General features: G+C 51.3%; 55 protein-coding genes and 1 pseudogene (2 of these 56 running past the window's edge). 33 read left to right on the top strand and 23 right to left on the bottom strand.

Translation table 11 applies throughout. The features are described from left to right. The 4 genes from pflA to ycaO all read right to left on the bottom strand — a co-directional run. A protein-coding gene (gene pflA, locus MRY16398_RS19515) for a pyruvate formate lyase 1-activating protein (protein ID WP_125125043.1) crosses the window boundary here: on the bottom strand, positions 1-153 show its 5' portion. Its footprint begins 588 nt before the window's first position; only the first 153 of its 741 coding nucleotides appear in the window; the start codon lies at positions 151-153; its stop codon lies beyond the left edge, outside the window. Positions 154-480: 327 nt separating this feature from the next. Continuing rightward, positions 481-2763, bottom strand: a complete 2283-nt coding sequence (pflB, locus tag MRY16398_RS19510) for a formate C-acetyltransferase (RefSeq protein WP_039078541.1) — start codon at positions 2761-2763, stop codon at positions 481-483. Positions 2764-2818: 55 nt separating this feature from the next. After that, the gene (focA, locus tag MRY16398_RS19505; protein WP_039078542.1) at positions 2819-3676 is read right to left on the bottom strand and encodes a formate transporter FocA; all 858 of its coding nucleotides are present in this window, start codon (positions 3674-3676) and stop codon (positions 2819-2821) included. Positions 3677-4083: 407 nt separating this feature from the next. Next, positions 4084-5844 carry a 30S ribosomal protein S12 methylthiotransferase accessory factor YcaO gene (ycaO, locus tag MRY16398_RS19500; RefSeq protein ID WP_125125042.1) on the bottom strand — a complete coding sequence of 587 codons (1761 nt, stop codon included), beginning with the start codon at positions 5842-5844 and terminating at the stop codon, positions 4084-4086. 137 nt (positions 5845-5981) lie between these two features. On the opposite strand from ycaO, the gene MRY16398_RS19495 reads away from it, so the two are divergent. The 14 genes from MRY16398_RS19495 to MRY16398_RS19430 all read left to right on the top strand — a co-directional run bounded on the left by MRY16398_RS19495 (position 5982) and on the right by MRY16398_RS19430 (position 21863). Beyond that, positions 5982-6674, top strand: coding sequence for a DUF421 domain-containing protein (locus MRY16398_RS19495; RefSeq protein ID WP_039078543.1), 693 nt, complete (start codon positions 5982-5984; stop codon positions 6672-6674). Positions 6675-6836: 162 nt separating this feature from the next. Beyond that, on the top strand, positions 6837-7925 hold the full coding sequence (gene serC, locus MRY16398_RS19490) for a 3-phosphoserine/phosphohydroxythreonine transaminase (RefSeq protein ID WP_071194692.1): 1089 nt from the start codon (positions 6837-6839) through the stop codon (positions 7923-7925). 71 nt (positions 7926-7996) lie between these two features. After that, on the top strand, positions 7997-9280 hold the full coding sequence (aroA, locus tag MRY16398_RS19485; protein WP_039078545.1) for a 3-phosphoshikimate 1-carboxyvinyltransferase: 1284 nt from the start codon (positions 7997-7999) through the stop codon (positions 9278-9280). Between the two features lie 158 nt (positions 9281-9438). Next, positions 9439-10197, top strand: coding sequence for a metalloprotease LoiP (loiP, locus tag MRY16398_RS19480; RefSeq protein WP_039078546.1), 759 nt, complete (start codon positions 9439-9441; stop codon positions 10195-10197). Between the two features lie 172 nt (positions 10198-10369). Beyond that, positions 10370-11053 carry a (d)CMP kinase gene (gene cmk / locus MRY16398_RS19475; protein ID WP_039078547.1) on the top strand — a complete coding sequence of 228 codons (684 nt, stop codon included), beginning with the start codon at positions 10370-10372 and terminating at the stop codon, positions 11051-11053. A gap of 111 nt (positions 11054-11164) precedes the next feature. After that, positions 11165-12838, top strand: coding sequence for a 30S ribosomal protein S1 (rpsA, locus tag MRY16398_RS19470; RefSeq protein ID WP_039078548.1), 1674 nt, complete (start codon positions 11165-11167; stop codon positions 12836-12838). A 217-nt stretch (positions 12839-13055) separates the two neighbouring features. Next, entirely contained in the window at positions 13056-13343 is a 288-nt protein-coding gene (ihfB, locus tag MRY16398_RS19465; protein WP_039078549.1) for an integration host factor subunit beta, read from the top strand. 211 nt (positions 13344-13554) lie between these two features. Continuing rightward, positions 13555-15819: a ComEC family protein gene (locus MRY16398_RS19460; protein WP_125125041.1), complete on the top strand. Its 2265-nt coding sequence runs from the start codon at positions 13555-13557 to the stop codon at positions 15817-15819. Between the two features lie 36 nt (positions 15820-15855). Further along, entirely contained in the window at positions 15856-17604 is a 1749-nt protein-coding gene (msbA, locus tag MRY16398_RS19455; protein ID WP_125125040.1) for a lipid A ABC transporter ATP-binding protein/permease MsbA, read from the top strand. Next, the gene (gene lpxK, locus MRY16398_RS19450; protein ID WP_125125039.1) at positions 17601-18578 is read left to right on the top strand and encodes a tetraacyldisaccharide 4'-kinase; all 978 of its coding nucleotides are present in this window, start codon (positions 17601-17603) and stop codon (positions 18576-18578) included. Before msbA ends, lpxK begins: the two co-directional genes overlap by 4 nt. A 42-nt stretch (positions 18579-18620) precedes the next feature. Further along, a complete protein-coding gene (locus MRY16398_RS19445; protein WP_079496815.1) occupies positions 18621-19850 on the top strand; it encodes a winged helix-turn-helix domain-containing protein in 1230 nt (409 codons plus the stop codon). A 54-nt stretch (positions 19851-19904) separates the two neighbouring features. Next, on the top strand, positions 19905-20087 hold the full coding sequence (locus MRY16398_RS19440; protein ID WP_039078554.1) for a Trm112 family protein: 183 nt from the start codon (positions 19905-19907) through the stop codon (positions 20085-20087). Then, positions 20084-20830 carry a 3-deoxy-manno-octulosonate cytidylyltransferase gene (kdsB, locus tag MRY16398_RS19435; RefSeq protein ID WP_071194686.1) on the top strand — a complete coding sequence of 249 codons (747 nt, stop codon included), beginning with the start codon at positions 20084-20086 and terminating at the stop codon, positions 20828-20830. Before MRY16398_RS19440 ends, kdsB begins: the two co-directional genes overlap by 4 nt. 139 nt (positions 20831-20969) lie before the next feature. Continuing rightward, positions 20970-21863, top strand: coding sequence for a YcbJ family phosphotransferase (locus tag MRY16398_RS19430; protein WP_039078556.1), 894 nt, complete (start codon positions 20970-20972; stop codon positions 21861-21863). Here the strand turns inward: MRY16398_RS19430 and elyC are convergent. Continuing rightward, entirely contained in the window at positions 21840-22619 is a 780-nt protein-coding gene (gene elyC, locus MRY16398_RS19425) for an envelope biogenesis factor ElyC (protein WP_125125038.1), read from the bottom strand. The genes MRY16398_RS19430 and elyC overlap by 24 nt on opposite strands. 117 nt (positions 22620-22736) lie before the next feature. Between elyC and cmoM the strand changes: the two genes are divergently transcribed. From cmoM to MRY16398_RS19390, 7 genes are all read left to right on the top strand, one after another. After that, positions 22737-23531, top strand: a complete 795-nt coding sequence (gene cmoM / locus MRY16398_RS19420; protein WP_125125037.1) for a tRNA uridine 5-oxyacetic acid(34) methyltransferase CmoM — start codon at positions 22737-22739, stop codon at positions 23529-23531. Continuing rightward, positions 23524-24846 (top strand): chromosome partition protein MukF, encoded by a 1323-nt coding sequence (mukF, locus tag MRY16398_RS19415; protein ID WP_039078559.1) that lies wholly within the window; start codon positions 23524-23526, stop codon positions 24844-24846. The genes cmoM and mukF overlap by 8 nt, the downstream gene beginning before the upstream one ends. Further along, positions 24827-25531, top strand: a complete 705-nt coding sequence (gene mukE / locus MRY16398_RS19410; protein WP_039078560.1) for a chromosome partition protein MukE — start codon at positions 24827-24829, stop codon at positions 25529-25531. The genes mukF and mukE overlap by 20 nt, the downstream gene beginning before the upstream one ends. Beyond that, on the top strand, positions 25531-29979 hold the full coding sequence (gene mukB, locus MRY16398_RS19405) for a chromosome partition protein MukB (protein WP_125125036.1): 4449 nt from the start codon (positions 25531-25533) through the stop codon (positions 29977-29979). Before mukE ends, mukB begins: the two co-directional genes overlap by 1 nt. A gap of 178 nt (positions 29980-30157) precedes the next feature. Continuing rightward, on the top strand, positions 30158-32017 hold the full coding sequence (gene ldtD, locus MRY16398_RS19400) for a L,D-transpeptidase (RefSeq protein ID WP_108701728.1): 1860 nt from the start codon (positions 30158-30160) through the stop codon (positions 32015-32017). A gap of 186 nt (positions 32018-32203) precedes the next feature. After that, a complete protein-coding gene (locus tag MRY16398_RS19395; RefSeq protein WP_125125035.1) occupies positions 32204-32752 on the top strand; it encodes a YcbK family protein in 549 nt (182 codons plus the stop codon). A 27-nt stretch (positions 32753-32779) separates the two neighbouring features. Beyond that, positions 32780-33427 carry an MBL fold metallo-hydrolase gene (locus MRY16398_RS19390; RefSeq protein WP_039078564.1) on the top strand — a complete coding sequence of 216 codons (648 nt, stop codon included), beginning with the start codon at positions 32780-32782 and terminating at the stop codon, positions 33425-33427. A 46-nt stretch (positions 33428-33473) separates the two neighbouring features. On the opposite strand, the gene MRY16398_RS19385 is transcribed toward MRY16398_RS19390, so the two are convergent. From MRY16398_RS19385 to MRY16398_RS19370, 4 genes and pseudogenes are all read right to left on the bottom strand, one after another. Further along, complete coding sequence (locus MRY16398_RS19385) at positions 33474-34664, bottom strand: amino acid aminotransferase (protein ID WP_071194681.1); 1191 nt, start codon at positions 34662-34664, stop codon at positions 33474-33476. A gap of 185 nt (positions 34665-34849) precedes the next feature. Then, positions 34850-35949 (bottom strand): annotated as a pseudogene (locus MRY16398_RS19380) (porin). 583 nt (positions 35950-36532) lie between these two features. Beyond that, positions 36533-37933 (bottom strand): asparagine--tRNA ligase, encoded by a 1401-nt coding sequence (asnS, locus tag MRY16398_RS19375; protein WP_039078567.1) that lies wholly within the window; start codon positions 37931-37933, stop codon positions 36533-36535. A 192-nt stretch (positions 37934-38125) separates the two neighbouring features. Further along, positions 38126-38587 carry an Lrp/AsnC family transcriptional regulator gene (locus MRY16398_RS19370; protein ID WP_039078759.1) on the bottom strand — a complete coding sequence of 154 codons (462 nt, stop codon included), beginning with the start codon at positions 38585-38587 and terminating at the stop codon, positions 38126-38128. A 329-nt stretch (positions 38588-38916) separates the two neighbouring features. Here MRY16398_RS19370 and dpaL point away from each other — a divergent pair, with 329 nt between their 5' ends. The 5 genes from dpaL to tnpA all read left to right on the top strand — a co-directional run bounded on the left by dpaL (position 38917) and on the right by tnpA (position 44602). Then, positions 38917-40131 carry a diaminopropionate ammonia-lyase gene (gene dpaL, locus MRY16398_RS19365; RefSeq protein ID WP_039078568.1) on the top strand — a complete coding sequence of 405 codons (1215 nt, stop codon included), beginning with the start codon at positions 38917-38919 and terminating at the stop codon, positions 40129-40131. A gap of 117 nt (positions 40132-40248) precedes the next feature. Continuing rightward, the gene (locus MRY16398_RS19360) at positions 40249-41538 is read left to right on the top strand and encodes an aromatic amino acid transport family protein (protein WP_125125034.1); all 1290 of its coding nucleotides are present in this window, start codon (positions 40249-40251) and stop codon (positions 41536-41538) included. Between the two features lie 27 nt (positions 41539-41565). Continuing rightward, a complete protein-coding gene (locus MRY16398_RS19355) occupies positions 41566-42804 on the top strand; it encodes a Zn-dependent hydrolase (protein ID WP_125125033.1) in 1239 nt (412 codons plus the stop codon). A 19-nt stretch (positions 42805-42823) separates the two neighbouring features. Next, on the top strand, positions 42824-43987 hold the full coding sequence (locus MRY16398_RS19350; protein ID WP_079496807.1) for a M20 aminoacylase family protein: 1164 nt from the start codon (positions 42824-42826) through the stop codon (positions 43985-43987). Positions 43988-44167: 180 nt separating this feature from the next. Further along, positions 44168-44602: an IS200/IS605 family transposase gene (gene tnpA / locus MRY16398_RS19345; RefSeq protein ID WP_107224832.1), complete on the top strand. Its 435-nt coding sequence runs from the start codon at positions 44168-44170 to the stop codon at positions 44600-44602. An 87-nt stretch (positions 44603-44689) separates the two neighbouring features. On the opposite strand, the gene pncB is transcribed toward tnpA, so the two are convergent. From pncB to MRY16398_RS19275, 14 genes are all read right to left on the bottom strand, one after another. Then, positions 44690-45892, bottom strand: a complete 1203-nt coding sequence (gene pncB, locus MRY16398_RS19340) for a nicotinate phosphoribosyltransferase (RefSeq protein WP_039078571.1) — start codon at positions 45890-45892, stop codon at positions 44690-44692. 199 nt (positions 45893-46091) lie between these two features. Continuing rightward, positions 46092-47381: a tyrosine-type recombinase/integrase gene (locus MRY16398_RS19335; RefSeq protein WP_125125032.1), complete on the bottom strand. Its 1290-nt coding sequence runs from the start codon at positions 47379-47381 to the stop codon at positions 46092-46094. Between the two features lie 55 nt (positions 47382-47436). Continuing rightward, a complete protein-coding gene (locus MRY16398_RS19330) occupies positions 47437-47670 on the bottom strand; it encodes an excisionase family protein (RefSeq protein WP_107224296.1) in 234 nt (77 codons plus the stop codon). A gap of 7 nt (positions 47671-47677) precedes the next feature. Then, positions 47678-48001, bottom strand: coding sequence for a hypothetical protein (locus MRY16398_RS19325; RefSeq protein ID WP_125125031.1), 324 nt, complete (start codon positions 47999-48001; stop codon positions 47678-47680). Next, positions 47994-48359, bottom strand: a complete 366-nt coding sequence (locus MRY16398_RS19320; RefSeq protein WP_125125030.1) for a hypothetical protein — start codon at positions 48357-48359, stop codon at positions 47994-47996. The genes MRY16398_RS19325 and MRY16398_RS19320 overlap by 8 nt, the downstream gene beginning before the upstream one ends. Continuing rightward, a complete protein-coding gene (locus MRY16398_RS19315) occupies positions 48356-48628 on the bottom strand; it encodes a hypothetical protein (protein WP_125125029.1) in 273 nt (90 codons plus the stop codon). The genes MRY16398_RS19320 and MRY16398_RS19315 overlap by 4 nt, the downstream gene beginning before the upstream one ends. A gap of 15 nt (positions 48629-48643) precedes the next feature. Further along, positions 48644-49150 carry a hypothetical protein gene (locus tag MRY16398_RS19310; protein WP_125125028.1) on the bottom strand — a complete coding sequence of 169 codons (507 nt, stop codon included), beginning with the start codon at positions 49148-49150 and terminating at the stop codon, positions 48644-48646. Further along, complete coding sequence (locus MRY16398_RS31455) at positions 49147-49335, bottom strand: ParE family toxin-like protein (protein ID WP_423808987.1); 189 nt, start codon at positions 49333-49335, stop codon at positions 49147-49149. Before MRY16398_RS31455 ends, MRY16398_RS19310 begins: the two co-directional genes overlap by 4 nt. A gap of 45 nt (positions 49336-49380) precedes the next feature. Beyond that, entirely contained in the window at positions 49381-49614 is a 234-nt protein-coding gene (locus tag MRY16398_RS19300) for a hypothetical protein (protein ID WP_165158905.1), read from the bottom strand. Next, positions 49604-49957, bottom strand: a complete 354-nt coding sequence (locus tag MRY16398_RS19295; protein ID WP_125125027.1) for a hypothetical protein — start codon at positions 49955-49957, stop codon at positions 49604-49606. The genes MRY16398_RS19300 and MRY16398_RS19295 overlap by 11 nt, the downstream gene beginning before the upstream one ends. Beyond that, positions 49950-50171 carry a hypothetical protein gene (locus MRY16398_RS19290; protein ID WP_125125026.1) on the bottom strand — a complete coding sequence of 74 codons (222 nt, stop codon included), beginning with the start codon at positions 50169-50171 and terminating at the stop codon, positions 49950-49952. Before MRY16398_RS19290 ends, MRY16398_RS19295 begins: the two co-directional genes overlap by 8 nt. A 106-nt stretch (positions 50172-50277) precedes the next feature. Then, positions 50278-50706: a hypothetical protein gene (locus tag MRY16398_RS19285; RefSeq protein ID WP_125125025.1), complete on the bottom strand. Its 429-nt coding sequence runs from the start codon at positions 50704-50706 to the stop codon at positions 50278-50280. 70 nt (positions 50707-50776) lie between these two features. Next, a complete protein-coding gene (locus MRY16398_RS19280) occupies positions 50777-51130 on the bottom strand; it encodes a hypothetical protein (RefSeq protein WP_125125024.1) in 354 nt (117 codons plus the stop codon). A 140-nt stretch (positions 51131-51270) separates the two neighbouring features. After that, a complete protein-coding gene (locus MRY16398_RS19275; protein WP_125125023.1) occupies positions 51271-51972 on the bottom strand; it encodes a LexA family protein in 702 nt (233 codons plus the stop codon). 104 nt (positions 51973-52076) lie between these two features. On the opposite strand from MRY16398_RS19275, the gene MRY16398_RS19270 reads away from it, so the two are divergent. The 7 genes from MRY16398_RS19270 to MRY16398_RS30690 all read left to right on the top strand — a co-directional run. Beyond that, complete coding sequence (locus MRY16398_RS19270) at positions 52077-52271, top strand: Cro/CI family transcriptional regulator (RefSeq protein ID WP_125125022.1); 195 nt, start codon at positions 52077-52079, stop codon at positions 52269-52271. A gap of 11 nt (positions 52272-52282) precedes the next feature. Beyond that, a complete protein-coding gene (locus MRY16398_RS31025; RefSeq protein ID WP_125125021.1) occupies positions 52283-52567 on the top strand; it encodes a hypothetical protein in 285 nt (94 codons plus the stop codon). A gap of 382 nt (positions 52568-52949) precedes the next feature. Continuing rightward, positions 52950-54536: a DEAD/DEAH box helicase gene (locus MRY16398_RS19260; protein ID WP_125125706.1), complete on the top strand. Its 1587-nt coding sequence runs from the start codon at positions 52950-52952 to the stop codon at positions 54534-54536. Continuing rightward, positions 54533-55504, top strand: a complete 972-nt coding sequence (locus MRY16398_RS19255) for a DUF7146 domain-containing protein (protein WP_107224309.1) — start codon at positions 54533-54535, stop codon at positions 55502-55504. Before MRY16398_RS19260 ends, MRY16398_RS19255 begins: the two co-directional genes overlap by 4 nt. Continuing rightward, a complete protein-coding gene (locus MRY16398_RS19250; RefSeq protein ID WP_103278841.1) occupies positions 55501-56313 on the top strand; it encodes an antitermination protein in 813 nt (270 codons plus the stop codon). The genes MRY16398_RS19255 and MRY16398_RS19250 overlap by 4 nt, the downstream gene beginning before the upstream one ends. Positions 56314-56694: 381 nt before the next feature. Beyond that, complete coding sequence (locus MRY16398_RS19245; protein WP_107224310.1) at positions 56695-57531, top strand: TAXI family TRAP transporter solute-binding subunit; 837 nt, start codon at positions 56695-56697, stop codon at positions 57529-57531. Then, positions 57528-57671, top strand: partial view of a hypothetical protein gene (locus MRY16398_RS30690; protein ID WP_155033999.1) — the 5' portion only. 9 nt of this gene lie beyond the right edge of the window; the window shows 144 of its 153 coding nt (coding positions 1-144); the start codon lies at positions 57528-57530; its stop codon lies off the right edge, out of view. Before MRY16398_RS19245 ends, MRY16398_RS30690 begins: the two co-directional genes overlap by 4 nt.

Raw genomic sequence — 57671 nt, 5'->3', positions numbered from 1 at the left:
GATTTCTTTGCCGCCATGGGTGTCCCAGGTATCGCGGTTATGGCAATACAGGCAACGCATCAGGCAGCCCTGGAAGAAGGTGATAAAGCGGATACCCGGGCCATCAACGGTGCCACAGGATTCAAAGGAGTGGATGCGACCAATAACTGACATTGCGGTGTTTTCTCCAGATGTGGCCCATCCGGGGCCTGTATTGATGCACAGCTCACCGGCTGTGTTTAAGTCTATTTTGGCTGATATCCATCGTTTTGGCATAGATATCTGGCAAAGCAGACTGGAGAGGGGTGTTAAAAAGGCCCCACTTGTGTGGAGCCTTTATTGTACGCTTTTTAAATCGCGATTTCAGTCACTACCCGTCGTCTTTCAGGCTGCATATTTATTGGCTTCGTTTACTCACCCGAATCACTTACGTGAGTAAGCTCATCGGGATTCGCGCACTTGCCGCTTTGATGCAACCCGAAATCCATCGGGTTACACCAATTACATGGTCTGAGTGAAAGTACGGGTAATAACGTCCTGCTGCTGTTCTTTAGTCAGGGAGTTAAAACGTACTGCGTAGCCAGATACACGGATGGTCAGCTGCGGATATTTTTCCGGATGTTCCATCGCATCGAGCAGCATTTCGCGGTTCATTACGTTCACGTTCAGGTGCTGACCACCTTCGATGGACGCTTCATGGTGGAAGTAACCATCCATCAGGCCTGCCAGGTTAGTCTTACGAACTTCGTCGTCTTTGCCCAGTGCGTTCGGAACGATAGAGAAGGTGTAAGAGATACCATCTTTAGCATAGGCAAACGGCAGTTTAGCAACGGAAGTCAGAGAAGCGACAGCACCTTTCTGGTCACGGCCATGCATCGGGTTAGCACCTGGTCCGAACGGCGCACCTGCGCGACGACCGTCTGGGGTGTTACCGGTTTTCTTACCATACACAACGTTAGAGGTGATGGTCAGAACAGACTGTGTCGGGATGGCGTTACGGTAAGTAGTCAGTTTCTGAATTTTCTTCATGAAACGTTCTACCAGGTCAACAGCCAGGTCATCTACACGCGCATCGTTGTTACCAAACTGCGGGTATTCGCCTTCGATTTCGAAGTCAACAGCCAGACCGTCTTCGTCACGAATCGGTTTAACTTTCGCATATTTGATAGCAGACAGGGAGTCAGCCGCAACGGACAGACCTGCGATACCACACGCCATGGTGCGAATAACGTCACGGTCATGCAGCGCCATCAGGGAGGCTTCGTAGCTGTATTTGTCGTGCATATAGTGGATGACGTTCAGCGCGGTGACATACTGTTTAGCCAGCCAGTCCATGAAGTGATCCATACGATCCATCACTTCAGCGAAGTTCAGCACATCGCCTTTGATTGGCTCAGATTTCGGACCAACCTGCATTTTCAGTTTTTCATCAACGCCGCCGTTGATGGCATACAGCATGGTTTTCGCGAGGTTAGCACGCGCACCGAAGAACTGCATTTGTTTACCAACGACCATCGGGCTTACGCAGCAAGCGATAGCATAGTCATCGTTGTTGAAGTCAGGACGCATCAGATCATCGTTCTCATACTGCAGAGAAGAGGTATCGATGGAGACTTTTGCAGCAAATTTCTTGAAGTTCAGTGGCAGTTTTTCAGACCACAGAATAGTGATGTTCGGCTCCGGAGACGGCCCCATGGTGTACAGGGTGTTCAGGAAACGGAAGCTGTTTTTGGTAACCAGAGTACGGCCATCAACGCCCATACCACCGATAGATTCAGTTGCCCAAATCGGGTCACCGGAGAACAGTTCATCATACTCAGGGGTACGCAGGAAGCGGACCATACGCAGTTTCATGACCAGGTGGTCAACCATTTCCTGCGCTTCTTGTTCGGTGATTTTGCCTGCTTTCAGGTCGCGTTCGATGAACACGTCCAGGAAGGTAGCGGTACGACCGAAGGACATTGCTGCGCCGTTCTGGGATTTAACAGCAGCCAGGTAGCCGAAGTAAGTCCACTGGATAGCTTCCTGAGCGGTAGTAGCCGGACCAGAGATATCGCAACCGTATTTAGCGGCCATCTCTTTGATCTGACCCAGAGCACGGTGCTGTTCAGCGATTTCTTCACGCAGACGGATAGTCGCTTCCAGGTTTACGCCGTTTTCCATGTCAGACTGCAGAGACAGGAACTGAGCGTATTTGTCTTTCATCAGGAAGTCGATACCGTACAGCGCAACGCGACGGTAGTCACCGATGATACGGCCACGGCCATAGGCATCCGGCAGACCGGTCAGCACGCCAGATTTACGGCAATTCAGGATGTCTTTGGTGTAAACGTCAAAAACGCCCTGGTTATGAGTTTTGCGGTATTCAGTGAAGATTTTTTTCAGGGCCGGGTCCAGCTCGCGGTTGTACGCTTTGCAGGAACCTTCAACCATTTTGATACCACCGAACGGGATAATCGCACGTTTCAGCGGTGCTTCAGTCTGCAGACCAACGATTTTCTCAAGCGCTTTGTTGATGTAGCCAGCGTCGTGAGAGGTGATGGTAGAAGCAACAGAGGTGTCGAAGTCAACAGGCGCGTGAGTGCGGTTTTCCTGTTTAACGCCTTCCATTACTTTGTCCCACAGCGTGGTGGTCGCATCAGTTGCGCCAGCCAGGAAGGACTCGTCACCCTCGTAAGGGGTATAGTTTTTCTGGATAAAGTCGCGTACGTTGACTTCTTTCTGCCAGTCACCTTTCGCAAAACCTTCCCAGGCTGTGGCTAACTTTTCATTAAGCTCGGACATGTAACACCTACCTTCTTAAGTGGATTTTTTATTTACTGCCTGAAACAAGCATCAATTAATGATGATTATCGCCACGCAGGTAAATGACCCAGTATGTCAACCCAACTAACAATCCTCCACCAATGATATTCCCAATTGTTACCGGAATCAGATTATCGGTGATGAAATTTGCAATAGTCAGGTGAGAAAAACTTTCCGGGCTGGAGCCGATAGCGGTCCAGAACTCCGGGCTCGCAAAGTGACGGATTACGATACCCATCGGAATCATAAACATGTTTGCGATACTGTGCTCAAAACCGCTGGCAACAAACATGGCCACCGGCAGCACCATAATCAACGCTTTATCGGTCAGACTGCGACCTGAGTAGCTCATCCATACGGCCAGACAGACCATCAGGTTCGCCAGAATACCCAGTGCGACAGCTTCAATAAAGGTATGGTGCAGTTTGTGGTCGGCTGTTTGCAGGACATTCAGGCCCCAGCCGCCATTTGCTACCATATACTCCCCGGATAACCACATCAGCAGCACGAACAACAATGCGCCAATCAGGTTACCGATATAGACGTTTACCCAGTTACGAGCCAATTGGCCCCAGGTGATACGCCCACTGGCTTTCGCCACCACGATCAACACCGTTGATGTGAAAAGGTCTGCGCCGCAGATGACGCAAAGAATTAACCCTAATGAGAAGCATATCCCACCAACCAGTTTAGCCATGCCGTACGGCATTGATGCTGTCCCTGTGGTGGCAGTAATATAAAAAACAAACGCGATGGAGATAAAGACACCTGCTGTAATCGCCAAAAAGAACGTTGTCAGCGGTTTCTTAGTTGCTTTGTAGACACCTGCTTCTTCGGCAACTTTGGCCATCGCAGCTGGAAGTATTAGATCAAAAGGGTTGTCAGCTTTCACACTAACTCTCTCTTTATTTAAGTCGGCGACGAGATACTAACAAAGCATTATAGAAGAGAATTTGATATGGATCATATCTCGCCTGGCTTATAGGACTGCAAAGTGCATGGTTTTTCAGCAAATGCAGAGTAACGTGTTGATTATCCAAGTAAAAATAAAGTTTAAAATTTGCAATTACAGTTGAATTTTTTTATGCGGCCTCCCAAACAACAGTTAATTAAAATGGGGTAATTGCCATAAAGAGTAACAATAATCCTTGGGTTTATATAAATATATTCACCCAAGGTTAACTTAATTATTACAATTGGCACTCATTGCCGAAATATAAATAAAAAGGGGCAATGAAATTGCCCCGTAATATAACGTAGACCTGTGATTAAGCCTACAGATTGTCGTGTTACTTGTCGTTAATTCGACCAAAAGGCACGTTTGGCCCGTTGTAATTTTTCGTAAGCCGCTAACAAGCTCTGATGCGCCGGAAACGCCGTCAGTGAACCATCCGCTGCCTGCAGACCATAGAAAGGCGCTTCTCCGCTTAGCGCCGCGCTGGCCGCTTCAACCGCATCTGCACCGTACATGCGCACAAAAGCGTTCAGATATTGCAGCGGCTGACGCTCTTCTTCCTGAGACAGTTGCAACAGCGTTTGCAAGCAGCGGTAATAATTGATGCGCTCAGCGCTGAAGACCGAACCGTTGAATTCAATTGTCCATTCCGTCCACGAGAGCGCCTGATCAAGGTCGCCACCCGCCAGCGCGAGCATCGCTTTCAGTTCGCCAATACGTAGCGTAAACCAGCCATTGTCTTTACCGGTCGCCACACCCAGCAGCTCCCGGACGCGGGTGAAATCGTCATGACCTTCTTCATCAAGCTGATCGATAAGATTCAGGTAGTCTTCTTTTTCCCACTCGCTGCCTGGCAGAGAGAGGATTGTTTCACGCAGATGGCTGCCCATGCTGTTGTTTGCCAGCCAGAGATCTTCCGCCGGATAAATATCTGACATGCCCGGAACCAGGATGCGGCAGGCGTAAACGCCCAGATGCTCGTAGTCGGCGATGTACACTTCTTTATCTTCTGCATTGAAGATGGCCATAAGGGTGGCAAACTCTTCTTCGGTTGTTCCGGCAAAGCTCCAGTCAGCAAACGGGTAGTCTGCATCCTGCTTGAACAGATCCCAGGAGATCGAACCGCTGGAGTCGATAAAGTGCGTTTCGAGGTTGGTATGCTCTGCGACTTCTTCATCATCAAACGTCGGCGGGGTAAAGACATCCAGATCTTTCAGGCTGCGGCCCTGCAGCAGTTCGGTCACGGTACGTTCGAGTGCCACGCCAAAATCCGGGTGTGCGCCGAATGAGGCAAAGCAGGTGCCGTTAGCCGGGTTAAACAGGACAACGCAAATCACCGGATATTGACCGCCCAGCGAGCCATCATAGGCAAAAATCGGGAAACCTTCGGCTTCCAGTTTCTCAATAGATGCCACAACGCCAGGATAGCGTGCAAGAACCTCGGCAGGAATTTCAGGCAGGCTGATACGTTCGCTGATGATACGGTTTTTAATATGACGTTCGAAAACCTCGGACAAACCCTGGACGCGAGCTTCATTACGGGTATTGCCCGCTGACATGCCATTGGAGACATACAGGTTACCGACGATATTCATCGGAATATAGACGGTTTGTTCATCTGACTGGCGGGTAAAGGGCAGGGCGCAAATCCCGCGTTCTTCATTGCCGGACTGCAGATCGATCAGCATGCCTGCCGTCAGTTCGTTTTCCGGATCGTAAAATGCGCGCAGACGCGGATCGAGAATGCCTTCCGGCAGTGTGTCGTCTTCGGTCAGCGGGAACCATTTCTCATTTGGATAATGGACGAATGGGCCATTAGCCACTTCATCACCCAGCCAGAAATCGGCAAAGAAATAGTTAGTGGACAGACGCTCAAAATATTCACCCAGCGCAGATGCCAGTGCCGCCTTTTTGGTTGCGCCTTTACCGTTAGTAAAGCACAGCGCGCAGTCTTTATCGCGAATGTGCACGGACCAGACGTTCGGTACCGGGTTTAGCCAGGAAGCTTCTTCAATATTGAAGCCGAGGTCGAGCAGTTTTTGCTGGAAGCGAGCGATGGAATCTTCCAGTGCGGCGTCTTTGCCGGGGATATAGGTTTGCGTCATAGCAGTCACTTTTTTGTACGTAAAGCGGGCAATCATACGGGTTTTACGTGACTGACGCTATCTTCGGGGCCCGGTCTGCGAAAATAAAACTTTTGACTATCATTAATGAACCTAACTCGTTGTTCGGACATAAAAAAATGAAAGCGTTTGATCTCCACCGCATGGCGTTGGATAAAGTTCCTCTGGAGTTTCTTGGCGAAGTGGCGCTTCGCAGCCTCTATACCTTTGTTTTGGTCTTTATATTTCTCAAAATCACGGGGCGGCGCGGCGTGCGTCAGATGTCGCTCTTTGAAGTATTAATCATCCTGACATTAGGCTCAGCGGCAGGCGACGTTGCGTTTTATGACGATGTGCCCATGCTTCCGGTACTGGTGGTATTTGTTACCCTGGCCGTACTGTACCGCTTAGTAATGTGGTTCATGACGCACAGCGAGAAACTCGAGGATCTGCTGGAAGGTAAGCCTGCCATCATTATCCACGAAGGGGAATTTGTCTGGGAGAAATTAGATAAGCAAAACATGACGGAATTTGAATTCTTTATGGAACTACGCATCCGTGGCGTTGATCATCTTGGGCAGGTGAGGCTGGCTATCCTGGAGACCAATGGTCAATTGAGTGTTTTTTACTATACCGATGAGGATGTAAAACCGGGTCTGTGTATTTTGCCTAAAGCATTTTCTGAACGTTTCACTACCATACCGGAAGCGGGAGACTACGCCTGCGTTCAATGCAGTAAAATCATTGCCATGCCTGCGGGCTGCCATCAATTATGTCCGCGTTGTGCAAATCCAGAATGGTCGAAGGCCAGCCGGGGAATTCGGGTAACCTGATAGCCATTATGTCGGTTTTATGACGATTCAGCGGAAGAATGTTTTGTGTGACAGCGACCGCATATTTGGGGTCATAAGTTTTAGACATTGCGGCGCGTGTCACTGAATGATAAAACCGATATCCACTGTTATAACTTATTGCTTTTAGCGTGGTGAGGGGAAATGGCTCAGGTCTTTAATTTCAGTTCAGGTCCGGCAATGTTACCGGCGGATGTGCTTAAACAGGCTCAACAGGAACTTTGTGACTGGCATGGTCTTGGTACATCGGTGATGGAAATCAGCCACCGTGGTAAAGAATTTATTCAGGTGGCTGAGGAAGCAGAAAAGGATTTTCGCGATCTGCTGAATATTCCCTCGAACTACAAAGTTTTGTTCTGCCATGGCGGCGGCCGTGGTCAGTTTGCCGGTATTCCGTTGAACATCCTCGGTGATAAAACCACTGCAGATTATGTTGACGCAGGTTACTGGGCGGCGAGTGCAATCAAAGAAGCAAAAAAATACTGCTCCCCGAATGTTATCGACGCAAAAATCTCTGTTGAGGGTCAGCGTGGTGTGAAGCCAATGAGCGAGTGGCAACTGAGCGATAACAGCGCCTATTTGCACTTCTGCCCGAACGAAACCATTGACGGTATTGCCATCAATGAAACGCCGAACTTTGCGTCCGATGTGGTTGTCACGGCGGATCTCTCTTCCACTATTCTGTCAACTCCGCTGGATGTTTCCCGCTACGGTGTGATTTATGCCGGTGCGCAGAAAAATATCGGCCCGGCAGGCTTAACGCTGGTGATCGTTCGTGAGGATTTGCTGGGTAAAGCGCATCAATCTTGCCCTTCAATTCTGGATTACACCATCCTGGCGGAAAACGACTCCATGTTTAACACGCCGCCGACGTTTGCCTGGTATCTTGCTGGCCTCGTCTTCAAATGGCTGAAAAACAACGGCGGCGTTGCAGCCATGGACCGTATTAATCAGCAAAAAGCTGATCTGCTCTATGGTGTCATTGATAAAAGCGATTTCTACCGTAACGATGTTGCCAAAGCGAACCGTTCTCGCATGAACGTTCCGTTCCAGTTGGCTGACAACGCGCTCGACAAAGTTTTTCTGGAAGAGTCGCTGGCGGCAGGGCTGCATGCACTGAAAGGCCACCGTGTGGTTGGGGGTATGCGTGCCTCTATCTATAACGCGATGCCGCTGGAAGGCGTAAAAGCGCTGACCGACTTTATGGCTGACTTCGAACGTCGCCACGGCTAAATTTGGCTTGCCCCGTACCCCCGTAGCCTGGCTGCGGGGGTTTTTATTCTGTTTGTTGAGAGTTGAGTTTCATGGAATCCCTGACGTTACAACCCATCGCGCGGGTAGATGGCACCATTAATCTGCCTGGTTCAAAAAGTGTTTCCAACCGCGCCTTGTTGCTGGCCGCCTTCGCACAGGGCACCACCGTTCTGACCAATCTTCTGGACAGCGACGATGTGCGCCATATGCTCAATGCGCTCAGTGCGTTGGGAGTTTCCTTCACGCTGTCTGCGGATCGTACCCGCTGTGAAGTAACCGGCGTTGGTGGACCGTTAACGGCAGAAAAACCGCTGGAATTATTCCTGGGTAATGCAGGTACGGCAATGCGGCCGTTGGCAGCAGCGCTTTGCCTTGGCAGCAATGACATTGTCCTGACCGGCGAACCGCGTATGAAAGAACGTCCGATTGGCCATCTGGTGGATGCGCTACGGCAGGGCGGCGCGCAGATTGATTATCTGGAACAGGAAAATTATCCGCCTCTGCGTCTGCGCGGCGGGTTCAGCGGCGGCGGCGTCGAGGTTGACGGCAGTGTATCGAGCCAGTTTTTGACTGCATTGCTGATGACCGCTCCGCTTGCAACGCAGGATACCGTTATCTCCATTAAAGGAGACCTGGTTTCCAAACCCTATATCGACATTACGTTGCATCTGATGAACACTTTCGGTGTCGAGGTTGAAAATCAGCAGTATCAGCGCTTTGTCGTGCGTGGTAAGCAGCAGTACATCTCTCCGGGGCACTATCTGGTAGAAGGTGATGCTTCCTCTGCCTCCTATTTCCTGGCGGCCGGCGCAATTAAAGGCGGCACGGTGAAAGTCACCGGTATTGGGCGCAACAGCGTGCAGGGCGATATTCGTTTTGCCGACGTACTGGAAAAAATGGGTGCGCAGGTTGTCTGGGGTGATGATTTTATTTCTTGTACGCACGGTGAACTGAACGCCATTGATATGGATATGAATCATATTCCTGATGCGGCGATGACCATTGCGACGGCGGCGTTATTTGCCCGCGGTACTACCACGATGCGTAACATCTATAACTGGCGCGTTAAAGAAACCGACCGTCTTTTTGCCATGGCGACAGAACTGCGTAAAGTCGGCGCCGAGGTGGAGGAGGGTGAAGATTATATTCGCGTAACCCCACCTGCCCACATTCAGTATGCGGAAATAGGCACCTATAATGACCACCGTATGGCAATGTGCTTCTCGCTGGTGGCGTTGTCGGATACACCTGTCACGATCCTCGATCCGAAATGTACCGCCAAAACATTCCCTGACTATTTCGAGCAACTGGCGCGTATCAGTACGCTTGCCTGATTCTGTTCCTGTTGCTTTGCTTCTGACGCCGACTTCTGTCGGCGTTGTTGTTTTCTCCGCCTTGCTGCCTTCCCCATTGAATGCTATTTTTGCGCATCGTCTTAATATAAGGTGATGATTTATATATATTTTATATGTTTAATCAACGGATGATTCACATGACAAATACAAAGAAACTTCTGGCATTAGCCGTGGCAGCGGTAGTGCTGGTAGGTTGCAAAAATATGAATGCTAATATGCTTGCCAGCTCGGGTGTCTCTGCCTTCAAAGCGGCAACATTATCGGATGCTGATGTCAAAGCGCTGTCGAACGATGCCTGTAAGCAGATGGATGCCACCAACAAAGTGGCGGGCGCATCAAGTAAATATACAAAACGCCTGAATACAATAGCGAAAGCATTGGGCAACAATGCCGACGGTACGCCTGTTAATTATAAAGTCTATTTAACGTCGGATGTGAATGCCTGGGCAATGGCGAACGGCTGCGTTCGTGTTTACAGTGGCCTGATGGACATGATGACAGATAACGAAGTCGAGGCGGTTCTGGGTCATGAGCTTGGGCATGTGGCGCTGGGCCATTCGAAGAAAGCCATGCAGGCTGAATACGCGACGATTGCCGCCCGTGATGCGATTTCTGCGACCAGCGGCGTTGCGGCGCAGCTGTCCCGCTCACAGCTGGGGGATTTGGCAAATGGCGTTATCAATTCCGCATTTTCTCGCAGTCAGGAGTCGGATTCGGATGATTTTTCCTATGATTTGCTGAAAAAACGCGGCATTAAAACACAAGGGCTGGTGACCAGTTTTGAAAAACTGGCGAAAATGGACTCCGGCCACGCGAAGTCACTGTTCGATTCGCACCCGCCATCAGCGGAGCGCGCGCAGCACATTCGTGATCGTATCGCCGCAGATAAAAAGTAAATAATTGTCACTTTCGGGCTGGTAATCCTCCAGCCCCTCTATAATTGCGCAAACCTTCTTCACTCAGCACGATTCATCCCGTTATTTATACCTGGTAGTAACGGTCATTGACGTTGCAGCGTATAATGCGCGGCGTTTACGTTAACGGTATGCCTTTATGAAGGAGAAAAAGATGGCGGCAATTGCCCCGGTAATCACCATTGATGGGCCTAGCGGTGCGGGGAAAGGCACTCTGTGCAAGGCAATGGCGGAAGCGTTGCAATGGCATCTACTGGATTCAGGCGCAATCTATCGTGTGCTGGCGCTGGCGGCGCTGCACCACCATGTTGATGTCACCTCAGAAGACGTACTGGTTCCGCTGGCAGCGCATCTCGACGTACGTTTTGTCTCGACTGACGGCAACCTTGAAGTGATTCTTGAAGGTGAGGACGTGAGCGGTGAAATTCGTACGCAGGAAGTCGCTAATGCAGCATCGCAGGTTGCGGCTTTTCCACGCGTGCGTGAGGCTCTGTTACGTCGTCAGCGCGCTTTTCGTGAAGCGCCGGGCCTTATCGCCGACGGGCGCGATATGGGAACCGTCGTATTCCCCGATGCGCCAGTGAAAATTTTTCTTGACGCCTCCTCCGAAGAGCGTGCGCACCGCCGCATGCTACAGTTGCAGGAAAAGGGGTTTAGTGTTAATTTTGATCGCCTTTTATCCGAGATAAAAGAGCGCGATGACCGCGATCGTAACCGCGCCGTCGCCCCACTTGTTCCTGCAGAAGATGCTTTAGTGCTGGATTCCACCAGTTTAACTATTGAGCAAGTGATTGAAAAAGCGCTACAATATGCGCGCCAAAAACTGGCGCTCGCGTAATCGCGACAGAATTAGTAGTACCCCCGCTGCAAAGGATTGACGGCGGGTATGTGAAACAACCCCATCCGGCACGGAGCCAGGTGGACGTTAATATTAACCTGAAGATTAAACATGACTGAATCTTTTGCTCAACTGTTTGAAGAATCCTTAAAAGAAATCGAAACCCGCCCGGGTTCCATCGTTCGTGGTGTTGTTGTTGCTATCGACAAAGACGTAGTACTGGTTGACGCCGGTCTGAAATCTGAGTCTGCCATTCCGGCTGAGCAGTTCAAAAACGCCCAGGGCGAACTGGAAATCCAGGTTGGCGACGAAGTTGACGTTGCTCTGGATGCAGTAGAAGACGGCTTCGGTGAAACCCTGCTGTCCCGTGAGAAAGCTAAACGTCACGAAGCTTGGATCACGCTGGAAAAAGCATACGAAGAAGCTGAAACTGTTACCGGTGTTATCAACGGCAAAGTCAAAGGCGGCTTCACTGTTGAGCTGAACGGTATTCGCGCGTTCCTGCCAGGTTCTCTGGTAGACGTTCGTCCGGTTCGCGACACGCTGCACCTGGAAGGCAAAGAGCTTGAATTCAAAGTCATCAAGCTGGACCAGAAGCGTAACAACGTTGTTGTTTCTCGTCGTGCCGTTATCGAATCCGAGAACAGCGCTGAACGTGATCAACTGCTGGAAAACCTGCAAGAAGGCATGGAAGTTAAAGGTATCGTTAAGAACCTTACTGACTACGGTGCATTCGTTGATCTGGGTGGCGTTGACGGCCTGCTGCACATCACTGACATGGCCTGGAAACGCGTTAAGCATCCGAGCGAAATCGTCAACGTGGGCGACGAAATCACTGTTAAAGTGCTGAAGTTCGACCGCGAGCGTACCCGTGTATCTCTGGGCCTGAAACAGCTGGGCGAAGATCCGTGGGTTGCTATCGCTAAACGTTACCCGGAAGGTACTAAACTGACCGGTCGCGTAACCAACCTGACTGACTACGGCTGCTTCGTTGAAATCGAAGAAGGCGTTGAAGGCTTGGTACACGTTTCCGAAATGGACTGGACCAACAAAAACATCCACCCATCCAAAGTTGTTAACGTTGGTGACGTAGTGGAAGTTATGGTTCTGGATATCGACGAAGAACGTCGTCGTATCTCCCTGGGCCTGAAACAGTGCAAAGCTAACCCGTGGCAGCAGTTCGCGGAAACCCACAACAAGGGTGACCGTGTTGAAGGTAAAATCAAGTCTATCACTGACTTCGGTATCTTCATCGGCCTGGACGGCGGCATCGACGGTCTGGTTCACCTGTCTGACATCTCCTGGAACGTTGCAGGCGAAGAAGCAGTTCGTGAATACAAAAAAGGCGACGAAATCGCAGCTGTTGTTCTGCAGGTTGACGCAGAGCGTGAGCGTATCTCTCTGGGCGTTAAACAGCTCGCAGAAGATCCGTTCAACAACTACGTTGCTCTGAACAAGAAAGGCGCGATCGTAACCGGTAAAGTAACTGCAGTTGACGCGAAAGGCGCAACCGTAGAACTGGCGGACGGTGTTGAAGGTTACCTGCGTGCTTCTGAAGCATCCCGTGACCGCGTTGAAGACGCAACTCTGGTTCTGAACGTAGGCGACGACGTTGAAGCTAAATTCACCGGCGTTGATCGTAAAAACCGTGTAGTTAGCCTGTCTGTTCGTGCTAAAGACGAAGCTGACGAGAAAGATGCTATCGCAACTGTTAACAACAAACAGGAAGACGGCAACTTCTCCAACGCTATGGCAGAAGCCTTCAAAGCAGCTAAAGGCGAGTAATATTTCGCCATACTTTGGACTGCCAGACGGCTGTTAGTACATCGCCTCGGTAAATGACCGGGGCGATATTGCGAAGCAATGGTGTCTGACACGCGAAGTATGATGAGTATACTTGACAGATTACAGATTTCGTCCTGTAATCAAGCACAAAGGGCGGCTACGGCCGCCCTTGTTCAAGCTGTTAAGCTAATTTGCCCTGAAGGAAACCGGAGGAATCATGACCAAGTCAGAATTGATTGAAAGACTTGCCAGCCAGCAATCGCACATTCCCGCGAAAGCGGTGGAAGACGCGGTGAAAGAGATGCTGGAGCATATGGCCTCTACTCTTGCCCAGGGTGAGCGTATTGAGATCCGCGGTTTCGGCAGTTTTTCTCTGCACTATCGTGCACCCCGCACCGGACGTAATCCGAAAACGGGCGATAAAGTGGATCTGGAAGGGAAATACGTTCCGCACTTTAAGCCGGGTAAAGAATTACGTGACCGCGCCAATATTTATGAAGGTTAAGTTTTAATCTGTATTGAAACCTAATCATCGTGAAAAGCACCGACAGGTGCTTTTTTCATTTCTGGTCCCTGCATCCTGGAAAGCTGCTCGCAAAATGCGTGTTTTTAGATGCAAGCGCGTTTAAATCTGCCCACCCTCGCCGCAAAATAAGAAAATCATGCCAGACGGCATACGTAACGCTGGTCACACTTCCCGTAACAAGGAGGTGGGCATGCCATTACCTGCATTAGCACTTTGTGTGAACTTAGGCATATTGCCACTATTATTTCTCCCGACACTGCCTGAAATTGAACATGTCTGGATGATAGCTGTGACAGGATTACTGCTCGCCAGCAGGCATCAGCGCTACATTCGCTATGCAGGTTTTACGGTTCTGTTTTTCGCCTGGGGATTACTGGCAGCATTGCAGGTCCTGTGGCCTACACAACATTTGCCGGGTGCGAATCGGCAGGTGAGGGTAGTGATTACCGGCACCGATCATGCAACAACGCACTATGCTGACATCACCCACCTGGATGGTAAGCGCGTCATTCCCGCGGCAGGCATTACGCTCTACGGCGAATATTTGCCGCAATCTGTGTGCGTTGGTCAGCAGTGGGAGATGACCATAAGAGCACGGCCTGTACATGGGCAACTCAATGATGGGGGATTCGATACTCAGCGCCATGCGTTGTCGTCGCATTTACCGCTGACCGGTCGCTTTGTGAAGGCAAATATTGTAAATGGCCAGTGTAGTTGGCGTGGCCGATATCTGAATTCGCTGAGTACGCATCTGGAAGCGTACCCCTGGCGGCAGGTCATCATGGCGCTGGGGCTTGGTGAACGTGCGGCGCTGGATAGTGACGTAAAAGATATCATGCGTCAGACGGGCACAGCCCATCTGATGGCCATATCGGGGCTGCATATCGCACTGACAGCGATGATGGGTGTGCTACTGACCAGAGGCGTGCAGCGCTTTTTCCCCGCAAGACGAATCAACTGGCATTTACCGCTACTGATAGGTGTGGTCTGTGCTATCTGCTATGCCGGCTTAACGGGGATGCAGCCACCCGCCTTTCGAACCAGTCTCTCTATTGGCATATGGGCTGCATTACGTCTCTCCGGGCGCTTGTGGACACCATGGCAGGTCTGGGTGTGCTGCATTGCCGGTATACTGTTTATCGACCCTATTGCTGTGTTGTCGCAAAGTTTATGGCTGTCTGCTTTCGCCGTCGCGGCACTGATTTTTTGGTATCAGTGGCTCCCGTTACGGATTCATAACCTGTGCTGGTGGCGCCGGATCCTCATCGATCTACTGTATATCCAGGCGGGAATGACATTATTACTGATGCCGCTGCAGGTTTTGTCTTTTCACGGCCTTAGCCTGAGTTCAATGGCGGCGAATTTAATCGCAGTACCGCTGGTTACTTTTGTCACGGTCCCACTTGTCCTCTTCGGTATGCTGCTGCATCTTATCGGCCCGCAAAGTATTGAATCATGTGTCTGGTATCTGGCTGATGGTTCTCTTGCGATTTTATTCTGGTTTCTGCAGAGCTTGCCGCTTGGCTGGATTGATGTCGATGCGCGCTGGCTTGGGCTAGCCTGGCTTCCCTGGTTTTTTCTTATCATGGGAAAATTACGCTGCTGGCGCACCTTTCCTGCTGCTAGTTGTACGGCAATTCTTCTCCTGCTGTTCCCATTTTGGCAGACCCATCGCGACGGTGACTGGGCGGTACATATGCTTGATGTAGGCCAGGGGCTGGCGATGGTTATTGAACGCAACGGTAAAGCAATTTTGTACGACACCGGGCTTGCCTGGCCGGGTGGGGATAGCGCGCAGCAACTTATTACCCCGTGGTTGCGTTGGCATCATCTGCAACCGGAAGGCATTATTCTCAGCCATGAGCATCTCGATCATCGGGGAGGGCTTAATACTCTTCTCGCCGACTGGCCATCACTGTGGGTTAAAAGCCCGTTGGGCTGGGCCGGCCATCAGCCCTGTTTTCGCGGTGAACGCTGGCAATGGCAGGGGCTTACTTTCACGGCGCACTGGCCACTCAACGGCGTGCAAATGAAGGGAAACAATCGCTCGTGCGTGGTCAAAGTCGATGACGGGCAACAAAGCATACTGCTTACGGGAGATATTGAAAGCGCAGGGGAAATGGCGATGATGAGCCATTACTGGCAGCATCTCCAGGCTACACTTATCCAGGTGCCTCATCATGGCAGCAACACCTCTTCCACGCTCCCTTTTATTCAGAGAGTGAATGGAAAGGTGGCACTGGCCTCGGCATCGCGTTACAACAACTGGCGTTTGCCGTCGGCAAAAGTGCAAAAGCGCTATCGGCAACAGGCTTACCAGTGGTTTGATACGCCGCATCATGGGCAAATAACAGTCTTATTCTCGCGGCAAGGTTGGAAAATCTTAAGCTTACGCGAGCAAATTTTCCCACGTTGGTATCATCAGTGGTTTGGCGTACCTGGAGATAACGGGTAGAATATGCGGCTATTTCAACAAGTGCTGGTTTTTTGAATGCATAACGACAAAGATCTCTCTACATGGCAGACATTCCGCCGACTTTGGCCCATCATTGCGCCGTTTAAAACGGGTTTGATCGTGTCGGGAGTAGCGTTAATCCTCAACGCAGCCAGCGATACATTCATGTTATCGCTCCTCAAACCATTACTGGATGATGGTTTTGGTAAAACGGACCGCTCAGTGTTGCTGTGGATGCCACTGGTGGTTATCGGGCTGATGATTTTACGCGGCGTCACCAGCTATATATCCAGCTACTGTATTTCATGGGTTTCTGGCAAAGTGGTAATGACCATGCGCCGCCGCCTGTTTGGTCATATGATGGGGATGCCCGTATCCTTCTTCGACAAACAATCTACCGGGACGCTCCTGTCCCGCATTACCTATGACTCTGAACAGGTCGCTTCTTCCTCTTCCAGTGCGCTGATCACTGTGGTTCGTGAAGGGGCATCTATCATCGGTCTGTTTGTGATGATGTTCTATTACAGTTGGCAACTGTCGGCAATCCTCATTGTACTTGCGCCGATCGTTTCTTTTGCTATTCGCGTTGTGTCAAAGCGCTTTCGTAATATCAGCAAAAACATGCAGAACACGATGGGGCAGGTAACCACCAGCGCCGAGCAGATGCTGAAAGGGCATAAAGAAGTGCTGATGTTTGGCGGTCAGGAAGTAGAGACCAGCCGCTTTGAGAAAGTCAGTAACAAGATGCGTCTGCAGGGCATGAAAATGGTCTCTGCATCATCCATTTCTGACCCGATCATTCAGCTTATTGCCTCACTGGCGCTGGCATTTGTGCTTTATGCCGCAAGTTTCCCAAGCGTGATGGATACCCTGACGGCAGGGACCATTACCGTGGTGTTCTCGTCAATGATTGCTCTGATGCGCCCGCTTAAATCGCTGACCAACGTCAACGCACAGTTTCAGCGCGGGATGGCTGCCTGCCAGACGCTGTTCGCGATTCTGGATAGCGAGCAGGAAAAAGACGAAGGTACGCTGGTGATTGAACGTGCAAAAGGCGACGTTGAGTTCCGTGATGTGACCTTTACTTATCCGGGGCGCGAGACGCCTGCACTGCGTAATATCAACCTGAGTATTCCTGCAGGAAAAACGGTGGCGCTGGTTGGCCGCTCTGGTTCGGGTAAATCGACCATGGCGAGTCTTATCACGCGCTTCTATGACATTGATAAAGGCCAGATCCTGATGGATGGTCATGATCTGCGTGAATATAAGCTGACGTCATTGCGTAACCAGGTCGCACTGGTCTCGCAAAATGTGCACCTCTTCAACGATACCGTGGCAAATAACATTGCCTATGCCCGTACGGAAGAGTACAGCCGTGAGCAGATCGAACAGGCGGCGAAAATGGCCTATGCCTTGGATTTCATCAATAAGATGGACAATGGTCTGGACACCATTATCGGTGAAAACGGCGTACTGCTTTCCGGCGGCCAACGTCAGCGTATTGCGATTGCCCGTGCGCTGTTGCGTGACAGCCCCATCCTTATCCTGGATGAGGCAACATCAGCACTGGATACGGAATCCGAGCGTGCGATTCAGGCGGCGCTTAATGAATTGCAGAAAAACCGTACCTCACTGGTGATTGCACACCGCCTTTCTACGATCGAGCAGGCAGATGAAATCGTGGTGGTAGAAGAGGGGCGTATCGTTGAGCGTGGAAGCCATAGCGAGCTTCTGGCGCAACGTGGTGTCTATGCGCAGTTGCATAAAATGCAGTTTGGCGAATGATTGCGCGCATCTGGTCCGGTGAATCACCGCTGTGGCTATTGTTATTACCGCTGTCCTGGCTCTATGGCCTGGTCAGCGGCATTATTCGTTTGTGCTGGCGTCTGGGGTTGAAAAAAGCCTGGCAGGCACCCGTTCCCGTTGTCGTGGTCGGTAATCTGACTGCGGGCGGCAATGGTAAAACGCCGGTAGTTGTCTGGCTGGTTGAACAGTTACAGCAGCGCGGTATCCGGGTAGGGGTGGTTTCCAGAGGGTATGGCGGTAAAGCCGCGCACTACCCGCTGTTGCTTACCCCTGACACTACGACCACCGAGGCGGGTGATGAGCCAGTGCTTATTTTTCAGCGTACGGGCGCGCCTGTCGCTGTGTCTCCCGCCAGAGTCGATGCCGTTAAAGCACTTCTGGCGGACTCATCTGTGCAACTGATCGTCACCGACGACGGCTTGCAGCACTATCGTCTGCACCGCGATAAAGAAATTGTCGTTATTGATGGCGTGCGACGTTTTGGTAACGGCTGGTGGCTTCCCGCAGGGCCGATGCGTGAGCGGGCATCGCGTCTTAAAACCGTTGACGCTGTGATCACCAACGGTGGCATTGCGCAGCCTGGCGAAATAGCCATGCGATTGCAGCCAGGGTTGGCCGTGAATTTACTTACCGGTGAGCGCCGTAATGTCAATGCGTTGCAAAATCTGGTTGCAATGGCCGGAATTGGTCATCCTCCGCGTTTTTTTGCTACGCTGCATGAAAGCGGCGCGCGTCCGGCGAAAACCGTTGCGTTGGCCGACCATCAGGCACTTTCCCGGCAGGATGTTGCGGCACTGCTTGAACCAGAGCAGACGCTTATCATGACGGAAAAAGATGCCGTCAAGTGTCGCGCCTTTGCGGAAAATAACTGGTGGTATCTGCCCGTGGATGCGCATCTTGAGGATAAGCAAGCAGAGAAGTTGTTGCAGGAACTCATAAATCTGGTGCGCTGACGCTCTTGTCGGGGCGCGCCGTGTTCTACAACCGGGAAGCCTATGTCTGTGCCACAAATCACGCTGCAAACGGCCCGTCATCTTCATCTTGCCGCTCAGGGCTTACTGAGAAAACCATCCCGTCGCGCCACCCCTGGCGACATCCTGACGACGATTCAACGTATGTCGTTGCTACAAATTGATACCATCAACATTGTGGCGCGTAGTCCCTATCTGGTACTTTTCAGCCGTCTTGGCAAATACCCTACCCAGTGGCTTGATGACGCGCTGAAAAATGGCGAACTGATGGAGTACTGGGCGCACGAAGCCTGCTTTTTACCTCGTAGCGATTTTGCCTTATTCCGCCATCGTATGCTTGCCCCGGATAAGATGGGCTGGAAGTATCGCGAGGCATGGATGCAAGAGCATGCGCAGGAAATTGAGTCGCTCATCGCACACATTCAGCAAAACGGCCCCGTTCGTTCGGCTGATTTTGAACATCCGCGTAAAGGGGCCAGCGGATGGTGGGAATGGAAGCCACATAAGCGCCATCTGGAAGGGTTGTTTACCGCAGGGAAGGTGATGGTTATCGAACGCCGCAATTTCCAGCGCGTTTATGATCTTACTCATCGGGTGATGCCACACTGGAATGACGAGCGTGACTTATTGACGCAGGCTGAGGCCGAACACCTTATGCTTGCGAAGAGTGCGCGCAGCCTGGGCCTCTTTCGTGCTGAATGGCTCGCGGATTATTACCGTCTGCGCCAGCCTGCGTTACCTCTGTTGCTTGAGCGTCTCCAGGAAGAGGGCAACATTGTCCCGGTGGATGTCGAAAAGCTTGGCCCCGCCTGGCTGCATACTGATTTATTGCCGCAGCTTGAACTCGCGGCAGCCGGAAAACTGACGGCAACCCATAGCGCTGTGCTCTCACCTTTCGACCCGGTTGTGTGGGATCGCAAACGGGCGGAACAACTGTTTGATTTTAGCTATCGGCTGGAGTGCTATACGCCTGCGCCAAAACGTCAGTACGGTTATTTTGTGCTGCCGCTACTGCATCGTGGCCGTCTGGTCGGGCGAATGGATGCCAAAATGCATCGCAAAGAAGCGGTGCTGGAGGTCATTGCGCTCTACCTGGAAAACGGGGTAAAACCGGGGCGCATGCTTGAAAATGGGCTTATAACCGCTATCGGTGATTTTGCCCGCTGGCAAGGCGCGCAGCGTGTTACCTTTGGAAAACTGCCGGAAGGGCTTTTTATTGAGCATCGTCAGGGGCTGGAAGTCGACGCAGCCTGACCAATGAATATGGTAAAATTTGCGGATCATGCGTCAGATCCGCCAGGAGGAAATATGGATCATCGGTTACTGGAAATCATCGCCTGCCCGGTTTGTAACGGCAAACTCTATTACAGCCAGGATAAACAAGAACTGATTTGCAAAGTGGATAGCCTCGCTTATCCCGTGCGCGAGGGCATTCCAGTGCTGCTGGAAAACGAAGCGCGCTCATTAACAGAAGAAGAGAGTCGGCCATGAGTTTCGTTGTCATTATTCCAGCGCGTTACGCGTCCACCCGTTTACCGGGCAAACCTTTGGTTGATATCAATGGGAAACCCATGGTGGTGCATGTGCTGGAACGTGCGCGTGAGTCAGGGGCGGCGCGCGTTATTGTTGCGACCGACCATGCTGATGTTGCGCGTGCGGTAGAAGCGGCGGGTGGAGAGGTTTGCATGACCCGCGCCGATCATCAGTCCGGAACGGAGCGTCTGGCCGAAGTTGTCGAAAAATGTGGTTTCAGTGATGACACCGTGATCGTCAATGTGCAAGGCGACGAACCGATGATCCCGCCGGCCATTATTCGTCAGGTGGCAGAAAACCTGGCCGCTCGCGACATTGGCATGGCTACGCTGGCAGTGCCGATTCATCATGCCGATGAAGCATTTAATCCGAACGCGGTGAAAGTGGTAACCGACGCGCAGGGCTACGCGCTCTATTTCTCGCGGGCGACCATTCCGTGGGATCGTGACCGTTTTGCTGTTTCTCGTGAGACAATTGGTGATACCTTCCTGCGTCATATCGGTATTTACGGTTATCGTGCCGGTTTTATCCGCCGTTATGTAAACTGGGAAGCCAGTCCGCTGGAAAATATCGAAATGCTGGAGCAGCTACGCGTACTGTGGTACGGCGAAAAAATTCACGTCGCTGTTGCGACGGAAGTTCCGGGTACAGGGGTTGATACGCAGGAAGATCTGGTGCGCGTGCGCGCTGAAATGCGTTAATTTTCCCTTCTCAATCCCCTCACTCTGAGGGGATTTGCTTTTTTCCAGCAAATTCTCGTATTGATTTGATCTCATCAGGTGACATCCCGTCATCCGGCGCTCATTATAAAAGCAGTAGTCTTCATGAGGGCAATCTGATATGGAACAACTGCGCGCTGAATTAAGCCACCTGCTGGGTGAAAAGCTGAGCCGCATGGAATGTGTCAGCGAGAGACCTGATACGACGTTATGGTCCTTGTATGACAGCCAGGGAAATCCGATGCCGTTACTGGCGAGGAGTTTTTCCACCCCTGGCCTTGCACGTCAACTGGCATGGAAAATCTCAATGCTGGCACGCAGTGGCACGGTACGTATGCCTGTCGTGTATGGCGTAATGACCCATGAAGAACATCCAGGGCCAGATGTCCTGCTTATGGAACGCCTGCGCGGCGTGCCGGTTGAAGCGCCTGCACGTACCCCCGAACGCTGGGAACATCTGAAAGATCAAATCGTGGAAGGGTTATTGTCCTGGCACAGACAGGACAGCCACGGCTGTGTGGGAATGGTGGACAATACTCAGGAGAACATCTGGCCCTCCTGGTATCGCCAGCGGGTAGAAGTACTATGGACCACGCTGAATCAGTACCACAATACGGGGCTCACGATGCAGGATAAACGTATCCTCTTCCGCACCAGGGAGTGCCTGCCGTCGCTGTTCGAAGGGTTCAACGACAATTGTGTACTGGTGCATGGCAATTTCAATTTGCGCAGTATGTTGAAAGATGCCCGGAGCGACCAGCTTCTGGCGATGGTCGGGCCGGGTATTATGCTCTGGGCGCCGCGAGAATATGAGTTGTTCCGCCTGGCGGATGGCCCGCTGGCCGAAGGGCTGTTCTGGCATTATCTCCAGCGCGCACCGGTCGCAGAATCCTTTATGTGGCGGCGCTGGCTCTATTTGCTGTGGGATGAAGTGGCGAAACTGGTGAATACCGGCCACTTCAGTCGCCCCAGTTTTGATTTGGCGTCTAAGTCACTCCTTCCCTGGCTTTCCTGAGTCACCTTTCAACCACTGCCAGAGCCGCCCCAGTGTTTCATACCCGACCCGGTCGCTGTGCATAAGCCAGACCGGGGACGGGATGGCGCGTTCCCACGGATTGAGAGGGGAAACGATAGCCATCTGATTCGCGGGAGCGGGCAGGGGATGGAGCCCCGCATTACGGAAGAAAACCATTGCCCTTGGCATATGGGATGCGGACGTCACCAGTAAAAAAGGCACATCGCCAATAGCCTGTTTGACGGCGGCAGCTTCCTCTTCGGTATCTTTCGGTGAATCCAGGGTGATGATATCGCTGCGCGGTATGCCCAGGCTCTCCGCCACTCTGGCTCCGGCTTCTGCTGTGCTGACCGGGTTCGTTTTTGCCGCCGCGCCGGTAAAGATTAATTTCGCACCAGGATTCTGATGTAACAAGCGAATGCCCTCGTTCAAACGTGGCAGGCTGTTATTAATGAGATTTGAGCTTGGTGCCCAGGCGTCATTCCAGGTGTAGCCGCCGCCCAGAACCACGATATATTTGAACGTTTCTGCGCCGCGCCAGGTGGGATAGCTATCCTCGATGGGTTTGAGCATTTTGTCCGCAACGGGTTGCAGACTCAGCAGCAGAAGAATCAACCAGCTTGCGCTAATGATGCCTTTGCCCGTTTTTTGCCAGCGACTGAACCAGACAAGCAACAGCCCAATCCCAATCAATATAAGCAATGCCGGCAGGGGCAGCATCAGGCCGCCAATGTATTTCTTGAGCGTAAAAAGCACGCGTCCGTCTCCTTTTTAACCATACAGCAGGCGTTTTGCGTGGATCTTACACCAGATGGGTTCATTCTGAGCACGGCTGTGACAAAATAGCGGTTTTGTCAGGATCGCGGAGCGGCCATGCAGGATCGTAATTTCGATGACATCGCGGAAAAATTCTCCCGCAATATCTATGGCACGACCAAAGGTCAACTGCGTCAGGCGATCCTCTGGCAGGATTTGGATAGGGTTCTCGCCGAAATGGGCGATCGCACGCTTCATGTACTGGATGCGGGCGGCGGAGAAGGCCAGACAGCGATTCGTGTGGCAGAACGGGGTCATCATGTGACGCTGTGTGATGTGTCGCAGGAGATGATTGCGCGTGCTACCGCAGCCGCAGAAGAGAAAGGTGTGAGCGGTAACATGCATTTTGTACAATGCCCCGCTCAGGACATTGCGCAACATTTGGAATCGCCCGTCGATCTGATATTGTTCCATGCTGTGCTCGAATGGGTCGCTGAACCGGTGGACGTTTTGCGAACGCTGTGGTCGGTTTTAAAGCCCGCGGGGACATTGTCGTTGATGTTTTACAATGCTAATGGCCTGTTGATGCACAATATGGTGGCAGGTAATTTCGACTATGTGCTGGCGGGTATGCCTAAAAAGAAAAAGCGCACATTGTCCCCGGATTATCCGCGACATCCGGATGAAGTCTATAGCTGGCTGAATGCGATTGGCTGGCAGATCACGGGGAAAACGGGTGTTCGGGTGTTTCACGATTACTTACGCGAAAAACACCAACAACGTGACTGTTTTGACTCCTTGCTTGAACTTGAAACGCAATATTGTCGTCAGGAGCCGTATATCAGCCTGGGGCGTTATATCCATGTGACCGCGCTCAAGCCGCAGAGAGATGAAAGGATGAACGATGAGTGAATTTTCCCAGACAGTTCCCGAACTGGTTGCCTGGGCCAGGAAAAACGATTTCTCTATCACGCTTCCGGTAGACAGACTGTCGTTTTTGCTGGCGGTTGCCACGCTGAACGGTGAACGCCTGGATGGCGAAATGAGCGAGGGAGAGCTTGTTGATGCGTTTCGCCACGTCAGCGAAGCATTTGAACAAAGCGGCGAAACCATTGCTCAGCGTGCGAACAATGCCATAAACGATATGGTGCGTCAGCGCCTGTTGAACCGTTTTACCAGCGAACTGGCTGACGGTAATGCCATCTATCGTCTGACGCCGCTCGGCATTGGCATTACCGATTACTATATCCGCCAGCGCGAGTTTTCTACGCTGCGCCTGTCCATGCAGTTATCTATCGTGGCGGGAGAACTGAAACGCGCTGCTGATGCCGCAGATGAGGGTGGGGATGAATTCCACTGGCATCGCAACGTCTATGCGCCGTTGAAATACTCGGTGGCAGAAATTTTCGACAGCATCGATCTCACCCAGCGCGTGATGGATGAGCAGCAGCAGTTAGTCAAAGATGATATCGCTCAGTTATTGAATAAAGACTGGCGTGCGGCTATTTCAAGCTGTGAGCTGTTACTCTCCGAAACCTCCGGTACGCTGCGTGAATTACAGGATACGCTGGAGGCGGCAGGGGATAAGCTGCAGGCGAACTTATTACGTATCCAGGACGCGACGCTGGCGCATAACGATCTGGAGTTTGTCGACCGGCTGGTTTTTGATTTACAGAGCAAGCTGGACCGTATCGTCAGTTGGGGACAGCAGGCTATCGATTTGTGGATTGGCTATGATCGCCACGTACACAAGTTTATTCGTACCGCTATCGATATGGATAAAAACCGCGTATTTGCCCAGCGTTTGCGCCAGTCGGTACAGGGTTACTTCGATGCTCCCTGGGCATTGACCTATGCGAACGCCGACAGGCTGCTGGATATGCGCGATGAAGAGATTGCGTTGAGCGATGCCGAGGTTACAGGTGAGCTTCCGCCTGACCTGGAATATGAAGAGTTCAACGAAATCCGCGAACAACTTGCGGCGATGATCGAAGAACAACTGGCGATATATAAAACCAGACAAGCTCCACTGGATCTTGGGCTGGTTGTACGCGAATATCTGGCGCGGTACCCGCGCGCGCGGCATTTTGATATCGCGCGGATCGTCATTGATCAGGCGGTACGCCTCGGCGTAGCGCAAGCAGATTTCACCGGCCTGCCAGCAAAATGGCAGCCGATTAATGATTACGGAGCCAAGGTACAGGCGCATGTCATTGACAAATATTGAACAAGTGATGCCGATCAAATTGGCCCAGGCGTTGGCAAACCCACTCTTTCCGGCGCTCGACAGTGCGCTGCGCTCAGGCCGCCATATCGGCCTTGATGAGCTGGATAATCACGCCTTTTTAATGGATTTCCAGGAATTTCTGGAGGAGTTTTACGGGCGTTACAACGTTGAGTTGATCCGTGCGCCAGAGGGTTTTTTCTACCTGCGCCCGCGCTCGACAACGCTGATCCCACGCTCGGTGCTGTCTGAACTGGACATGATGGTCGGTAAAATTCTTTGTTACCTCTATCTCAGCCCGGAACGTCTGGCCAATGAAGGTATCTTCACTCAGCAGGAGCTGTATGACGAGCTGATGGCGCTGGCAGACGAAGCCAAACTGTTGAAGCTGGTGAATAACCGCTCAACCGGTTCTGATTTGGATCGCCAAAAATTACAGGAAAAAGTGCGTTCCTCCCTGAACCGCCTGCGTCGTCTTGGCATGATCTGGTTTATGGGTAACGACAGCAGCAAGTTTCGTATTACCGAGTCTGTGTTCCGCTTCGGCGCGGATGTGCGCTCTGGTGACGATGCACGCGAGGCTCAGCGGCGCTTGATCCGCGACGGTGAAGCCATGCCTGTAGAAAATCACCTGCAGCTCAATGATGAGAACGAAGACAATCAGCCGGATAGTGGAGAGGAAGAATAATGATTGATCGCGGTAAATTTCGCTCACTGACGCTGATTAACTGGAACGGTTTTTTTGCCCGTACGTTTGACCTGGACGAACTGGTGACCACGTTGTCCGGGGGAAACGGTGCTGGTAAATCCACCACCATGGCGGCGTTCGTCACCGCGCTTATCCCGGACTTAACGCTGCTGCACTTCCGTAACACCACCGAGGCAGGCGCGACGTCTGGCTCTCGTGACAAAGGCCTGCACGGTAAACTGAAAGCCGGGGTCTGCTACTCTGTTCTTGATGTGATCAACTCGCGTCATCAGCGCGTGCTGGTGGGGGTTCGCCTGCAACAGGTGGCCGGTCGCGATCGTAAAGTCGACATCAAACCGTTCGCTATTCAGGGGCTGCCAACGGCGGTTCAGCCGACACAACTGCTGACAGAAACGCTTAACGAGCGTCAAGCGCGCGTGCTGCCGTTGCAGGAAGTGAAGGAAAAGCTGGATGCGATGGAAGGGGTGCAGTTTAAGCAGTTCAACTCCATCACCGATTATCATTCTCTGATGTTCGATTTGGGCATCGTCGCACGTCGCTTGCGCTCAGCATCCGATCGCAGCAAATTCTATCGCCTGATCGAAGCGTCGCTGTATGGCGGTATCTCCAGTGCGATCACCCGTTCTCTGCGCGACTATCTCTTGCCGGAAAATAGCGGTGTACGTAAAGCCTTCCAGGATATGGAAGCGGCACTGCGCGAAAACCGCATGACGCTGGAAGCGATTCGCGTTACCCAGTCGGATCGCGATCTGTTCAAGCATTTGATCAGTGAAGCGACTAACTATGTGGCGGCGGATTACATGCGCCATGCCAACGAACGACGTATTCACCTCGATCAGGCGCTGACATTCCGTCGCGATCTGTTCAGTTCACGGCAAAAGTTGGCGGCTGAGCAATACAAACATGTCGATATGGCGCGCGAACTGGCAGAACACACCGGGGCAGAAGGGGATCTTGAGGCTGACTATCAGGCCGCCAGCGATCACCTGAACCTGGTGCAGACCGCGCTGCGCCAGCAGGAAAAAATTGAGCGATACGAGTCGGATCTGGACGAACTGCAAATCCGCCTTGAAGAACAAAATGAAGTGGTGGCCGAAGCTACCGATCATCAGGAAGAGAACGAAGCGTGCGCCGAGGCCGCTGAACTGGAAGTGGATGAGCTGAAAAACCAGCTTGCCGACTACCAACAGGCTCTGGATGTGCAGCAAACCCGCACGATTCAGTACAATCAGGCACAACAGGCCTTACAGCGTGCAAAAGAACTTTGCCAGCTACCGAACCTGACGGCAGAAACGGCAGACGAATGGCTGGAAACCTTCCAGGCGAAAGAGCAGGAAGCTACAGAGAAACTCCTGTCGCTTGACCAACGTATGAGCGTGGCGCAAACCGCGCACAGCCAGTTTGAACAAGCTTACCAGTTGGTCGTCGCTATCAATGGTCCGCTGGCCCGTGATGAAGCCTGGGATGTCGCACGTGACCTTTTACGAGAAGGGGTAAACCAGCGCCATCTGGCAGAACAGGCGCCATCGCTGCGCGCGCGTCTGAACGAACTGGAACAGCGTCTGCGTGAGCAACAGGATGCTGAACGCATGCTGGCGGAATTCTGCAAACGGCAGAATAAACAGTACGACGCTGACGAACTTGAGGCTCTGCATCATGAGCTGGAGGCGCAAATTGCCGCGCTTTCCGAGAATGTGGCCATGGCCGGTGAGCAGCGTATGGCGTTGCGCCAGGAGCTGGAACAGCTACAGTCACGCATCCAAATATTGACCCAGCGCGCACCGATTTGGCTGGCAGCGCAAAGCAGCCTGACCCAGTTGTGTGAGCAGAGCGGCGAGCAGTTTGAATCCGGCCAGCAAGTGACGGAATACCTGCAACAATTGCTGGAGCGTGAACGCGAAGCTATCGTTGAACGCGATGAAGTCGGGGCACGTAAGCGTGCGGTGGACGAAGAAATCGAACGTCTGAGTCAGCCGGGTGGCTCCGAAGACGGGCGTCTTAACACGCTGGCTGAACGCTTTGGCGGTGTACTGCTCTCTGAAATTTACGATGACGTTAGCCTTGACGATGCGCCCTATTTTTCCGCGTTGTATGGCCCATCACGTCACGCGATCGTGGTCCCGGACCTCTCCCTCATTTCGGAACAGCTTGAAGGGCTCGAGGATTGCCCGGAAGATCTCTATCTGATTGAAGGGGATCCGCAATCTTTCGATGACAGTGTGTTCAGCGTCGATGAGCTGGAAAAAGCGGTGGTGGTTAAGATAGCCGATCGTCAGTGGCGCTACTCCCGTTTCCCGTCGGTGCCGCTGTTTGGTCGTGCCGCACGTGAAAGCCGTATCGAAGGGCTCCACGCCGAGCGTGAAGAGCTTGCCGAGCGTTTTGCCACATTATCCTTCGACGTGCAGAAAACGCAGCGCCTGCATCAGGCCTTCAGCCGTTTTATCGGTAGCCATCTTGCCGTGGCGTTTGATCCAGACCCGGAAGCTGAAATTCGTACGCTCAGTGGCCGCCGTGGTGAACTGGAGCGCGCGCTGAGTAATCATGAGAATGACAACCAGCAGAACCGCATGCAGTTCGAGCAGGCGAAAGAGGGGGTTGCTCAGCTTAACCGCCTGCTGCCACGCCTGAGCTTGCTGGCAGATGAAACCCTGGCCGATCGCGTTGATGAAATTCAGGAGCGGCTGGACGAAGCTCAGGAAGCCGTGCGTTTTATTCAACAGTTTGGCAACCATCTGGCGAAACTGGAGCCCGTTGTTTCCGTACTGCAAAACGACCCGGAACAGTATGAACAACTGAAAGAAGATTATGCGTACTCCCAGCAAGTGCAGCGTGAAGCACGACAGCAGGCATTTGCGCTGATCGAAGTTGTACAGCGCCGGGCGCACTTTAGCTATTCCGATTCTGCGGAAATGCTCAGTGGCAATAACGATCTCAACGAGAAGCTGCGTCAGCGGCTCGAACAGGCAGAACGTGAACGTAGCCGTACACGTGAGGCGCTGCGTAGCCACGCGGCCCAGCTCAGTCAGTACAACCAGGTATTGGCATCGCTGAAAAGCTCGTTCGATACCAAAAAAGAACTGCTCAACGATCTACAAAAAGAGCTGCAGGAAATTGGTGTGCGTGCCGACAGTGGCGCGGAGGAGCGCGCGCGTATTCGTCGCGACGAGCTGCATGCCCAGTTGTCCGGCAACCGTGCCCGCCGCAATCAACTGGAAAAAGCGCTGACCTTCTGCGAAGCGGAAATGGATAACCTGACCCGTGCGTTGCGTCGCCTTGAACGTGATTATCATGAGATGCGCGAACAGGTCGTCACGGCGAAAGCAGGCTGGTGTGCGGTGATGCGAATGGTGAAAGATAACGGCGTTGAACGTCGCTTGCATCGTCGTGAACTGGCTTACCTTTCTGGTGACGAACTGCGTTCAATGTCGGATAAGGCGTTAGGTGCGTTGCGCCTCGCCGTGGCGGACAACGAACATCTGCGTGATGTGCTGCGTATGTCGGAAGATCCGAAACGTCCGGAGCGTAAGATTCAGTTCTTTGTCGCGGTTTACCAGCATCTGCGCGAACGTATCCGCCAGGATATTATTCGTACTGACGATCCGGTGGAAGCTATCGAACAGATGGAGATTGAACTTAGCCGTTTGACGGAAGAGCTAACCTCCCGCGAGCAGAAACTGGCGATCAGCTCTCGTAGCGTGGCGAATATCATTCGTAAAACGATTCAGCGCGAACAGAACCGTATCCGTCAACTTAACCAGGGGCTGCAAAACGTCTCCTTTGGTCAGGTACACAGTGTCCGTTTGAATGTTAACGTCCGCGAGAGTCATGCAATGCTTTTGACGGTGCTTTCCGAGCAGCATGAGCAGCATCAGGACCTGTTTAACAGCAATCGCCTGACCTTCTCCGAAGCACTGGCGAAACTGTATCAACGCCTGAATCCGCAAATCGATCTTGGTCAGCGTACGCCGCAAACCATCGGCGAAGAGTTGCTTGATTACCGCAACTATCTTGAGATGGAAGTGGAGGTCAACCGTGGTTCGGATGGCTGGCTGCGTGCGGAATCCGGGGCCCTGTCGACCGGTGAGGCTATCGGTACCGGGATGTCTATCCTCGTGATGGTTGTTCAGAGCTGGGAAGACGAGGCGCGACGTCTGCGTGGTAAAGATATTTCGCCATGCCGCTTGTTGTTCCTCGACGAGGCAGCACGTCTGGATGCCCGCTCCATCGCAACCTTGTTCGAACTCTGCGAACGCCTTGAAATGCAATTGATTATTGCGGCTCCGGAGAACATCAGTCCAGAAAAAGGCACCACCTATAAACTGGTGCGTAAAGTCTTCCAGAACCACGAGCATGTTCACGTGGTGGGTCTGCGCGGCTTCGCGGCTCAGCTACCGGAGACATTACCTGGTACGGCAGACGCTTCTTAACGGTTCGCTTAAACAATGAGGGTGGCAGAGATGCCGCCCTTTTTCTTTTCTGAAACACCGCACCCGACCACGCGCTCTTCTTTAAACTTCTTTACATTTGGTAAGGCAAATGCTTTTTTGTCTTTATATACTGATAGAAAGAGCATTGTGAGTGTAATGAAGAAACAGGGGGCAAGGGATGTTGCTTAAGAAATCGTATGGTCGTCGGATGTCGACATTGAGTTTATGTCTGGCATTCGCATTTGCTCCGCTGTTTAGCGCTCAGGCCCTGGCCGATGAGCCTGAGGTGGTACCGGTTGACAGTTCCGCGACGCTTGGCGATCAACCCACGGCATTATCGCAGCCGCTGGAACAGTCGCCTGCGACGGCAATGATGGCAGGCTTGCAGCCTTATCCGGCAGCAGATGCGCCTGCTAACGCGCGTAGCGCATTGCAGGCACTCTTGCCTGCTAACTGGACACCGGTCTACATGGATTCGCTTTCCGCGTTGTATGCCGCGCGTGAAATGAAGCCGATGTGGGATAATCGTGATGCCGTTCAGGCTTTCCAGCAACAACTCGCCGAAGTCGCGATTGCCGGTTTCCAGCCGCAATTCACGACCTGGGTTGGGCTGTTGACCGATCCGAATATCTCAGGAATGGCGCGGGATTTGGTCTTATCGGACGCCATGATGGGGTATCTGCATTTCGTCGCCGGTATTCCGGTGAAAGGCAACCGCTGGCTCTACAGCAGTAAACCTTACACGCTGGAAACACCGCCGCTGTCGGTAATCAATCAGTGGCAATTAGCGTTGGATAAAGGCAACCTGCCGCAATTTATCGAAACCCTTGCACCTCATCATCCGCAGTATGCTGCGATGCATCAGTCTTTACTGACGCTGGTGGCAGACAATTCACCGTGGCCGCAGTTGACCAGTACCGTTTCACTGCGTCCCGGACAGAAGAGCAGGGATGTACCCGCGCTGCGTGAAATCCTGCAACGTAGCGGCATGATGGATGATGCACCGAAAATCGCGCTGCCCGGCGATGATGCAACGAGCAGCGTCGTCAGCCCGTCTGCCATCGCGGTTGATACGGCGGGAACAACAACGGCGCAGTTGACCAAAAAAGCGAAACCAGCAAGTACGCTCAGCAGCGACTATGACCGCCAGTTAGTTGCCGCAGTCAAACGCTTCCAGGCCGCTCAGGGGCTGCATGCCGACGGCGTGATTGGGCAGTCGACCCGCGACTGGTTGAATGTAACCCCAGCCCAGCGCGCCGGGGTTCTGGCGCTGAACATTCAGCGTCTGCGTTTGCTGCCGGGTAAACTCTCCACGGGGATTATGGTTAACATCCCGGAGTATTCGCTGGTCTATTATCTGAACGGCAACCAGGTGCTGGCCTCCCGCGTGATTGTCGGGCGACCGGATCGCAAAACGCCGATGATGAGCAGTGCGCTGAATAACGTGGTGGTTAACCCGCCGTGGAACGTACCACCGACGCTGGCACGCAAAGACATTCTACCGAAAGTATGGAATGACCCAGGCTATCTGGAACGGCATGGTTATACCGTGCTGCGTGGCTGGAACAGTAAAGAGGCTATTGACCCGACGATGGTGGATTGGGCAACCATCACGCCATCTAATCTGCCTTTCCGCTTCCAGCAGGCGCCGGGCGCGCAAAACTCGCTCGGCCGCTATAAGTTCAATATGCCGAGTTCTGACGCTATCTATCTTCATGACACACCCAACCATAATCTTTTCCAGAAAGATGCGCGAGCGTTGAGCTCAGGCTGTGTGAGGGTGAATAAAGCCTCTGAGCTTGCCAATATGCTATTACAGGATGCGGGATGGAACGACACGCGGATTTCCGATGCATTAAAACAAGGAGATACCCGTTACGTTAATATCCGTCAAAATATACCGGTGAATCTTTATTATTTGACCGCATTTGTTGGCGAAGATGGTCGTACCCAATATCGTACAGATATTTACAATTATGATCTGACGGCGCGATCTGGCGCACAAATCCTGGCGAAAGCCGAACAATTAATCAGGTAAATGAAGCAGTTCGGGAAATAACATTGTCGTAATAATTAGCGAAAACGGGCCGGATCTGCTGTAAGGCCCGTCTTTGCTGGGGTTTGGCTACCTTGACGCAGACGTTTTTGCCCGGTAAGGTGCCTTTCGTGCGCAATAAAAGTGCATAAATTACGATCACTTTGTTATCTTGCAGACCTGATTATCATGGACAAATTTGACGCTAATCGCCGCAAATTGTTGGCGTTAGGTGGTATTGCCCTTGGTGCAGCCATCTTCCCTCAACAAGCATTTGCAACTCTTTCCACCCCACGTCCGCGTATTTTAACGCTGAATAATCTCCATACTGGAGAAACAATTAAGGCGCAGTTTTTCGATGGCCGGGGCTATATTCAGGATGAATTAGCAAAGCTCAACCATTTTTTCCGTGATTATCGCGCGAATAAAATTAAAACCATCGATCCACGACTGTTTGATCAACTTTATCGCCTGCAAGGTTTGTTAGGAACAAGCAAACCGGTGCAACTGGTCTCGGGATACCGTTCTGTCGACACGAATAACGAACTCCGGGCTCACAGTTCTGGTGTTGCCAAAAAAAGCTATCACACCAAAGGACAGGCGATGGATTTCCATATCGAAGGGATTTCTCTGAGCAATATTCGCAAAGCTGCGTTATCTATGCGTGCAGGTGGTGTAGGATATTACCCCAGCAGCAACTTTGTGCATATTGATACCGGGCCGCTACGGCACTGGTAAAACTCAGTTAAAAGAGACAGGAGCAGTATGAACTATCGTATTATTCCGGTTACCGCCTTCTCCCAGAACTGCTCGTTAGTCTGGTGTGAGCAAACCCGGCTGGCAGCAATAGTGGATCCCGGTGGCGATGCTGAACGCATCAAACAGGAAGTTGCAGCCTCCGGCGTGACGTTAACGCAAATACTGCTTACCCATGGTCATCTTGATCATGTTGGTGCGGCTGCCGAGCTGGCGCAGCACTATGGCGTGCCAGTGATTGGTCCGGAAAAAGAAGATGAGTTCTGGCTGCAAGGGCTACCCGCCCAAAGTCGTATGTTTGGTCTGGATGACTGCCAGCCGCTGACGCCGGATCGTTGGTTAAACGAAGGCGACACGGTGAGCGTAGGCAATGTGAGACTGGATGTTTTGCATTGCCCTGGGCATACGCCAGGGCACGTGGTTTTCTTTGATGCGCAATCCCGGCTGTTGGTGTCCGGCGACGTTATCTTTAAAGGCGGCGTAGGGCGCAGTGATTTCCCGAAAGGCAATCATGGGCAGTTGATTGATGCCATCAAAACCAAACTGTTGCCTCTGGGGGATGATGTGACCTTTATTCCTGGTCACGGCCCGATGTCCACGCTTGGCAACGAGCGGCTACATAACCCTTTCCTGCAGGATGAGCTGCCGGTCTGGTAAAACAAAAAAGGTCGCATTCGCGACCTTTTTTATTATCTATTGTCGTTTATAACACCGCGACGATAGCTTCACACAGCGGCGACATGTTATCCGGTGTCATGCCCGCAACGTTAATACGTCCTGATGCAACCGCGTAGATAGCGAACTCTTCACGCAGACGGAGCACCTGCTCTTTGGTCAGGCCGCTAAAAGAGAACATGCCGTTCTGACGGGTGATAAAGCTGAAATCGCGATCCGCCCCTTTTTCTTGCAGGGTATTTACAAACAGCAGACGCATACGCTGAATGCGCTGGCGCATGTCTGTCAATTCTTGTTCCCAGATGGCACGCAGCGCATCGTTGCTCAGGATCGTTGCCACAACGGAGGCACCATGAGCCGGCGGGTTAGAGTAGTTAGCGCGGATGGTTGACTTCATCTGGCTGAATGCACGGTCTGCTGTCTCCTGGTCCGCGGCCACCAGCGTACAGGCACCGACACGTTCATTGTACAGACCGAAGTTTTTCGAGAAGGAGCTGGCGATGATCAATTCTTTATGCAGCGCGGCAAAGGCGCGCAGACCTTCTGCGTCTTCTTCCAGACCGCGGGCGAAACCCTGATAGGCAAAATCGAACAGCGGCAGCCAGCCTTTTTCAATGGATAATTTAGCCAGTGTCTCCCACTGCTCAAGCGTCGGATCGATACCGGTCGGGTTATGACAGCAACCGTGGAACAGTACGATATCACCCGCTTGCGCGGCTTCGAGACTTGCAACCATGCCGTCGAAATCCAGCGCGTGGTTTTGCGCGTCATAATAGGCGTAATCACACACTTCAAGGCCGGCGGAGTTAAACACGCCTTTATGGTTCGGCCAGCTTGGATTACTTACCCAAATACGTTTTGCTGAGGTGTTTTTCGCCAGGAAATCAGCGGCAACACGCAGGCCACCCGTACCGCCCGGGGTCTGCGCGGTGCGCGCACGTTTGTCATTAATAATCGCGCTGCCTTTGCCGAATAGCAGTTCCTGCGTGCAACGACCAAACTCAGGAATACCGTCGATGCCGAGGTAATTTTTTGTGTTTTCGTTTTCCAGCAGATACTGCTCCGCTTTTTTAACGCTGGTCAGTACCGGCGTTTTCCCGGTTTCGTCTTTATAGACACCAATACCAAGGTTGATTTTGCCAGGACGTTCATCGGCGCGAAACAGATCGGCCAAACCCAGAATAGGGTCAGCAGGGGCAGCGGTAATATTCTCAAACATGACGAGGTTCCATTATGATGACAGAAGGGAGATCCGCTATCAGGTTAACGGTTGATGTGACAATTGCCAACCGTTTGCGATAAAAAGCATGCGTCTTTTTAGAAGTTAGTCTTTTTGGCGGCGAGACAATAAAAAAACAGGGCCGAAGCCCTGTTTTTCACGCATATAATAACGAGGTGTGCTGATTAGAACTGGTAAGTTACAGCCATCGCAACCTGGTCATCACGACCATTCACGATACCAACGGCCTGGCTGTAATCGCTCTTGTCGATCAGGTTCAGCTGGTAGTCAACATAGATGTTGAAGTTTTTGTTGAAGTAGTAGTACGCACCGATTTCAACATATTTCTGCAGATCTTCGTTGCCGCCAGCGAAGGTTGCGCCATTAGCTGTACGACCTGCCAGGTCCTTGCCTTTAGACTGAACGTAGGACAGGGACGGACGCAGACCGAAGTCGAACTGGTACTGAGCCATTGCTTCGAAGTTCTGAGTTTTGTTAGCAAAAGTACCGTCAGCTTCGCGAGTCATATTGCGAGTTTCGGAATAAACAGTTGCCAGGTAGATGTTGTTTGCGTCGTATTTCGCACCAACAGCCCATGCTTCTGCCTTCTCACCTTTACCGTCTACAGTCTGACGGTTAGTACGGTCAGAGTTGCTGTAAGCGCCGATTACGCTAAAGCCTTCTGCGAAGGAGTAACCCAGAGAGTAACCAACGCCGTCGCCATTAGAGGTTTTAACGTCAGTACGATCGTTTTTACCCTGGTACTGGATACCCATGCTCAGACCATCAACCAGACCAAAGAAGTCGGTGTTACGGTAGGTCAGGACGCCAGTAGTACGGCCAGTCATGAAGTTATCAGAGTAGTTAGCCCAGGTCATGCCAGAGAAGGATGGGGCAACGTCGGTGTAAGATTCTACGTCGTAGACGATACCGTAGTTACGACCGTAGTCCAGAGAACCAGCGTTGTTAACTTTGATACCAGCGAAAGCCAGACGGTTACGGGTACCCTGTGAACCTTCTGCATCGCTTGCCAGCGCACGGTATTCCCACTGACCGTAACCGGTTACATCGCTGTTGATCTGAGTTTCGCCTTTGAAACAAACTGAGCGTAGGTGTTGTCGTTGCTGTTGGTGTTGTCACCAGAGGTCACGAAGTCGTGCTCACCAACAACTTTACCGTACAGGTCCAGTTTGTTGCCGTTTTTGTTGTAAACTTCTGCAGCGTTAGCTGCACCAGCTACCAGCAGGGCAGGGATAACCACTGCCAGGATATTGCGCTTCATCATTATTTATTACCCTCATTGGTTTTTTTGTACACCTGCCACTGCCGCCAATAAATTCCGTCAATAAAAATTTACGGAACTATTGATGAGAGTTTGGTGTCTTTCTGTGTCTGAGAGGCATCTTTCCATTCATATAATCGTTTCGCTAGCCTGAAAGTGCTACAAATGTCTTAAAGAGGTTACAAAAAGCAATTATGTGTAAGAATTTATGTATTTTAAGGAACTTTGTGAACCACCTCAAAGTTCGGGAGCGATCGTTGTCAAAAACAACGGCCTCATAACTATATATATGAATTGCTTATGTTTAATTGAGATAAGGGTGAATCTTGTACAGGAACCATTCTCATCTTGCTTTTTCTCACCGACCTTTTTAGCCGTCTGGAAAGCTGTGCGATTTTTATCCAGACGTGCTATCAGATGAGATAAAACTAACCCACAATATAAGTGTGCTTTATTTTTTGTTCAGAAGTATTTCACAGATAAAACGCCGATAAAGATAGGGAAGCGTTAACCGGTCCATGATGTCCCGGTTAGGGTGAAGGAATAATGAAGAGCAAAAAAAGCCAGCATATGCTGGCTTTTATCATTAAAACGTGGCGCTACGAGGTGTGCGGGGGAACGGGATAACATCACGTACGTTTTGCACGCCGGTGACATAAGCGATCAGACGCTCAAAGCCCAGGCCGAAACCTGAATGCGGTACGGTGCCATAACGGCGCAGATCGCGATACCACCAGTAGTCTTCTTTATTAAGACCCATTTCAGCCATACGCGCATCCAGCACATCCAGACGCTCTTCACGCTGCGAGCCGCCGATGATTTCACCAATGCCCGGCGCCAGAACATCCATCGCTGCTACGGTTTTACCGTCATCGTTAAGGCGCATATAGAAAGCCTTAATGTCTTTCGGGTAGTTTTTCACAACGACCGGTGCTTTAAAGTGTTTCTCGGCCAGGTAGCGTTCATGCTCGGAAGAGAGGTCAACGCCCCAGTAAACCGGGTTTTCAAACTTCTCACCGCAATTTTCAAGAATGGTCACGGCGTCGGTGTAGTCCACTTGCGCGAAATCAGCCGCAACAAAACGCTCCAGACGGGCAATTGCATCTTTATCAACGCGTTCAGCGAAGAACTTCATGTCATCCATACGCTCAGTCAGAACTGCGTTGAAGGCATATTTCAGCATCGCTTCCGCCAGACGGGCGTTATCTTCCAGATCGGCAAATGCCACTTCCGGCTCCAGCATCCAGAATTCCGCCAGGTGACGGCTGGTGTTGGAGTTTTCCGCGCGGAACGTTGGCCCAAAAGTGTAGATTTTGGACAGGGCGCAGGCATAGGTTTCGCCGTTCAACTGGCCCGATACGGTCAGGAAAGACTCTTTACCAAAGAAATCTTTGTCGAAATCGACTTTACCCTGATCGTTACGCGGCAGGTTTTCCAGATCCAGCGTGGAAACGCGGAACATTTCACCCGCACCTTCGGTGTCAGATGCGGTAATCAGCGGCGTGGAAACCCAGAAGAAACCCTGCTCATCAAAGAAGCGGTGCAGCGCCTGCGCCAGCGTATGACGAACACGGGCGACAGCGCCAATCAGGTTGGTACGCGGACGCAGGTGCGCCACTTCACGCAAATACTCGATGCTGTGGCGTTTCGCCGCCATCGGGTAAGTGTCCGGGTCTTCAACCCAGCCGGTGACTTCTACCTGAGTCGCCTGCAGCTCGAAGCTCTGGCCTTCACCGGGGGACTCCACCACTTTGCCAGTGACAACAACGGAGCAGCCGGTGGTCAGATGAAGAACTTCTTCATTGTAATTGGGCAGAGAATTATTAATGACAGCCTGTACAGGATCAAAGCAGGAGCCGTCATAAACGGCGAGGAAGGAGATGCCAGCTTTTGAATCTCGGCGGGTACGTACCCATCCGCGCACGGTGACTTCTTGGTCAACGGTAACGCGGCCCTGGAGTACGTCGGCTACAGGCACAACGCTCATAATATTCTCTCTGTTAATTGTCTGGAAAAGATCATCGTTTGTCCGCCCACAAAGGGGGGATACCTATGTTACCTGGCGAGCGCCATCAGACAAGTAGAATTCGCAGCGAAAAGGGGGATTTCGGAAATTAATCTTTTCTCAACGTGAAGAGCGTGATGGTGGGGCGCATTTTAGCAACGGTGCAAGCATGCATTATTCGATCAAGACGGTCATTTCTTGCTTGGCATTTTGCATTGAGACAATCGTCTTAAATGATTTAATGTTGCCCGAGACAAAAAACAGCTCGCGGGTCAGCATTTCATATTCGGCCATATCGCGCACATTTATCACCAGCAGGAAATCAAAATCACCTGTCACGTAGTAAACCTGCTGCACCTGTGGGCAATTCACAAAGCGCTGTCGATCTTCTTCTAATAAATCGAGACGCTCATTAGCCACCATCACCTGCGCCATGATGGTGATCGGCCTCCCGACTTTACTGGCGTCCACGATGCTGACATTCGCCTTCACGACCCCGGCCTCTTCCAGTGCGGCAATACGTCGATTTACCGCCGATGCGGACAAATTCACCAGGTCGGCAATTTCTCGCTGCGAGAGACGATTGTTGCGTTGCAGAAGGGTCAGAATTTTTTTATCCCAGGCATCAAGCGTCATCATTTTGAACTCCCTCTTTTTTGTGATTCAGATCACTTCACGCAATTTTGTTGCGCTTAGGTGGTGAATCAGAGTGAAAATTGCATGGTTTCGGGCAATTTTGCGTCATTTAACAGCCACAAGCATAGTACCATTTCAACCAGTGGAATAAACATCATTGAAATAGCGAGCGCTGAAAGTGAATGCATTTATCGACGCGGTCTGGTCCTGATGTTTATTTAATTACCCGCATTCTTTTTTGATGACGCTGCTTGAGCAATCATTTGATCCGTTATGATTCTACATCGTATTCAACTAAACATGATATTCATGGGAGAAAAGGTATTTGTATGACGGAAATCATTAAATATAAATTTAACGACCGCCGAACAACGTATGGTTCAGGTACTGATTTAAGTGTATTAAATTCGTCAGTGGCTGACGAGGTATTGTCTTTCCATAAGAAATTCCCACAATATTCCGTGACCCCATTGCGCAATTTGCCTTTTTTAAGTCAGCGATTGGGGCTGGGGGCGATTCATATTAAAGATGAATCACAGCGTTTTGGCCTTAATGCCTTTAAAAGTCTGGGCGGCTCTTATGCGGTAGGGAAATATCTGGCTGAAAAAATCGGTCGTGACATTAACGAGCTCACCTTTGCCGCGTTGAATTCACCCGAAATGAAAAAGCAGATCGCCGATATCGTCTTCGTGACGGCGACAGATGGCAATCATGGGCGCGGGATCGCATGGGCTGCAGAACAACTGGGACTGAAAGCGGTTGTTTATATGCCAAAAGGTTCCTCGGTTATCCGCGCGCAGAACATCCGCCACCACAGTGCCGAATGTACCATTACCGAACTGAACTATGATGACACCGTGCGTTTCGCCCATCAGCAAGCGCAAGAGCACGGATGGGTATTGCTGCAGGACACGGCGTGGGAAGGTTATGAACAGATCCCAACATGGGTCATGCAGGGCTACATGACCTTAGCGATTGAATCCTGGCAGCAACTTGAAGAGCGCGGCGAACCTCTGCCAACGCATCTGATTTTGCAGGCGGGGGTTGGCTCATTCGCCGGGAGCATCATGGGGTACTTTATTGAAAGAATGAAAGCGCAGGCCCCCACCATCATCATCGTCGAGCCGCGCAAAGCAGACTGCCTGTACCAGTCGGCCATGATCGATGACGGGCAACCCCATAGTGTGGGTGGCGATATGGCAACCTTGATGGCGGGGTTAGCCTGTGGTGAACCCAATATCACCAGTTGGCCGATGATTCGTGATTATACGAGCTGTTTTATTTCAGCAGATGACCGACTGGCGGCCAACGGGATGCGTATTTTAGCCGCGCCGCGGCCGGGAACCGATGACGCTTTTATTTCCGGGGAGTCAGGCGCTATTGGCACCGGGTTTATTTATGAACTGATGAGCAATCAATGTCACAAGGAATTAAAAGAACGCCTGAACCTGAATAAACAATCGCGTGTCCTGCTTATTAGTACGGAAGGCGATACCTCTCCGGATGTTTATGAAGATATCGTATGGTTTGGTCGCAGCGCCTGATATTTCTTATGCATAAAAATGGGGCGGCAATATTACCCTACACGCCCTAAGACTTTACTCGTCCTGACAATAAATAAAAAGACGCGATAACGCGGAAAAAATAAGAGAACATCACCTATGAAAAATATAGCGACCCTTGAAGAAAATGAAATAAGCAATCCGCAAAAATGGCACGGCGAGGACATCGTCTGGGTCCTGGGATTATTTGGCACGGCTATTGGTGCAGGCGTGCTTTTCTTGCCCATTAACGCCGGCATCGGGGGGTTCTGGCCGTTGTTGATTGTGTTTGCATTAGCCTTTCCGATTACATACCTGGCTCACCGTGGCCTGGCGCGCTTTATCTACTCCTCCAGCACGCCGGAAAGCACCATCACCGATGTAATTGGTGAACATTTTGGTGCCCTGGCTGGGAAAACATTCACGGTTATCTATTTCTTTGCCATCTATACCATTCTGATTATGTATGCGGTTGCCATCACCAATACGGCGCAAAGCTTTATTACGCACCAGTTGGGCATGAAGGAACCCCCGAGGGCGCTGGTGGCTATCGCGCTTATCATTGGGCTGATGTTTATTGTGCGCCTGGGCCAGCAGTTCATCATGCGCGTGATGAGCACGCTGGTGTATCCTTTCATTATCTCGCTGATTTTTATGGCGCTGTTTCTTATTCCTCAGTGGAATGGTGCCATTCTTGAGACTACGACCCTGAGCCATGTGGGGGAGGGGCACGGCATTCTGATGACGCTATGGATGACGTTTCCAGTGCTGGTGATGTCGTTTAATCACTATCCGATTATCTCGCCGTTGGTGGTGCGCCAGAAACAACGCTATGGACTGAAAACGGCCGACAAAAAATGCGAACAAATTCAACGCTATGGCATTGTGCTGATGGTAGTTGTGGTGCTGTTTTTTGTCCTCAGCTGCGTGTTGAGTTTATCACCTCAGCAACTGGCAGAAGCCAAAGCGCAAAACCTTTCCATCCTTTCGTACCTGGCGAATCACTTTGATACCCCGATTATCGCCTGGCTATCCCCCATCATCGCCTTTGTTGCCATCACGAAATCCTTTCTCGGCCATTACATCGGCGCTTATGAATCCTTACGCGACATGATCGTTGAAGCCGCCAGATCGAAAGGAAAGAAACCGGGGATCCGCCTGGTGGACAGCATGATTTTTATCTTTATGGTTGCGACCTGCTGGTTCGCCGCCTGGAGAAACCCCAGCATTCTGGGAATTATTGAAAGCATCAGCGGGCCGACCGGTGCGGCGATTCTGTTGCTGTTGCCGATGTACGCCATCCACAAACTGCCCGTACTGGCACCGTACCGGGGCAAAATCAGCAACGTTTTTGTCACGGTTATCGGCCTGATTACGGTCTCCGCCATCTTCTACGGCATGGCGAAGTAAAGACACGATAAAGAGGGAAACAGCAATATGAGTCAACATCTGCAGATCAACGGTCAACGACTGGTTGATTCACTTTTCGAGCTGGGCAAATACGGCGCGCTGGAGGGTGGGGGCGTTTGCCGCCTGGCCGCGACGGCGGAAGATAAAGCGGGCAGGGACTTTGTGGTTGCCCGCATGCAGGCCTTGGGGCTTGCCATCCGCGTTGATGCCATTGGTAATGTGACGGGTGTTTATGCTGGTGAACGCGACCTCCCGATGGTCATGATGGGTTCGCATATTGATACCGTGGGGACCGGCGGCCTTTACGATGGTAATTACGGCGTGATGGCCGGGCTGGAAGTGATTGCCACGCTTAAGGAAGCGGGTATTCGCCCCATACGCCCGATTGCGGTGACCTTCTTTACGAATGAGGAAGGCGTGCGTTTCCAGCCGGATATGATGGGCAGCGTGGTGTTTGCCGGTGACTATCCGCTGGAGAAGGCATTAGCAGCCAAAGATCTGGATGGTATCACGCTTGATGAAGCGCTTGTCGGGATTGGCTACAAAGGTGACCACCAGCCTGGCAATATGGCTGTTGATAGCTATGTCGAGCTGCATATCGAGCAGGGGCCGATTCTGGACAAAGACGGCATTGATATCGGCGTTGTCACTGGCGTGCAGGGGATTTCATGGAGTGAATTCACCTTTAGCGGCGTATCAAACCATGCAGGTACGACGCCGATGGCGATGCGCCACGATGCGGGGCTGGTGGCGGCGAAAGTGGCGGTTTTTGCCCGAGGACTGGCGCAAGAGTTTGGCGGTAATCAGGTAGCTACCGTCGGGCATATGACCTTTAAACCCAATCTCATCAATGTAATCCCCAACCATGTCGTCATGTCGGTGGATTTACGCAATACCGATAACGATGCACTACAGCGCGCTGAAAGTCAGTTGAAAGACTATGTTGCCAAAACGGCGCAGGAAGAGGGCGTGGAGGTCGCAACACGTTCACTGGTGCGCTTTAAGCCGGTGATTTTCGCCGATGAGATCGTGGATGCCGTTGAGGATGAAGCCCGGTCACAAGGGTTGAGCTATCGGCGATTGCCCAGCGGCGCAGGCCATGATGCGCAGTTTATGGCCTCCGTTTGCCCGGCCGGGATGATATTCGTGCCCTGTGTCGGCGGTATCAGCCATAACGTCAAAGAACATACCGACGCGAAAGACCTGATCGCCGGCGGCAACGTATTGCTGCAGGTGGTCTTAACGCGCGCCCAGAGAACAGACTAACGACATGACCGGAGAATTTATGAATCAGGAACAGTTAAAACAGCAGTTAATGGCATGGCGTCATCATCTTCATGCACATCCCGAAAGCGCATTTGAAGAGGTCAAAACATCGGCATTTATTGCACAACAGCTTGAGAAAATGGGGATCGAAGTTCATCGCAATCTGGGCAAAACCGGGCTGGTGGGAGTGCTGAAATGCGGTGAAGGTAAAGGTGTTATTGGCATTCGCGCTGATATCGACTGCATCCAACTTACCGAGCAGGGCGAACATACCTACCGTTCCACCACGCCTGAACGGATGCATGGCTGCGGCCATGACGGACACACTTCTATTGCGCTGGGGGCAGCGCAGTTACTGGCTCAGCGCAAAAACTTTAACGGCACGGTGTGCTTTGTGTTTCAGCCTGCAGAAGAACCCGGCTATGGTGCGAACGCGATGATGGTCGATGGTGTGTTGACCCGTTTTGGTATCGAAGAGATTTACGGCCTGCATAATATGCCCGGGATGAAAGCCGGGACGATAGCGACCCGCGTCGGTGGCATTATGGCCAGCGAAGACAACTTTGTTATTCGCATTCAGGGGCAGGGTTCCCATGCGGCACGTCCGCATATGAGCAAAGACCCGCTGGTGATTGCGGCGGAGATCATTCTCACGTTGCAGACGATTGTCTCGCGTAACGTCGATCCCAACGTCCCGGCAGTGATTTCATGCACCGAACTGCACACGGATGGCATCCGTAATGCGATCCCCGGGCATGTTGAAATCAAAGGCGACACGCGCAGCTATTCACCACAGGTACAGGCACTGCTTGAAGAGCGGATGCGTACCATTTGCGAGGGCATTTGCGCCATGCACGGGGCGCAGTGTGAATTTTCCTACACCCACGAATTTGCTCCGACGGTGAATCACGAGGTTTGCGTGGATGTGGCGGTGAACGCGGCGAAGAACGTGGTGGGAGAAGAAAACGTCGACGGCAACGTTCAGCAGATGATGATTTCTGAAGACTTCGGCGCCTTTTTACAGCACATCCCTGGTTGCTTTATCTTCCTGGGTAACGGTGACGACAGCGATGCAAAAGGCGCAACGCCGCTGCATAACGCCTGTTACGATTTCAACGACGACATCCTGGTGACCGGGGCGGAATATTTCGCCGAGGTCATCAGAACACGTCTGCCTCTTTAAACAGAATAACGCCGGGAATCAGGCATAAAAAAAGCGTCCATATCGGGACGCTTCTTTTGTTGTCACCCCTAAACCACCTCCTGGGGAGGTGGTGATTGATCCTGTAAGGCTATAGCCTGAAGAATGCCCATGCCGGAATATCTCTGCTTACTCACCACAAGTAAAAGGAGACAAACCGACATGGGGCTTTACAGGAGTTCATCACATGTATATTGGCGTTGCAAATACCACATAGTATGGACGCCAAAGTACCGTTTCAGGATCCTGAAAGATAATCTGGGCAAGGAACTTTACAGGACAATCTACATCCTATGCGGAATAAAAGATTGTGAGGTTCTGGAGTTAAATGTTCAGCCAGATCATGTACATCTGGTTGTAATAGTCCCGCCGAAAATCTCGATATCAACCCTGATGGGGCATCTGAAAGGCCGCAGTGCAATCAGGCTCTACAATCGTTTTCCACATATAAGAAAGAAACTATGGGGTAACCATTTTTGGTCCCGTGGCTACTTTGTCGATACGGTGGGAGTGAATGAAGAAATTATCAGGAGATATGTGAGGCATCAGGAGAAAAAGGAACAAATGCATGAACAGCAGATGGAATTGCTAGAGTAGTAACAGGAATGAGACAGTAGCCCCCCTTATAGGGGGCATTCTAAAAAGCCACCTTCTAAGAAGGTGGTCTTTTACTCTGTCAGAACGTTAGCTGGCTTTCTTCACCTGCGGCAGGTCAAACGCTTTGCGTAACGCACGCACAAACGCTTTGTCGTGACAAATCGTTTTTCCAGGGCTGTCAGACAACTTCGCCACCGGTTTGCCGTTACACTCAACCAGCTTGATGACGATATTCAACGGCTTCACATGTGGAATGTCGCAGGTCAGCCGCGTGCCAATACCGAAGCCCAGTTTGATGCGGGAGGCGAAGTGGCGGTAGAGATCCAGTGCTTTATTCAGATCAAGATTGTCTGAGAAAATCAGTGTTTTCGATAACGGATCGATGCCGAGCTTCTCATAATGCGCGATGGCTTTTTCACCCCATTCCACCGGGTCGCCCGAGTCATGGCGTAGCCCCTGGTAACGTTGTGCAAACACCGGTCCGAAATCACGCAGGAAGGCATCCATGGTGATGCAGTCTGTCAGGGCAATACCAAGTTGCTCCGGGTACTCTTCCAGCCACGCGGCCAGTGCAGCACGCTGACTGGTAGCCAGATCCGGGCTGATTTGCTGATGCGCCTGGAACCATTCGTGCGCCTGAGTTCCCATTGGCGTAAGCGACAGACGGCGCGCCAGATCGTAATTACTGGTGCCAATAAACCACGGTTCTTGTTTGAGACGTTCCACGATAGCGTACTGTACATCGCGCGAGAAACGGCGGCGCGTACCGAAATCCATCAGACGGAAGCCTGACATATCCAGCTCTGCGGTGCGGGTAGCAAAATCTGCCAGTTTCGTTTCAAGATGTAGCAGGGCCTGCTGAACACCCACTTGTGGAGAGCGGCAGCGATGCACCAGTTCACTAATTACCGCCAGTAGCGGCACTTCCCACATGATGACTTCACGCCATGGCCCGGACATACGAATGTTCAACTTGCCATTATCATTAATGACAGTCACTTGCGACGGGTCATAACGGAAATTACGTAACCACTGCAGGTAATCCGCTTTGAAGAAGGGGAGGCCGGACAGCCACTGGTATTCGTCTTCCTGCAGGCGCAGATGTTGCATCGCGTCAATTTCTTCGCGAATTGCGCTGGCATAAATGCCCAGAAGGTCGTCGCCGCGGCAGCGAAACTCCGCTGTGACATGCACATCGTAATAGTGATGGAACACCGCCTGTTGCATATGCAATTTGTAGGCATCAGTATCCAGCAGCGTCTGCAGAGCAGGGGGAGCGAGTCGTGTCATGGTGCGCCGTAGCATCCTCTCACAGGAGCGTTTAGTACAATAAACAAAGCAGGTGGAAACCGCTGGAGTATACCTTGTTTATTGATTTATTGAACCCCGATCACACCATAAGGCGCAAAACGGGTCGAGGGCATTTCGTGCCGCGTGTTACTAAAATGTATAACATGTCGCGCTAACTACTTGAATTTGAAATACGTTACTAACCGCATACAGCCCCTTGGGGCATGGATGGGGCAAACTCTGACAACTTCTGGTTTAGTATAGACACTTGCTCAGCACTGCTTTCTGACATCCATTTTCCGTAGACCTTAAAGACCATCTGAGCGTTAGCGTGTCCCATTTGGGTTGCTATAAAGCTTGGGTTGGCTCCGGCAGACAACGACCAGCATGCATAGGTATGTCGTGACTGGTATGCATTACGGTAACGGATCCCCGCACGTTTAATGACCGAGGCCCAGATTTTATTAATGGAGTTCACCGCATAGTGATATCCTGTATGAACACCACGCCGGGTACACTGAGGACTGAAAACAAAGGTGCAGGGGTGAATGACTGACCGGCCATATTCCCGTAACTTCACTTCAATCTCATACTGTCTGCCCAGGCGTGTTAGTTCGGCCTGACTTTTAAGGGCTTCGATTGCTGGTTTGATGAGAAAAATCACCCTGTCAGTTCCCGCCTCGGTTTTTGGCAGGGTGAACTCATCAGTTTGGGTGTGATTGCGCTTGACCGTTAACGTACCAGCTTTCAAATCAATGTCCTCCCACGCAAGCCCGCACAGCTCCCCATGCCTCATGCCTGTATAAATCGCCAGCGACCATAAATTCTTCAATTGCTGGTGTCGGCATGCCTCTATAAACCTGATAAATTCATCTCGGCTGAGTGGATCTGGATCGGCTTTCGCCTTCTTTAGCCGGTTAATTCCACTAAACGGGTTTTGCTTTATATATCCGTTATCCTGCGCAAACTGAAAAATTCCAGACATAAGAGTCATGTAGTTGTTTACGGAAGGCGCTTTTCTTCCCTTAACCGGTGTGCGATATCCCTTCTTCATGACCTGGTAACCAGTCAGTAGATCTTTCCGGATGAACAGCAAATCTTCGGTTGTTACCGCTGATACAAGTTTTCTCCCCCCCAGGCGGGGGAGCATATTCTTGATAATTGACTCGTAGCGACTCATGGTATTTGTGCTGATCTCCATTCTTTTCAGCTCCACCCACTTATCGGCGAGTTCTTTCACCGTGATTTCCTTTCCGGATTGCCCGAAGCGGGCAAGGTTGGGTGAATCCGGAAACTGCTTTGCATAGTCAAACTTTCCCATGCGAATAGAGAAGCAGACCGACGTTCGCAGATCTCCGGCAACCTTCCGGTTTTTAGCGGTATCAGGAACGCCAAGGTTTTCTCTGACTCGCTTACCATTATATTTGAACCATATGCGGAGTGAACCGCCATGATTCTCAACGCCCGTTGGATATGAGGTTTTACTCATAATTTCCTCCTGACGTCCAGGAGCCATACAAGCTTACCTTTTTCATCGAACCCGATCACCATATTGGTTGTTTTTGTGCTGCAACCCATGCGTCAACCGCTTTACGGTTGTACATGCATTCGCTAGTGGGCTTTGGTTCCCCGTCTGGTGAAACGTGCTTATATTCCCGGCCAAGAAGCCAGGAGTTTTTTCGCGCTCGAGCGATAGTGCCGGGCTTCAAGCCGGTAACGGCAATCAGTAGTTGCTCGGTAACCCATTCGTTCGGTTCCACCTGAATAATCGTCTGCATATCCACCTCAAACTGTTTTTGTGAAACCAGCCCTGATCACGCTTTTTGCAATGGCGGCCGGATCTGCTTCATGCAGTTCATCGTCTCCGCCCAGCACCGCTTTCATCAGCTCATTTTGCAGAACACTGTCATAATCTCGCGGCCAGAAGTCTGTCGGCATCTCAAGCGAGTTACAGTACAAAAAGACGCTAATCGTTATCTTTGCGGCTTCTTCTGCAGTCCGTTCCGGCTGGCGATAGCCAGCCTCCCAAATGGAGTCAGTAATGGATGATGGATCACCGTTAGCTGCCTTAATCAGTTTCACAAGTTCGAATACATTTGATTCACTCACCGGAAGCCTCCAATTTGTCGGTTGCATAACGGACGCAGCGAGCGAAAGAAGAGGGCGTAACAATCTCCCGAAGCTCAGCAATGAGATATTCATTGTGTTGCTGGCGATTCTCTTCGTTCTTTTCTTTTTCTTGCTGACGGAGGACTGCAAGTTGTGCAGTAATAAGGCGACGCTTCGCTTTCACCGCGCGCAAGGCCTTTTCCGCACTTTTCCTCCATGAACTAAATTCAGCGCTGCTGGTTGATTGATCGAGCTGATGCTCAATACTCAACTGTGCACGCTCAGCGTTGACCAATTGCTCCAGGCAAACGGCAATGGTGCTCAGATTGCTGGTATCAATAAGGACTTTCTGCATCATTCTGATGTCTCCTGTTCAGCGGCAATAATCGCATCCACCATTCCCAACATCGTGGCAGTCATGTCGTCGTAATCCTCCCAGTCAACATCATTCAAAAAGTGCTTTACACATACCGGAGTAATCTGTGCCAGCAGATGCTGGCGATATGTCATACCGAGCGCCGTTGCATTGCTAGGGCATGGTAATGCCGTGCGCTTTTCCGTCAGGCTGGCAATCTCTTTACTGCTCATCGTTGGCTGCCGGCTGGCATTGTTCATTTCAGTTTTCATAGCCATCATTTTTCCTTAATGCGTAATGGATTTAACTGGCAGGTCTTCACCCGCACGAAGACGAACAGCAACATCGGTGAATATTTCATCCAGAAATTCGTTAAACCATGAATGACTACTCTCGTTCAGGCGCTGGTCATTGGCGTGGTAGAACTGGTAAACAGCGATATAGCGATCCGCTGGTTTGTACCGGATAAGGTCTTCCTCCACGTACTTAATCAAAACGTTCTCGATAAGTTCTCTCGTAAGACCCAGGGCTGTCCCGCCCTCCCGGAATACATAGTCACCTTCACGAAACCCAAAGCGTTTACCACATTCAATGAGGTACAGAAGCGCTACGGAACCGCGCATGTGAGCACAAACGGATTCAGCCCATTCCTGCTGTTCTGCGGTGGTCAGCGAGCTATTACCGTAACGATTTTCATCCAGCATCCATGACGGAACGCTGCAGCCATCCCGTTCGCTCAGATCTTTTAGCCGGGCAACCAGGCGTTTAATTTTTGCTTTTTCGATATCGTTCATTTTCTGTCCTTAACTTTTGAGTAGCGCTCATGACTCATTACTTCCCAGCTTTGGCCGCCGTCGCGTGACAGCAGCCGCCAGCGTCGGTTAACCCGAAGGCTCAGATTTCCTGAGCGATGCATGCGGCAAGGGTGAACCCGTCTGTTTCTGTACTGGCGTAGAACGAAAACCGCCTGTTCATGCACCCACTCAGGAATGCGTATTGCTGTCAGTGCCACAGGTACCGTCCTTTAATTCCCGCTGGATGGGGTAACAGTCCATCCGAACTTACGGGCCAGTTCGATAAACCCGTCCAGGGTGAGAATCATCTCGGCGTCAGTAAGGCGACGTTCAGAGACCAGCCCGTTTTGCAGATACACCAGTACACGACCGGAGAAGTCCGGGGAGACGTGCAGGTCAACTGTCCGCACTGGCAACGGAATTGAAACGCCGTCGCGCACAAACGTTTTCTGGTTAGCATGCATTCTGGAGCCTCCGTTTTTTCATCGCTTCTTCGGCCAGGGTTTCAATTAACGCATCCATGAAATACACGGCATCAGGCGTTAATTTGCTTCTGCCGATGCAGTCGGCGTAATGTCCCGAAATAATGGTTTCCGCTTCGGCGCGTCTATGCGTGTCGTAAATCATTCCTTCGAAGAGCTTTATTAACGCTTTCGTTAATACTTCTTCGGATAACTCAACCGGGAATAAAGCTCCGTTATCCAGTTTTGCCATCTGAATATTGCCGCCCGTTCTGCGCATAACAGAATCCAGCTTTGCTTGTACAAGTCGGCGGCGACGGGTTTCAATCAGGCTTTTTTTATCCATTTCGATTATCTTCTTCTAATTTCATAACGATTTCTTCTTCGCGTTCTATCCAAGTATTAATTTGAGAAGAAAGGTCATATACCAGAGCGCATAAAGTTTTTAACTGAAAGTGGTCTAGTTTTTCGTGGTATTCAAAAAGTGTTTGTGATAACCCTGCAAGGTTTTCAGCAGTGATGTTTATTTGCTGAATATCTTGACGCTTTAATTCATGCATTATTACCTCCCATACGCTTTACGAAGGAAAATCACTGCTATGCTCCAATATCCAGCCGCTGCCATTAATTTGGCAGTGTGAAATGATTTCTTATCTTTTATGCAAGTCATTTATCATATGCCTGATTATCTGTTTCATTTGCATAGACAAGCCCGTTATTGGCTTTAGAAATTTGCTCGGCTTCATCAATATTAAAGTGCACGTTGCTATTTTTAATTAAGGTAAACAAAATTTCTTCAATAACCGAAAAGAATCCCGCCGCCTGACCGTTAATTGAATCATTTGCACCTATCGATATCATTTCTATGACCACTCTTGACAGCGTTGATGGCCCGATATCATTTCCAGATCTTGACTCTTCCTCTAAGTGCTTAATCCAGATTTTTGCAAGCGCACATCCAGTTGTACATCCACCTCCATAACCTCCCTCAGATGGTACATTCCAAAAACTATAGCCAAGCAATAATTTTGATTTCCCACCAATAAATGGAAGTCTATGTAAAGGAATCGAAGCTTTTTTGTTGAGCTTTAACATTGCTTAATCCTCAGGATGATACAATCCACAACTTACAAGTCGTTTTTTGTGATTAATTATTTAAAATAACTTAATGCTCGAACATCTTTTTAATATCTTTGTGAGTATCTAAAATTGCTTTAGCTTCGTCACAAGCTTCATTGTAAGAATTAAAAAAATCCAAAAGGACAAATTTATTTCCTTGCCGTTTGTAGAGGGCAAATTCAATTTCATCAGCAAGAATAGTTTCTAATTGAAAATCGAAACCATCCTGATACGCCTGTGCGGGCTTCGAGTAAGCCCAGTGTGTAGAACTGGCATTAAGTTTTTCACAAACGTTAAACTTCTTGTTATTTGCTTTTGGTGGGAGGATAGATCTCATTTCATTGGCTCCGTTGTTTGCCGTTGAAATGAATATAACCGCTAGTTCTTTTAATGTAAACACCGCAGGTTCTAATAAAATAGAATTTGCGGTTATGTTAATGATATATATAGTGATATTTTTACAGGCCAGCCACTTGATGTGTGGCTTAGGGTAAAAAAAAGCCCGGATTTACCGGGCTTGATATCAAATGACAGTTTTCATTAGACGAGCATCATTTTTGTTTGTATAGCTACACCTATAATGCGGCAATTACCATTAACTGACACAAGCGGCCATTGCGGATTAAGGCCTTTGAGATACCGCTGTCCACCATCGATCACAAGCTTTTTGAATGTGGCCTCGTTTGAATCTTCAAGCTTGGCGATAACTAAGCTCCCGTTAACTGCTTCCCGGCCTGTATCAAACAGGACATAAGTTCCTTCCGGGATACTTAATCCCAGAGGCGCTGTCATTGAATCCCCTTCCACATAAAGCCAAAAACCATCACCTTGAATGTGCGCATCTGATTCTAGCCAGAGCTCTACATCTTTGAGGGAATAAGCTTCTACAGCCTCACTCCAGGCCCCTGCCTGGACACTGCTCAATACTGGATATTTATTTCCAGGCCGATAAATACCCGCATAGGTAACGTTCGATTTTGTCAGTTGCTTTGCTTCATTGGCTAATGCCGGACTAAAATCCTCAACCTTCACATTTAGTATTTCTGCCAACTCTATAGCTCGTTTTAGGTTCAGGGCATTTTTCCCTGACAGAATCTGCGCCACGGCGCTCTGGCTAATTCCGAGCTTGTCAGCTAGCAACTCCTGAGAAAGCCCCAGATCTTTTTTCTTGCTTTCATAAATCGTCTTAAGGCGTTCAGCAGCTAGCAGTTGTTCTGCAGTTAATGGTTTTTTTTTCATCAAAATCTCCTCTCAAAATAAAATTATCACCGCAAGGAATATTAATCAATAACCGCTAGTGTTGCAATAAAAAGAACTAGCGGTTATATTTGGTTCAGGAGGAGATTATGAAAAAACTTACGCTAAGAGAATTTGCAGAGCAGGTAGGTCAGGTTAAAGCCGCCAGCAAGCTGGGAATCCGTCAAAGCGCCATAAGTAAGGCGCTGAGATTGAAAAGAAATATTTTTGTGGAGGTTAATCCAGATGGGACGGTAAAAGCTGAGGAAGTTAAGCCATTCCCCACACAGAAGGCAGCCATTTAACCGGAGGTTTTATGTACCCGGATTATGTGCAGATTGAAATGCCCGCTCGATACAGCCAGGCAGATGCGGAGTGGATTCAGGAACAGTTGCTCCGGCTGCCACCTTCGCTTAGGCGGAAATTCGCTCAGCGATACGCGGAAGTATATGAAGTTAAATTTGAGGCTGAGCCTGTTTCTTTCCGGCAGGAGAACCGGGCAAGGCATGAGGCCAATACACGGCTTCGCAAATTTGTAAGAACGCACGGGCGTGCAATTCAGGGGTACACGGCTGAGCCGCCCCTGGCAGGAACGCAGTAAGCGGGACTGAGGATAACCGGACTTAAAGGCGTCTGGTTGCATGTCGGCTTAAAGATGCCGGGTGCTGGTGGCTGATTCTTCGATTGTCTGTTTTTTATCTTTGTACCAGCTTGCGAGTACATGAGATGGGGAAGAGGGAAGAGGGGGGTAAGGGGGGAGATGGGTGTTAGGGAAGGGAAGGCATCCTTTTCCAACAGACAACTCCATGGGTTAGGTGGGTACCGATCTAAGAGACAGGCTTTAAAACGGCGTTGTACTAGTTATCTGATACACACCCATAGCCAAATCAGATCGGGAATCGTTCTTCCTGGAATAGCGGATTTAGAAGGTGGTGGTGATGCTGAATATCAAACCCAATTTCGCACAGGAACGCGGACTGAGCATGCTGCGCCTTGGCTGGAAGGCATACAACTCTTTCATGGTCTACGCGCCAACTGGTAGCGGTAAAACCGGGCTGGCAGCATTCATCACTGCGGGTCATGTCAGTCGTGGTAAACGTGTTCTGTTCGTCGCTCCATATACCGTCTTATTACGTCAGACTGCCAGCCGTTTTGTCAGTTATGGACTCGATGCTGCTGATATCGGGCTCGTATGGGCTGAGGCTGAGAAAAGCGAGATTGACCCGGATCGCCTGATTCAGATCGCCAGCGCGGACACATTGATCCGTCGGGATTTTCCTCAGAATATTGATCTGCTGATTATCGATGAAGCACACCTGCGCAAACGTCGAATCCTGAAAGAAATTGAGCGCCTGACCTCCGAGACGAGGGTCAAGGTTATCGGTTTATCCGGGACGCCATTCTCTCCCTGGCTGGGACGCTATTACCAACACCTGATTAAACCTACAACTATCAGCGAACTGATCCAGCGGGGAGATCTGAGTCAGTTTGAGTTCTATGCACCGACAAAGCCCGATCTGAAAGGCGTAAAAACGTCCTCATCAGAGGAGTACGGCAGCGACTACAACGAAAGCCAGTTGTCAGAAATCATGTGCGGATCAGACCTTGTGGGCGACATCGTGGACAACTGGCTGCGTAATGGTCGCGACCTCCCAACCGTGGCGTTCTGTGTCGATAAGGATCACGCCAACTTCGTTACCATGCAGTTTGTAAGAGCGGGCATTAACGCAGAAGTCATGGTAGCAGAGACCCCTCACGATGAACGGCAGGTGATGATCCACCGTTTCGAAACGGGCGCCACAAAAATTATCGTCAGCGTCGGTGTGCTGGTGGCCGGGTTCGACAGTGACGTGCGCTGCGTTATCTACGCCCGCCCGACAAAGAGCGAGATCCGCTGGCTACAGGCAATTGGTCGCGGACTTCGCACAGCACCTGGAAAAAGTGCCTGCCTGATATTTGATCACAGCGGAACGGTTCACCGCCTCGGCTTCCCGGATGCTATCGAATATGACGAACTGCCATCTAAAAGCGACGGCATGAAAGAGTCAGCAGCCCGCGCAATCGAAGAGCGGGAAGAGAAGCAACCGAAAGAATGCCCGGATTGCCATTTCATGAAGCCTGCCGGGGTATACGTCTGCCCTAAATGCGGGTTCAAACCTCTGGTAGGCGAAGACGTGCAGACCGACACACAGCGCAATATCAAAAAGCTCAAAAAGGGCGAAAAGGTTTACACCAAATCCGATAAACAGTCCTGGTGGAGTCAGATCAAGTTCTACCAGCGCCAGCGCGCATCGATGGGTAAGCCCGTGAGCGATGGCTGGTGTGCCCATACCTTCCGCGACAAATTCAACGAGTGGCCGAACGGTCTTAGTGACTTTCCTATGGAGATCACGCCAGACGTCAGCAACTACATAAAACACAAACGTATCGCCTTTGCTAAAGGCCGGGAGAAATCCGCACAGAATGCAGCCGGGTCGCCTGCCGACTGCGCAGAGGAAACACAAAAAATCATCAGAGCAAAACATCAGATGGCAGATATCCGCAGCATGTTGGGGAGAAAAAGCGCGTGAAAACATCAGAAGCAGCAAAAGGCCGGTGGTCAGAGATTTTTGAATATTACGGGCTTCCGCCTGTTACGGGTAAAAACCATTTCAAGGGTGAATGCCCGGTGTGCGGTGCGCGTGGAAAATACCGCGTCGATGACAGAGACGGATCGGGTTCATGGATTTGTGTCTGTGGTAGTGGTGATGGTATGTCACTGCTGGTTAAAACTCAGGGGAAGAGTTTCAGCGCAATCAGCACGGAAGTGGATCAGATCATTGGTAACGATTACCGCCACGAAAAGATTCCGGTACACAGCTCAGCCGCCAGATTACGCCAGCGTACCATCAGTAAGTTTGCAAAGCTGGCGCCGTTACGAGGCACTGCGGGTGCTGGTTATCTGCAACACCGTGGAATTACCAGACTCCCCGCAGATGCCATCAGGTTCTGCGATAAGCAGCGTCACGCAGGTAAGGTCTATCAGGCGCTTTATGCGCTTGCCACGGATGACAAGGGTGAACTGTGTTACCTGCACCGCACGTTACTGGAGGGCGAACATAAGGCACCCCTCGGAGAAAGTGCCAAACGCCAGAAATCCATGCAGGAAGAGAACTATCTTGAATACGCCCGCTCTGTGGCTATCCGCATGTTCCCTGTATCCTCGACTCTCGGTATTGCTGAGGGTATCGAGACGGCACTCTCCTGCTATCAGATTTATGGCGTGAATACCTGGGCGGTAATGAACAGTAACTTCATGAAGAAATTTCGCGCACCGGCCGGGGTAAAACACCTTGTCGTTTTTGCTGATATGGACAGGCATTCGGCGACGGGCCAGGCAGCCGCATTCGAGTGCGCCCATGCCAATTTGCTCGCAAAAAACGACCTTTTGAAAGTCAGCGTGCGCTGGCCCGATAACGGAGATTTCAACGACATGCTCCAGAACGGCGATCAGGTACGAGAACTGGTATTCACCAAAAAACAGCAGGTGGCCGCATGAAGATGGAATCAGGTCTCAAACATTTCAGCCCTCAGGGAATGCTCATCAATGATGATACGAAGAGCACCTCACCCGACCGACTTAACGGCACTGATATCATGTATGCGTTTGGAGCCACCAGCAGCCGCGCACGGTTCGGCCTGGCAGCATTCCTCGGAAAAGCTGGGGTCAGCAGGTCTGATGAGCAACTGGCGGTTCAGGCGCTGGCACGATACGCAATGGAGGCTGCGCCGAAGAACGTTCGCAAAGCTGCTGGTGGGCAATTCGGAAACTGTATGATGCTGCTCGCGCAATTCGCTTTCGCAGAATACTCACGCTCGGCGGCCAGCACAGCAACCTGCCTCCGTTGCAACGGCACAGGGAAAACCACCGCGACGCAGGTCACGCGTAAAGTATCCTACCCATGGGGGAAAGCGCCTTACTGGGCCAGTCGCTCCCGCGCTGTTCATCCGTCAGACTGGGAGCAATGGACAGAGGTAACGGAGATTGTCCCGGCCAAATGTGAAGCTTGCGACGGCAAGGGCCAGTTAAGCGCACGCTGCCGCTGTGGCGGAAAAGGCGAGGTGCTCGACCGCAAGGCGACAAAAGAAAAGGGGGCGCCGGTATTCAAGGTCTGTGAGCGTTGTAGTGGTAATGGTTTTACGGTCACGCCGTCCACAGTGGCTCACAAAGCAATCCTCAAATTCGTGCCTGACCTCCATGTCAGAACGTGGACAAGGAACTGGAAGCCATTCTATGAAGCGCTGGTGGATGTGTGCAACGCGGGCGAGAACAATGCAGCGCGAGAATTTGAACGTGTCACACGATAGCGAGCATATTTAGCATTTTCGAAACGTAGGGCTTGATTTTGTCCGAAGTTGTCTAGTATGCTTCTAATTATGGGTTCGTGCGTCTGAAACGAATAACCACCAAATTTAAGGCTCGCTTCGGCGGGCCTTTTTTCGTATTCAGGCCTCACTGACGGCGGCTCATTACCCAACCGTCAGGCGCTTGCGCAGAGGCCGCCTTCTTTGGTCGCTGGACCGTTCCCTCTACTGGTCTGGTTGTGATTGCTCCGGCGGCCGAAGCCATCCCGCGTCTGTGCCGACGCAAACATCAAACCGCAGAGCCTTTACAGAGGTGAGCCACAGGGAGTCTGACTCTCTGCGTACTCTCCCTGGGCACTGGCTCACCCCTTAAAGGAAAGTCCCATGAAGAAATCATTCACCGCTATTGCGGCGGTTCTCCTGTTTTCCAGTTTTGGAGCAACAGCCGCTGACATCACGATCACCACCGGGCAGCAGGGCTTAACGTACAACGCTGTGTATGGTGTGAACCTCGCCAGTGCGCTAAGCGAATATGGCTATAAATCGACAGTAGTCCCGAGCAAAGGCTCACTGGACAACCTTGATAAAGTCGCCAGCGGCGAAGCGCAGATCGGTTTCACCCAGGCTGATGCATTTCAGTTCTGGCGCAGCCGACACGGTAACGAAGCTCAGAAGGTCGACATCATCGGCGAGCTGGGCGATGAATGCGTGTTTGTGGCCGTGAAAGACGGCGGGAAGGTCGGCAGCGAAAGCGATCTGAAAGAAGGCATTAAAATCGCCGTGGGTGAACCTGCCAGCGGTTCTTATGCATCCTGGCAATATCTCCAGTCCCTCGAAAAGGATTACGCGAAAGTAGAGACCTACGCAAAAGGCGGCGTTCGTTCGCTGGCAAAAGTCACTACCGGGGAATATGACGCGTTCCTGTGGGTGTCAGCACCAGACCGCACGAATAAGTTTCTGGAGTCGGTAAACCAGAAGGGCAGCGGCCTGACGATGATCAGCATGAATGGCTGGAGCGTCGACGATAAGTTGCCAAACGGCAAAGCGGTTTATGAGCTGAAAAAGGCGGTCACTGAATCTGGCTGGCTCAGTGATTCAAAAGTGAAAGTGCCGTGTACTAAAACGCTGGTGGTCGCAAACACTGATGCCGGTGATGACATGCTGGAAACCGCATCAACTGTGCTGCTCAAAAACCTGTCCCGCGTGCTGGGCAGCAAATGATTAAGCGCGTTGGCTGGTGGACTCTTTTTATCGTGTCTCTGTTTATTGCCTGGCGGCTGGCTGGCGTACTGATGGATTTTGCTCTGCTGGGCATTTCCATCGTCATGCTGGTGGTCTGCTGGTACCGACCTTATAAAGCT

It is taken from the genome of Phytobacter sp. MRY16-398 (assembly GCF_003925915.1).
In the GTDB taxonomy this organism is placed as follows: domain Bacteria; phylum Pseudomonadota; class Gammaproteobacteria; order Enterobacterales; family Enterobacteriaceae; genus Phytobacter; species Phytobacter diazotrophicus.
The sequence above is the reverse complement of the archived record's forward strand: the minus strand, read 5'-3'. Positions and strand labels throughout refer to the sequence as shown.

What these genes read in the sequence shown, in the direction of transcription:
- MRY16398_RS19320 (WP_125125030.1), bottom strand. Translation starts at nt 48,359, where the DNA reads ATGATGCAGAAAGTCCTTATTGATACCAGCAATCTGAGCACCATTGCC.
- MRY16398_RS19360 (WP_125125034.1), top strand. Translation starts at nt 40,249, where the DNA reads ATGAAAAATATAGCGACCCTTGAAGAAAATGAAATAAGCAATCCGCAA.
- MRY16398_RS19290 (WP_125125026.1), bottom strand. Translation starts at nt 50,171, where the DNA reads ATGCATGAATTAAAGCGTCAAGATATTCAGCAAATAAACATCACTGCT.
- kdsB (WP_071194686.1), top strand. Translation starts at nt 20,084, where the DNA reads ATGAGTTTCGTTGTCATTATTCCAGCGCGTTACGCGTCCACCCGTTTA.
- pncB (WP_039078571.1), bottom strand. Translation starts at nt 45,892, where the DNA reads ATGACACGACTCGCTCCCCCTGCTCTGCAGACGCTGCTGGATACTGAT.
- asnS (WP_039078567.1), bottom strand. Translation starts at nt 37,933, where the DNA reads ATGAGCGTTGTGCCTGTAGCCGACGTACTCCAGGGCCGCGTTACCGTT.
- MRY16398_RS19355 (WP_125125033.1), top strand. Translation starts at nt 41,566, where the DNA reads ATGAGTCAACATCTGCAGATCAACGGTCAACGACTGGTTGATTCACTT.
- cmk (WP_039078547.1), top strand. Translation starts at nt 10,370, where the DNA reads ATGGCGGCAATTGCCCCGGTAATCACCATTGATGGGCCTAGCGGTGCG.
- MRY16398_RS19495 (WP_039078543.1), top strand. Translation starts at nt 5,982, where the DNA reads ATGAAAGCGTTTGATCTCCACCGCATGGCGTTGGATAAAGTTCCTCTG.
- MRY16398_RS19430 (WP_039078556.1), top strand. Translation starts at nt 20,970, where the DNA reads ATGGAACAACTGCGCGCTGAATTAAGCCACCTGCTGGGTGAAAAGCTG.
- MRY16398_RS19460 (WP_125125041.1), top strand. Translation starts at nt 13,555, where the DNA reads ATGCCATTACCTGCATTAGCACTTTGTGTGAACTTAGGCATATTGCCA.
- cmoM (WP_125125037.1), top strand. Translation starts at nt 22,737, where the DNA reads ATGCAGGATCGTAATTTCGATGACATCGCGGAAAAATTCTCCCGCAAT.
- MRY16398_RS19350 (WP_079496807.1), top strand. Translation starts at nt 42,824, where the DNA reads ATGAATCAGGAACAGTTAAAACAGCAGTTAATGGCATGGCGTCATCAT.
- MRY16398_RS19395 (WP_125125035.1), top strand. Translation starts at nt 32,204, where the DNA reads ATGGACAAATTTGACGCTAATCGCCGCAAATTGTTGGCGTTAGGTGGT.
- loiP (WP_039078546.1), top strand. Translation starts at nt 9,439, where the DNA reads ATGACAAATACAAAGAAACTTCTGGCATTAGCCGTGGCAGCGGTAGTG.
- mukF (WP_039078559.1), top strand. Translation starts at nt 23,524, where the DNA reads ATGAGTGAATTTTCCCAGACAGTTCCCGAACTGGTTGCCTGGGCCAGG.
- tnpA (WP_107224832.1), top strand. Translation starts at nt 44,168, where the DNA reads ATGGGGCTTTACAGGAGTTCATCACATGTATATTGGCGTTGCAAATAC.
- MRY16398_RS19385 (WP_071194681.1), bottom strand. Translation starts at nt 34,664, where the DNA reads ATGTTTGAGAATATTACCGCTGCCCCTGCTGACCCTATTCTGGGTTTG.
- MRY16398_RS19440 (WP_039078554.1), top strand. Translation starts at nt 19,905, where the DNA reads ATGGATCATCGGTTACTGGAAATCATCGCCTGCCCGGTTTGTAACGGC.
- aroA (WP_039078545.1), top strand. Translation starts at nt 7,997, where the DNA reads ATGGAATCCCTGACGTTACAACCCATCGCGCGGGTAGATGGCACCATT.
- ihfB (WP_039078549.1), top strand. Translation starts at nt 13,056, where the DNA reads ATGACCAAGTCAGAATTGATTGAAAGACTTGCCAGCCAGCAATCGCAC.
- MRY16398_RS19330 (WP_107224296.1), bottom strand. Translation starts at nt 47,670, where the DNA reads ATGCAGACGATTATTCAGGTGGAACCGAACGAATGGGTTACCGAGCAA.
- mukE (WP_039078560.1), top strand. Translation starts at nt 24,827, where the DNA reads ATGTCATTGACAAATATTGAACAAGTGATGCCGATCAAATTGGCCCAG.
- dpaL (WP_039078568.1), top strand. Translation starts at nt 38,917, where the DNA reads ATGACGGAAATCATTAAATATAAATTTAACGACCGCCGAACAACGTAT.
- MRY16398_RS31025 (WP_125125021.1), top strand. Translation starts at nt 52,283, where the DNA reads ATGTACCCGGATTATGTGCAGATTGAAATGCCCGCTCGATACAGCCAG.
- MRY16398_RS19370 (WP_039078759.1), bottom strand. Translation starts at nt 38,587, where the DNA reads ATGACGCTTGATGCCTGGGATAAAAAAATTCTGACCCTTCTGCAACGC.
- MRY16398_RS19445 (WP_079496815.1), top strand. Translation starts at nt 18,621, where the DNA reads ATGTCTGTGCCACAAATCACGCTGCAAACGGCCCGTCATCTTCATCTT.
- MRY16398_RS19335 (WP_125125032.1), bottom strand. Translation starts at nt 47,381, where the DNA reads ATGAGTAAAACCTCATATCCAACGGGCGTTGAGAATCATGGCGGTTCA.
- MRY16398_RS19315 (WP_125125029.1), bottom strand. Translation starts at nt 48,628, where the DNA reads ATGAAAACTGAAATGAACAATGCCAGCCGGCAGCCAACGATGAGCAGT.
- msbA (WP_125125040.1), top strand. Translation starts at nt 15,856, where the DNA reads ATGCATAACGACAAAGATCTCTCTACATGGCAGACATTCCGCCGACTT.
- MRY16398_RS19300 (WP_165158905.1), bottom strand. Translation starts at nt 49,614, where the DNA reads ATGCATGCTAACCAGAAAACGTTTGTGCGCGACGGCGTTTCAATTCCG.
- MRY16398_RS19270 (WP_125125022.1), top strand. Translation starts at nt 52,077, where the DNA reads ATGAAAAAACTTACGCTAAGAGAATTTGCAGAGCAGGTAGGTCAGGTT.
- ycaO (WP_125125042.1), bottom strand. Translation starts at nt 5,844, where the DNA reads ATGACGCAAACCTATATCCCCGGCAAAGACGCCGCACTGGAAGATTCC.
- rpsA (WP_039078548.1), top strand. Translation starts at nt 11,165, where the DNA reads ATGACTGAATCTTTTGCTCAACTGTTTGAAGAATCCTTAAAAGAAATC.
- ldtD (WP_108701728.1), top strand. Translation starts at nt 30,158, where the DNA reads ATGTTGCTTAAGAAATCGTATGGTCGTCGGATGTCGACATTGAGTTTA.
- MRY16398_RS19285 (WP_125125025.1), bottom strand. Translation starts at nt 50,706, where the DNA reads ATGTTAAAGCTCAACAAAAAAGCTTCGATTCCTTTACATAGACTTCCA.
- MRY16398_RS19250 (WP_103278841.1), top strand. Translation starts at nt 55,501, where the DNA reads ATGAAGATGGAATCAGGTCTCAAACATTTCAGCCCTCAGGGAATGCTC.
- MRY16398_RS19260 (WP_125125706.1), top strand. Translation starts at nt 52,950, where the DNA reads ATGCTGCGCCTTGGCTGGAAGGCATACAACTCTTTCATGGTCTACGCG.
- MRY16398_RS19310 (WP_125125028.1), bottom strand. Translation starts at nt 49,150, where the DNA reads ATGAACGATATCGAAAAAGCAAAAATTAAACGCCTGGTTGCCCGGCTA.
- lpxK (WP_125125039.1), top strand. Translation starts at nt 17,601, where the DNA reads ATGATTGCGCGCATCTGGTCCGGTGAATCACCGCTGTGGCTATTGTTA.
- MRY16398_RS19390 (WP_039078564.1), top strand. Translation starts at nt 32,780, where the DNA reads ATGAACTATCGTATTATTCCGGTTACCGCCTTCTCCCAGAACTGCTCG.
- MRY16398_RS19295 (WP_125125027.1), bottom strand. Translation starts at nt 49,957, where the DNA reads ATGGATAAAAAAAGCCTGATTGAAACCCGTCGCCGCCGACTTGTACAA.
- MRY16398_RS19245 (WP_107224310.1), top strand. Translation starts at nt 56,695, where the DNA reads ATGAAGAAATCATTCACCGCTATTGCGGCGGTTCTCCTGTTTTCCAGT.
- serC (WP_071194692.1), top strand. Translation starts at nt 6,837, where the DNA reads ATGGCTCAGGTCTTTAATTTCAGTTCAGGTCCGGCAATGTTACCGGCG.
- mukB (WP_125125036.1), top strand. Translation starts at nt 25,531, where the DNA reads ATGATTGATCGCGGTAAATTTCGCTCACTGACGCTGATTAACTGGAAC.
- pflB (WP_039078541.1), bottom strand. Translation starts at nt 2,763, where the DNA reads ATGTCCGAGCTTAATGAAAAGTTAGCCACAGCCTGGGAAGGTTTTGCG.